The following is a 57,671-nucleotide window of genomic DNA, read 5'->3' on the forward strand; positions in this document are numbered from 1 at the left end:
ACTTATAAGTGCCAACGTTGTTGCGTTTTGATATTTTTTTTCAATGTTCATGTTTCAAAATCCTTTGAAATGCAAGCTTACAGCTTTTTATCGTTGGGTTTTCCAATTTTAAATGTGAATAATATAGTATTGAAGATGGATAAAATATCGAAATTAAATAAGTACACATAAAAAAGGCCAGTGAACACTGGCCTTTAGAGTTTATCTAATTTGCGTGTTAGATACTCGATACGGTGTATTGTTATAAAAGTGCACTTAAATAGCGTATTTAAGTGCACCAATTCATATTAGAACGTGTAACGAATACCAATTTTAGCTTGCCATGCAGATGAGCCTTTAACTATTGTAGAGTAGTTACGAACATCTGAACCTTGGTAACGTTGGTCAATGATTAACTTGTTGTTATCATCTAGGCCACCAAAGTCATATAGTTTTTGGTCTGCATATTGAATTTTCTTTTCAATTCCCCAGTCGCTGTTCAACAGGTTCGCGAAGTTTTCAACCATGAAATATATTTCGCCTTTATGACCTTCAGAAAAACCAGGGATCTCTTGCTTAAAGCTGACGTCCATAGTTGTAACCCAAGGTTGAGTCCCTGTGTTGCGACCAAGTAATTGGCCTCGTTCAGAAATACCGGCTCTATTTAGTAGTGTTTCAAGTTCGCTCCAAGATAGGCCAGATTCATCCCAGTTTACATTGGCATCATCCGCACCAGTAGGGATGTAAGCTAAGTAAGCTGAAGTACTATTGAAGTCTCTTGTATCACCAAAGTCGCCATCACGGAATGAGCCCATTGTATAGCTAAGAGGTCTACCTGAGCGACGTTCGAAGAATACGTTAAACTTAGACGCATAGCCATCGAAGAGCTCAGTTTGATAGCTAATGTTTATTTTTAAGTTATGTTCAACTTCATAGTGACCACGGCTAACCAGATCTACGTTACGGCTGTGTGTTGTAGCGTGTTTATAGTTACCATCGGCAGTTGATGCACTACCAGGCGCTACGTCTTCTACATCTTGGTGTGTGTAACTTGCAGAAACATACAGGCCGTTGTCCCACTGTTTTGCAATCGCTGTTGAGAAAATAATTGAACGTGCACTTTCGTCAGCGTTAGTCATCATGATGTCGTAATTATCTCTTAGATCACCAGAGTACATTGTGTCATATATAATACGCCCCGTTGCTGAACGAACGATATCACCATTCTCATCAAGCTTTGGTGAAATAGCTGTATTGTGCCAAACAGCTTCGTTCTCTTTTCTGTGGTACGCAAGCTCTGCTGTCCACTTAAATCCATCACCTAGTAACGCCGAATCAAAATCATACTCAAAGCCTACTTGGGCGCGAATACTTGATGGCAATTCAAAATTAGGGTCGGTATAAGCTGTGCTGCCGGCACCTTGCTCTAATGAATTAACAATTTGCTCAGGTACTTGTGTAATATCAACCTGTTCAATCCCAGAGAAGTAATCGTTGATGGCATTTTGTGAGGCCGCAACGTATGTGATCCCATCGTTTTGGAATGGGTTGTTGTACCAAATACTTGGAACGCCACCTTGGAATCGACCAATACCACCATTAATTGTTAGTGACTCAGTTGCGTAATACTTAAAGCCAACACGTGGTAGAATAATATCAGCACCGTCTAAATTCTCTTGGTTTGTGTAACCATAGGTATTTTGGAATGCAGTATTAAGTGATGGTTTATCGCTCGAAGACAAACGCTCATAGCGTACACCAGCCGTTAACTCTAAATCATCGGTAGGGTAAAACGTATCTTCAACATAAAGCGCTATTTGCTCACGCGTTGCATCGTAGGCCAGGTCATTTGCATTACCCGTGTATGCATTAGAGTAGTCAAATTGGTAGTTATCACGGTTTAAATGTAGTTTTTTGTTCGTAAAGTCTTCTAAACTTCCAAAGTCCCATGAACCTCTGGAGTTTCTAGCATATAAATTATAAAGGCGCATATCTTTCAACTCTGCACCAAAGTTAATTTCATGCTCACCAAGTAAATAACTCGCATCGAACGTAACAGCAAGCGTCTGTGTTTCACCTTCATTTTCATGTCGATTGATATCGCGGCCAAATTCAAATGAATCTCCACGGCCACCGTCAACGTACACTTTGATTGAACCAAGCTGAGAGTTTGAAATACTGTCATTGGTTACATCTTTATATGAAATACCTAGCTCAGTAGTAAAATCATCAGACCAATCAGAGTAAATCTTGGTGGCAAAGTTATTGAATTTAGTGACGTACTGATAACGGCTAGATGCCATCTTTACAGAACCACCACCGGTAGCGAAGCCTTTCGTTTCTTCTTCATCTTGCCATTGATAAGTGAAATCAGCACGATGCATATCATTGATGTTCCAGCTTAACTTAACAAGCAAGCTGTCACTGGTGTCTTCTGGGTTTCCACCAAAGTTATCGTCTAGGCCATATACATTATTTAACGTGCCGATAAATTGGTTATAACTTGCTTCACTTACATCGAATTCATGTGATTTACCAGAGCCATCAAATCCATAATCCATTTCCATCTCTTGCTTCCAAGAGTTGTAGTTCACAAAATAGAAAAGCTCGTCTTCAATTAGTGCGCCACCAGTGCTAAAGCCTAGACGTTTTTCTGTAACGATAGGATCGGTACTTGCTGTCTCGTAGATTCTGTGGCCGTCTTCATCTAGTGCAGGTCTGCCATCTTCTTTAACCTCAGAGAGGTTATCTACTTTACCGCCAAGACTAGGGGTACTTGTTTCGTAGAAACTGGTGAAAGTATATTCATTTGATCCAGATTTAGTTACAGCATTGATGGTACCACCGCCAAAATTCCCTTTTTTTGCAGAAAATGGCGAAGCATCAACTGAGATTTGCTCAATGGCATCAAGTGCTACTGGTGGCTGTGCCGTAGGGTAGCCACCGAAGCTAAGACCAAAGTCATCATTCTGGCCAATACCATCAACGGTTAAACCGTTTGTTCTTGGGTTATTTCCCGCAATTGTAAGTTCACCGTTACCGTTAATACTAGCCAGTGGGTTTAAACGGGCAATGTCTTTAATATCGTTGTTAAAGCTTGGGGTATTTGCAATGGTGTCTGCACCGAATACGCTGTTTGAACCGCCTGCTTGTTGTACGATACGGTAACCCGTTACTTCAATTTTTTCTACTTTTTGTAGAGGCTGAAGTTGAGATACAAGACGATGCGTGTCACCTAGCTCAAGAAAGATGTTATCTAATTCAGTGTCTGAGTAAATATCAGAATCAAGCACCACGCGGTAAGGACCACCAACGCGTAACCCTTTGGCAATAAATGCACCAGAGTCATTGGTTGTGAATGTGCTCGTTGTGCCTGTTGGCTCGTGAATAACTGTAACTTTAACGTTGGCAGCAGCGTCACCAGCAGGTGTGGTGATTTTACCGCGCATGGCTGATGACGTATCAGATGCAAATGCACTTACAGATACGCCCAAAGCGAGCGCTAACGCGCCGGCTACTTGAGTCAAGCGAACGTTTTTCATTGTGTTGTTTCCCGTGTAAGGTTATTTAAATTGCTACTACTGTGCGAATAGCAAAAAAGCTGTAACTTTTCAGTATTACCAGTATTTTTATAGTATGTTGCAGTAAAGCAGGTGTTTTAATCTGCAACGGTTTAATTTATAAATTACAATATTTAAGCTTATTTATCGGTTACTTTGTGTTTGATAAATAACGGCTAATTTGCAATTTAAGCACATTAGCCGCTTATAAATATCGTATTTTACAGGTGGGTTAACTCCTTGAACCCGTTAAAACTTAAAAGTCGTATTTTACCCCGAGGCGAATTTCGTACAATGAAGGTTTAATTTCAAAGTCAGTACCTGATGGGTTATTAAATTTATGAAACACATATTGACCATTGTCATTTATTGACGCAGTCACGGCATTTTGCATAAAGCTACCGGTGTTGAGGGTGCCCCAATTGTCATTGAGTAAGTTGCCTACGTTTTTGATTACGAAGAACGCTGAGCCTTTGTGGTTATCAGAGAAACCAGCAAATTCTTGCTCAATTTTCAAATCAAACGTGACCCACCAATCACCATCTTGTGAGTTACGACCTTGAATTTCACCACGTGATAAACCTTCACGTTCAACCCATTTATCAAATGCGGCTTTGTCAAATGCTTCACCTTTGTCATTTGCACCATAAACTACGTGACCATCGTCAACACGTGGTACATATAACAAGTCACGCTTACTGTCGGCAAAGCCAAACATGTGAGTGTTATCAAACGTATAAGAGTATGGGTTGGTCATACTTGCTTGACCAAATACGCTGAACTTAGTTGCTAGTCCATCAATGAACTCATGCTTGTACGATAAAGACATGGTGGCGCGGTGTGGAATTTCATAGTTTGACGTAGATACACCAGGGTTTTGCGGGTCATGAGCGGCAATACCATGAAAGTTTGAAAATGCCACTGAACTTGTCATTGGGTGAACATCATTCGACATGGTATACGCATATGAAAGCGCCACATCGATGCCGTTATCAAGTGACTTATTCATGCCAAATGATAAAACATGAGTATATCCATCATCACCCGTGACATTGGTTAATAGCAGGTCTGACTTACGAGAATGAAGGTCGTCGTTATAAATAGGACGACCATCTGGAGCAGTTTCGGTACTCGCAAGGGTTAAGTTGCGTACAATCGCAGAGTCTTGTTTGTCGGTATATAAGTAATCAACCGTAAAGACATAGTCAGACTCAGTGACGTAGGTCGCACCGAGTGAATATTTCCACTCTGATGGGAGTTCAAAGTTAGGGTCAGTGACGTTAGTGCTGTCATCTGCGCTGCCTGAGCCTACCGCATTGTATAATTCTTGCGGGATTGCAAACCCTGCTTTTCCGCCATCAACAAAGGCAACGGCATCTGGGCCTAGTAATTGAACACCACGTTCACTCTCTTGAATATTACGTACGCCATCGTTCGAGTAGCTATTTGAGATCCAAACATTCGGGTTACCACCAGAATATAAGCCAAAGCCACCCCGAATTTCTAGTTGGTCGTCGTAAATCCAGTTAAAGCCAAAACGTGGTTGAATGAGGTCAACGCCATCTAAGTTTTGCTGATTAGAAAAACCAAAACGCTCTTGGAAATTCGGGTTATGTGCAGGTACATCGTCACTGGTATACCAGTCGTAGCGCAAACCAGTTGTTAGGGTAATGTCGTAGTCAATTAGGTCGAACTTATCTTGCGCGTAAAGGGTATTTAATGCGTACTTAAATTCACCTGCAGCATCGACAGGGTTATGCGATGACGCATTACCGTAGTAAACACGGGCAACTCCATTTTCAAAGTCTTCGATACTACCAAAACGGTGCTCACCTTCATTGTGCTGTACGAACATGTTGAATACGTCGAGTTCTTCACGCTCATAACCAAATGACAGTTCGTGATCGTCTAGGTAGTATGTACCGGCAAACTTTAACGATAGGTTGTCGTATTTTAATTTATTTGCTTGACGAGAATCATCAGGGCCGAGGTATACATCAACATCACCCGTGTCAATTCTAAACTCACCAAAGCCTGACGTTTGGTCTAATGAAAGTTGGCGGTTATCTAGTTCGGAGTAGCCGATGCGTACTTCTGTCGAAAATACGTCATTCCAATCTGAATAAAGAGAGGTCACAAATGATTGAAGTTCTGCACCACGCTCATAGAAGTGGTTAGACAATGAGATTCTATCAGAGCCGCTATCTGATTGAGATAACGTAAAGCCATCGTTGTAGTTGTATACAAAACTTGCACGGTGGTCATCGTTGATGTTCCAGTCAAGTTTTACCAATAGCTTTTCATCTTCAACTGGCATGCTAGGAACAAGCGAACCTGCATCATAGCCATATTTGTCGAGTGATATTGCCGCAATGTTATCAATCGTCGCTTGGCTTATTTTACCGTTTGCAAGCGGAGCATATTCAAAAACTTGTGCACCTTCTAGCTTTTCATAACTGGTGAATAAGAACAGCGTATCTTCTACTAATGGCATGCCTACATTAAAGCCATAACGCTTTTCATTGTAGTCGCCGATGGCTTGCTCTTTACCATCAATTTTATCACCTGACAGTGAGTCATTGGTGTAATCAAAAAACACACCACCAGATAGGGTATTGGTACCTGATTTTGTTACTGCATTGATATTACATGATGTGAAACCACCATATTGCACATCAAATGGTGCTAACTCAACAGCAACTTGGGCAATTGAATCGAATGAGAAAGGCATACGCTCTGTTGGGTAACCATTGCGGTTGAGGCCAAAGTTATCGTTCATGCGCATACCATCAACAGTTAAACTGTTAAAACGCGGGTTACCCCCAGCACATTGAATGGCACCAGAGCTGCTTTCATCTACATAAATACGTGGATCAGTACGTACAATATCTTTGATATCACGGTTTATTGCAGGTTTTTCTTGCAGGTCTGCGAGTGAGAAATGAGTTGCAGGGCCTGTACCACCAGATTGCATGGTCATAGGGCGACCGGTAACAACAATCTGCTCCATGTTTTGCTGAGAATTTAGTTGAACAGTCACGGGATACGTTTTACCTAAAGACAAATAAATGTCTTCAACCAATGTATCTTCAAATTTGTTCGAATCGATAATAACTTGATAAGGGCCGCCTACGCGTAGCCCTTTTGCTGAAAACGTGCCATTTTCATTTACCACTGTGGTTTTCACTGAGCCTGACGGAGTGTGGATAATCGTCACTTTCGTGCCAGCAGCGGGGTTCCCTTGAGGACCAACAACTTGACCTTTCATACTAGAAGCTGTGTCGTTAGCAAATGCAGCTCCACTTGCACCGATGCTTGCTGCAATAGCAAGTGATAGGGCTGTTTTGCGCAATAGAGTTTTCATTATGTCGTTTCCCGTGTTTTGAATAGTTTATTTAACAGCGGTTACTTTTGAAGTCTTGAGTGCTTCTTTTAAAGGCGCTGCATTTTTGTCAAAAATTTGATTCAATAAGCCAGCTAAACGAATACCACCTTGTTGTAGGCGTGTTCTTACAGTCGGCATATATTTATAAATGTACCCATAACTTATTTCAGTTTCATTTAAGTTATAGACTTTATCCGAAATATAATGGCTTTCTAATAACCAGTCTGCAGGCTCACTATCAAGGTAATCACTTATAATGGTTTTATTTGACGTTTTTATGAATTCTGCAAACTCACTGTAAGATAGACTCTCATTTTCAATTAAGCGAGTGTCCCACGTTGAATGTAGGTTTGTTTTATCACCAAAAAATGTCACTTTGATTAGGTTTCCGCCACGGTCTTCGCCACGTCCTGCGTGAAATGGTTGGTGGCTATCACCCACAAGATGCACTAAAAAACGCAGGGCAAAGCGTTTCTCACCTATTGATTTATCATTAGATTGAAGGGTGTTTTTTGCGTAGTAAATACCATCTAGGATGTGCTTTACTTGATCTTTTGAAGAAATCGTATAGTCAACATGGTTGTGCATTTTGCTCGCATCTTTAATGTTGATGTAGTGCCATTTTGTGGACTTTTTACGCCAGAAGTCACTGCTGTCAGAGCGCATTTCGTCTGCCCAAGTTGATATTTGCGCCAGTGAACTTTCTTCTAAAAGAGGGGTCAGAGCTTTCGTGGTTGTTTCTGTTAGATGATCTTCAGCAACTTTACCTATAATGCGGTGACCATTTTGGCCCCATGCTACGGCATTAAATGAACTAGACAACACACCCACAAGTGCAATTACAGAGAGCTTTTTAACTAACATATGCATTTTCTTCATTGTTAAAAAGTCGCCAATGACGACTATTCGATAAGGTCAATTGTCCGTATTTTTCAAGAAATAAAAAGGACTTAACGGGATTCATAATTTCTTGTTAATAAAGTATGTAATTCAAGGGTTTATAGAGTTTAAGTAAAATTACTTATTGTAATAAGTAAGGATTGCTGGTCTAATGGCTAAGTCGGCACTATAAGAATAAATTACCCTTGAGATATCATAACATTCTAATCAATAAACCCTCTATTGTTACATTATTGTTTCTATCTATGTGGGCCTGCTGGGTTTTAGGTCAGGCTTTTAGTAAATCAAACATAGATGATGTAGCCCATGTGTTGACACATTCTTACCAATGCACGACCTCTTCTATTGCAAATAAATCAGTATTACGGGTGCATGTTCCTATCGAGCGATTAGCCATAGACATAAAAGAAGGGCTTTGTGAGAGTAAGGTTGTTGCCAAGCAGTATGGGCACGTTGAAATATATTGGGGGGGCAACTTAGCTGAGCAAATAGAGTTTTTAGCCAAAGGTGTTGCGGATGTGATATTAAGCAAAGAGAATGTTATGCAAGCACTCATGGCTGAATCAACACACAACTACCGGCCTATTATTGGGTATCAAAATTACACTGCGTTTTTTATTTCAAATAAAGAGAAACCTAAGTTAAATAAAGCCTATTTTTTAGATAAACGAATTGGCTTACTTGACTACCCAACCAGTCGTTCAGGCCATATATTACCAAAACAGGCGTTTAAGCAGTTAGATATTGATTTAGACGCGTTAGATATTGTTTATGCGAGTACTCATACGTCATTACGAGATAAACTGGCAAAAGGCGAGGTTGATATTATTTCGTCATATTGGAGAAAAGACGACCAAGTGCGTTTTTCTAATAATTATATAGTCCCAATTGGCGGCGAAATCGTGGGCAGCCGATGGTTTTTAAAAATGAATGACGAGAATATAGACTTAGCATGCGAGTTACAATCAGTGATTAGCGCGCTTGCTCGTTCGCACAGTTCTTCTTATTTCAAGTCATTACAACAGTATTGGCAATGCGAGAAATCACCTTATCACTTTTTAGGGGAGCAAGTGTGATGCCGCATTGGAAAAATATTACTTTATTCATTGTTATATCAGGTATTTTCACAGGAATATTTTATCGCGCACAAACTATACAAATTGAACAAGACATAAATCAACAAGCATCACAAATTATTACTCGCGTTGCGTTGGACATAAATGCATTGCCCATTGCTGATCCGTTTTTTAGCTATTCTGGCAACCCAAACGTTGTCGCATCTTATATTGAGAAAATAAACAGCAGGCTTGGGAGCCAAGCGGCGAGGGTATCACTAAAAGAAATTAGTATTTCTAAATTACCAGAGCATGATAGTACCGTGGTAAAACCGCTTGCTGCGGCACATCGTACTATATACGTGTCTTTTAATGTTGATACCCAGCACAACAAATCAGCCTATATCTTGCCATTTGTGCTCGCGTTATTAAATTCTGCTTTTTTTGGCTGGGTGAGTACTGGGGTTGTACGAGATAAAGTGCGTACTACCAGCACAAATGTTGAGTCAAAAATACCAAAAAGATTGGTTGTTGACCTATATACTAAAACAGTTATGCTCAATTGTGCGAAGGAAGATGCGGTTAAGCTTGCCAATAAACCACTGTGTTTTTATTTAGCGTTGGTAGAATTCTGCGAAGCACAACCTGACGTAATACTAAATCAGAATAAAGATGTGCCCGATGAATTAATGGTAATCGCTGACAAGTATTTTGACAGGTTAATTACATTAGGACACACCATTCGTAAGCGCCCTAACTTTTCTTCGAGCTTGGAAAAAACATTAAGTGAGATAAGAGCAGCATTAGACGAGATCATGGCTGAGCATAGCGAGCTTAAAATGAAGTATTACCCACCAAAAGCACATGGTGAGGGCTCCCGTTCTAAATTACATAGTTATGGCTTATCTGACGTTTTGCTCGCAGATATTGAAGTGATCGGGAAGTAACAAAATTTACAAAGTGACTATTAAACGCAGCAACTAACTGGTGCATGTGTAGAGGTCTGTTATTGAACTTGAGGCATAGCCCATATAGGCGCTATGCCTTTTAAAGTCTAGTTTATAGCTGGTCGACTTTAATTGGAGAGTGGTTTTGGAGGTAATTGATCAATACTTCAGAGTCAGTTAAATCACTCGAAGCAAATCCTGAGTGTTTATTAAGCAGTGGGTAGCCATCTCCACCTGCGGCATTATAGCTGTTAATACTCATGGTATAAGTGCTATCTGCTTGAAATGCCTCACCCTTTATTTTTAAGTTGACTAATTTTCCAGATTCAATATCAAATGTTATACCATAGTACTGTAAGTAAGCACCTGAATCTGCAGGAAATTGAGTAACAACATTCAGGTATTGATATAGTTGCTCACCTGTAAAGGTAATTTTTGTTATCCTGTTTTTAAATGGGTGTACTTTCAGTACATCCTTATAACTGACATCACCCGCTTTAATACTATGACGTATACCACCGCCACTGATAAGGCCAAAATCAGCGTTCACCGCAGCCATTTGTGCCTTTATGATCAAATCAGCCAGTTTGCTTTGCTTAAACCGAACGGTATTTCGGCCTCCATCTAAGTATTTGTCGATTGACCCGACCGTTTTAGTTAATTGCTTTTCACCGATAGATTGATAAGGTTGTAGGAAGTCTTGTAGCTTTTTGTCAGGTTTTATATGCGATTGAACATAATTGCCATCGGCTTTTTTAAGGTTGACCGGGATGAGTTCATAGCTTAGCAGTGATTTCTGGCCATTTTCAATTTTAAACTCTGCTTTGCCGACGTACTTACCCCACTCGTGTGCCTGCATAATCCAAGTGCCATTTTGTTGGTCTGGTTGACATGATTTACCAGGCGCAAAATGCGGGTCTTCAGCACCTGTATCAGTTACACAAATGGGTTCTTGAGAATGGCCACCAATAATAATGTCTAATGTCCCCGGTGCTAGCGCACGTGCTAACGTTACGTCACCAGGCGCATTTATTCCGTATTTACCGTCGTGATAATGGCCCATGTGAGTTACTGCAATCATGACATCGATGTTTTGTTTTGCACGAATTTCATCAACGACCTGTTTGGTAATAGCTGATGGCTCCACAAAATCTAGTTCCCCAATATAAGTAGGGTTAGCAATTTTTGCAGTATCTACCGTTGTTAGACCGACAATACCTATGGTTAAGCCACCTTTATTTATAATGGTATAAGGTTGATAGGCGTGAGAGTGATCGTCTTTGTTCAAAATATTGGCTGATAACAAAGGAAAGTTAGACCAAGCAATTTGCTTGTCTAAAATAGATAAGGGATTATCGAATTCGTGATTACCTATCGCCATTGCATCATAACCGATTAGGCTCATCCCTTTAAAGTCAGGCTCGGCTTTTTGCAAATCAGACTCAGGGATCCCTGTATTGATATCACCACCAGAGAGCAGTAAAACACTATGACCTTTATTGGCTGCTGTAAGTCGTAATTCATCTATGAGTGTTTTTCGAGCTGCCATGCCATACTCACCATCTTCGTTATGCCAAAAGCGGCCATGATGATCATTGGTATGCAAAACAGTTAAGTATTTGGCTTTAGATTCTGAGGTGTTATCAGAAGACGTCGGTAATAAGTTACATGCCGATAAAAGCAAGCAACTCGCGAACAAAGTTATGCGCATAATATAATTTTGTGGAATAAAATAGTTATGCCCTAGTTTAAACTAAAAGCTCTAAGAATAAATGCAAATATTAGGAGTTTTTTGATACCTCATTCGCAGATTGTACAGCCATGCTTCTTCGTTGCAGTTCATTCTTGGCAATGTGAGACTTTAAATGATCGGTTTCAACCATCCAATTTAAAAATGTCACAGGCAAAGCACGATATGATTCACCACTATGCAACCCAAAATCACAGATTTCTTTTTCGTTATTCATCCTAGACAGCCCCGATTTTTTATTTTTCGGGGCTTATCCTATCAAAATATTTCAAGAGGAAAAGAACAATACGTTACAAGGTGATGCTTTTTTATAACCTTTTGTTATAAAAGTGTGAATATTATTACTACCCATTGGATAATAAGGAAGACACAGCCGATAAGAAATGTGCGGTATCGCATGAGTACATGATTGGTACTGAGGTGTATGTAACTATGGACTAGTCTAGAAATCACGAAAAGCACCGCACTCAGAGCAAAGACCCATGACACTTTATTCAAGGCAATAGCCAACACACATACAACGAAAAATAGCATAGGAATTTCAAATTGATTACTGAAATTTCTTCCCGCAACGATGACATCTTCAGGCGCGGTCGTCAGATCCATCGTTTTAAATGCATTTTTATCGACTAACTTATTCTTGGCCGCTTTGAATCGGCGTTTACCCATAATAAACATCACCAAAAGTGTGAGTAGAGTTTGGCCAAACATAGCGAATATGACTAAAAGTAACGGGGTGTGCTGCATATTAAGATGCCTTTTTACAGAGTGTTACAAACAAAGTACGTTTATGATTGCAAATTGGCAAGGAAATTATGACTATATTAAATAGTAAATTTATTATGGAAAGTATATGAAAAGATTATTCGCATTAAGTGCACTGTCGCTGTTCGTCATTACGGGCTGCTCGACGACATCAACGGTCAATAATAGCGTTTCAGCTTCTTTGATTTCAGACTCTTTAGTTGTCAGTCCAAATGATAATCGACAATATGAAACAATGACACTTGAAAATGGTATCGATGTGTTATTGATCTCAGATCCAAAAGTAGAAAAGTCGGCAGCTGCATTAAGTGTGGGGGTCGGGTTGCTTCATGACCCTATGAGTCAACAAGGTATGGCACATTATCTTGAGCATATGCTTTTTTTGGGGACTGAGCGTTACCCCGATTCAAAAGGGTATACGAATTTTATGACGCAAAATGGGGGCGTTCATAACGCTTATACTTGGCTTGATATCACCAATTATATGTTTAAAGTGAATAATGATGCCTATGAAGAAGGACTTGATAGATTTTCTGATTTTTTTAAAGCGCCGAAGCTTTACCCTGAATACACAGATAAAGAAAAAAATGCCGTAAATGCAGAATGGTCAATGCGCAGAGAAATGGATTTTTTTGGTCAATTCAAACTCTCTAGAAATATGCTGGGTGATCATGCAGCCAACCGCTTTTTAATCGGTAATTTAGAAACATTGGGTGATAAAAAAGACAGCAACTTGCACCAAGAAACGGTGGCATTTTACAACCAATATTATTCGTCGAATATAATGAAAGTCGCCATGATTTCCAATTTACCGACTCAGGAAATGGCGTTAAAAGCGAAAAAATACTTTTCCACAATTAAAAATAAAAATATCGATAAGCCAGAAGTCGTCAAAGCCATCGACTTTTCAACAGTGGGCAAAAAACGGATTCACTATGTGCCCAATGAAGATGTAAAGCAGCTAAAAATTGACTTTACCATCGAGAACAATAGTGCTGATTTCGCAGTAAAACCCAACTATTTTGTCACGTATTTATTGAGTAATGAAATGACCGGTGGGCCTGCACAAGTGCTCAAAGACAAAGGGTGGATTTCTAGTTTAACAGCCTATGCAAGTCCCGCCATGTATGGCAACTATGGTTCGTTAACGGTTGATATCAATTTAACGGATGCGGGTATGGCAAAGCGTTCAGATATTGTCGCGGCTGTTATGCAATATATTTCGTTAATTAAAAAGCAAGGTGTAGATGGTAAATACTTCAATGAGATCAATACGTCTCTTAGTAATGAGTTCCAGTTTTTAGAAAAGGGAGATGAATTTAGTTACGTCAGTAACTTAGCCGATAATATGCAAAAATATCCGCTAAATCACGTGTTGAATTCAGGTTATCATTACGCACAGTTTGATAAAAAAGCGGTTAATAATGTGCTCGAGCAATTAACGCCTGAGCGGTTGCGAGTATGGTATATCAGTCAACAAGAGCCTTCGGATAGCCAACTGCACTTTTATGATGGTAAGTATCAAATCGCAAAGATCAGTGATGAAGAAGTTGCAAATTGGAATAAAGCGACAGATCTTAACTTAGAGTTACCATCAATCAACCGCTTACTACCACAGAAGTTCGATATTAAAACCACAGCTAAACAGGCAAAAGCAGGTGTTTCTGAGGTATACAATGATGAGCGGATCACCATATGGCATTCAGCGAGTGAGCGGTTTTCTCACCAACCGAAAGGATCAATGGATATTTTTATCAATACTGCAACACCTAATACGAGTATCAAACACGATGTGGCAATGCATTTGTGGGCAGATCTGTTTGGCTTACAACAAAGTCGTTTGATCACAGAAGCGAGTGTCGCTGGTATGTCGGTTAGTTTGGCACCGAGTAATGGTTTAATTTTATCGGTTTCAGGCTTTACTGACAAGCAACCAACGCTTGTAAGTCAAGCACTAAAAAGTGTTGAGCTAAGTGTAGATGAGGTAACATTTTCTCAGGCGGTGGATAGATATCGCCGCGGGTTACTAAACGCTAAAAAGCAATTCCCATTCCGTCAAGCGTTTGGCCAATATTCAAAGCTTATACGGTCCGGAAATTATGACTTGGGCGCTCAATTAGAGGTGCTAGACAGTATCACTGTCGCCGAGTTTAATGCATTACAGCAACAAACGTTAAGCGAAAATAATATTCGAGTGTTTAGTTATGGAAATTATGATCAAGCAGAATTGACTGTCATTGCAGCTAAAATAAATGAAGTACTGCCAGCAGCGAAATTGATCACCCAATACACAAAATCTAAACACCTAGAGCCAAAAGTAGGGCAGACGTTAGTATGGCAGCAGGATATAGATGTTGCAGATGTGGCTATCGTCGATATGTATGTTCACCCAACGCCAGGGTACACACAAAAAGCGGCTGGCTTATTACTTAAATCACACTTTAGTCAGCATGCATTTGAAACCCTAAGAACAGAAGAGCAATTAGCCTATGCGGTTGGCGTAACAGCACAAAGCATTGATGACTATTCCGCGATAGGGTTATATATTCAAACTCCGGTGAATGATGTAGAAAAAATGCAGGCACGTTTTGACCTATTTAAAATGCAATATAGCAAAACGCTGAATGATTTGGATGATGCAACATTTACTGATCTGAAAAATGCATTGTTAGTGTCTTTGAAAGAAGAACCTAAGAATTTAGGGGATGAATTACGACCTTTGATCGCAGATTGGTATAGAGAACGTTATGACTATGACTCAATGGACAAGTTAATTAATGCGGTAGCGCAATTGTCATTGAGTGACATCAAATCGTATTATCAACAAACAATGCTGAATAACACTGCGCCTAGAATTAACGTTCAAATGAGAGGCAAGAAGTTTGCGGATGAACCATTTGCACAATTGCCAAACCAAACGGTTGTGCACTCTTTAGAGGCGCTTTATAAGCAAATAAAAATGAAATAGTCCAATACAGTGGGGTGAACGCAGGTGTGTTCACCCTTACTTTAGCCGACACAATTTACACTTCAGTCTAATCACGAACATCGAAACACATTAATGCCGTTTAATTATCACTCAATTATAATGCGCTAAGCTCTATGATGAGCAAATAGTGACTGCTGAAACCAAAATGTAAGTTACGATTACTGATAAAAATAATGATTTTATTTATCGTCGTATAACGCTTCAAGTTCGGTTGCAATATCTGAGTTTAATGCGGCCCAATTCGCTTCAAGTGCACTGATGAGTGATTGGTAGCCGTCGGCTTTAAGCGCATTGGATTTGAAGAAGTAACTTGATTTTACTAAGTTTTTCTTGCCCTCTTTAGAAGAGAATATATACCAATTTCCAGATATTATTCCGCCATGATCATCATGACCGGCAAAATCATTAACATGTATTTCGACCTCAAAATAGTCTGAAAATGTCGTAGAGACTCTGGCATTGATAATTTGCCATCCATGTAACTGTGAAGACAGCATTTGCTGAGCAGACTTATAAAGCATGTGCTTTGGGTGCTCTGACCAATAATTAAAATTTGCAATGGAAACACTATGATTTGTGTGAACTTGCACGATTGCTTGTTGATCAGATACACCAATAAGCTTGATCGGTTTTAGGAGTAAAGTGCCGCTCGGTATTGCGGCACTCGTTACAGCTGGGGTCGTATTAAATTGATAATAATTGACCGCATTTTGTGAATTACCGCTGCACCCACTAATAAACAAAATGACCCATATTATTATTAACAAACCCTTCATTATTTCTTCCTTGGTTGCTTATCTTCTGGGCTTTGTTTGTCGAAAATGAGCATACTTGGTTGCTCAGTTAAGCCTTTTGATATAGGTTTTAAAGTATTGGATAGGCTTTCTAACTCCTCAAGAGTATCAGTGAGTTGGTCAACCATTCCTGAGCCTTGTTGATAATTCGTCAATGTTTTCTCGAACTGTTTTAAGCTAGAGGTTAATTGACTTAAAGTGGTGTTGATTTGGCCTAAACTGCCTTTTGTGTCACCAGCTAAATCTTGCTGATTAAATTCACTAATTAGTTTATTCATTTCCATTGCAAGTAACCTATATTCCTGTAATGTGCTGTCAAATGTTGTCATTGTTTGTGACAGTGGAAGATTATTTAATTTGTTAAGTAAATCTGTAACTTGTTCTGATATAGCAGTGAAACCACTAGAAACACTGGGCAATACAGGGTAAACCGAAGAGTTTGCTAGTACAGCTTTAGGTGCTTTGCTATAAAAATCTAATTCTATGTATACAGCACCCGTTAATATATTACCACTTTTTAGCGATGCCCTAAGTCCATTTCTAATCCATTTTTCTATATTATTTTGCCAGTAACTTTCAGCTAAGTCACTTTGTTCGTAAATTCTCCCATATTCAATTTTTATAAGTACAGGCACAGATGTCGTGTCTTGTTGAAAGTATAAAGGCTGACCATCTCTTTCAATTTGTGCGGGGGCTTGTTCAACTGTGCCGATGCGCATGCCACGGTACTCAACAGGTGCACCGACCGTTAATCCTCTAATTGATTGTTCAAATTCAACGAGAAAAAAGTCAAAGTTATCAAAACGTTTTTCTAAAGCTGCAGCAAAATTTTCATGGAGTTTATATTGTCTGAGTGCGCTGGCAACGTCTGATGCGGTGCTATTCGGTGGATAATCGACAGATATGCCTCCCTTAATCAACTTTGATAAGCTCCCCGTAGAGACTTGGATCCCTTCTGTCGACAGGTTGACGTCAATCCCTGAGCTTACCCAGAAAATCGCGTTGGTCGTGATCAGTTTATCGTAAGGAGAGAAAATAAATATGCCATATTCCATAATAAGGTCATCGACATTGAATTTAGCCGATTCAATTTGCCCTATTTTATAGTTACGAAAGTAGATGCCGGAACCAATATCGAGCACTTCGGCTTGTTTAGCTTTCAATTGAAATCGTTTTCCTGACACATCTTGGCTTATTAATGCTGGTTCTTCTTGCAACGTGAAAAGCGTTGAGCGTGCTTCACTTTGACCGGGCTCTAACTCCAAATAAACCCCAGATAATAAAGTATTCATACCTGATATACCTGATTCATCAATTCTAGGTTTCACCACCCATAGTTTTGCATCTTCGGTTAAGAGGTGGTCATAGTGACTGTCTATTTGAACGCGCGCTATAACGGCATTTTGCTCCAATTGCAGCCTTAATGTTTCAACAGTCCCAATTTTAACATTGCGCACTTTCACTTGCGTTTTTCCTGCGACAATGCCCTCTGCACTGGCCATTTTAACAAAAATGGTATACCCCTGATTTATTTGATGTTGATAGAGCATCCATCCTGTAATTAATAGTGCAATGACTGGAATAAACCAGATAAATGAAAACTTAGGTTTGCTTTCTATATGTGCGTGCTCATTCATAAGCGTGATATTTATCCCATAATATACGAGGGTCAAAACTGTGTACGGCTATCATTTGGCATAAAACCATAGCGGTAAAAAATACGATGCCTAATTGGGGTTCGACCGTTAAAACATTTCCTAACTGGACTAAAGACACTAATACAATTACTACGAAGACGTCAATCATGGACCATTTTCCAATAATTTCCAATAATCGGTAAAGTTGGCTTGCTCGTTGTGGAGAACGACATTTGTTTGTTTGTACTATTAAGTAAAAAAGTAAAATAGCTTTTATGATAGGAATGCAAATACTGGCAACAAAGATAATGGTTGCAATGGGGTATGACCCAGATTCCCACATTATAACGATACCTGAAAATATTGTTGCAGGCGTATGTTGGCCTAAATTGATGGTGTCCATAATAGGCAGAAAATTAGCCGGTATTAATAGTATGAGTGCAGTGAGCATCCATACTGACGCGCGTTCGATAGATTTCGGTTTTCTAAAATATGTTTTTGCTTCACATCGTGGACAAGTCTCGCTGCGCGAGAGTTGGTTACATATATGGCATTGCCTAAGTTTGTTTAGCATTGCGGTTTGTCCACACACATGTGGGACCGGTTCAAATTGGCACTGTTGACGCTCCCAAAGCTCACTTTCATCAATCAATGTTAATAATTCTATAAAGCAAATTACAAACAAAACGTAAGCCCAAAACCCATAGCCAAGTGATAACTCTGCAAGTGACATCAGTTTAAATGCACTGACCAGAACGGCAACGAGAAATATATCGGCCAAATTGAGTGGGGTAATATAGCTAAAACTTTTGGTAAGCTTTCGTGCAAGACTTAACGAAAGTGTTGACCAAATCTTACTATGCGAGATCAAAGTTAATGTACATACATACACCGGCATAATTAATATAGTAAATAGAAATAAACCAGCAAGTATGGCGTTGTACTTTTCGCTTAATAGAACACAGGCTTGCCAAAGGCTGATTTCTTGAACCAGACCATGTTGACTAAAGGAAATAAAGCTTGGGTATAAACTGGCGAATAAAAAGAGTAATGAGGTAACGGCAAACGCCATATTCCACTGTGATAAATTTTGTCTACAGGTGATCAAATGTGCATTGCAGTTGGGGCAATTTGCACGTTGCTGCGCCCCTAACTGTGCTACATTAACTAACCTATCGCATTGTTTGCACGCCAATATCACGAGAAAACCAAGTCTACTTTACCCATGTTCACAGTGTGATACATCATTCGAGTGAGTGCAATCCCTATCACGTTTATAAGATTCACATATCAAAAATAGCAACGGTTTGACGGCTCAAAGCCAGTAAACGGCCATCGTCAGCATATATTTTTGCATCTTCTAACCCATACCCGTTTGCGCTGTGATGTGTATGTGCTTCAAACCCAAGCCATGCGTTGTTTGATAAGGTTATATCTTCTACGAACTCTATGTACCATGACATACTGCTTGCAGGGGAAGGGGTGTCAGCCATTTGTAATAATGTGGGAGGCCAAGCATCAGCTAATGCGAGTAGGTGCACGTCTTGTAAGGTATCGGTAGGGGCTTGCTTGAATTTCATCCAACCGCCTAATGTGGAGTTGTTTGAACCACTAAATGGCATATCACCGTCTTGAAGGTTCAGAGCAACATGCTGAAAGAATTCAGGCATAACATTTTTTTGATATGGTAAAATGCGTTCACTATTGGCAGGTGATAACTGGTGGTTTTGGGTGATAGGTACTATCGCTTTGGATTCACGTTCTTTTGCAAAACACCCTTGTGCAACAAGGCATACCTTCTCACCTTGTTTGATAGTAGACAGCATTTGTGTGGCATTTTTACCACTGCGGAGTATTTGTGTTTCTATTATAAAAGGGTGCTCAGAAAAAAGAGGGCCAACAAAATTAACACTCATAGATAGCACCCTGCGGTTGTCGGGTAGTTGATGCTTCATATTTTGTAGCATCATCGCAGCAGATAAACCACCAAAAGCAGTGCGCCCTTGGCACCAACTCTGAGGAAATACCAATTCGCAAGGCGTTTTTAGCAAGGTGGGATTACTTAATAGTTCATCAAATGTCATTATGCATCCTATTTATCATTCATTTTTTTATAATTATGGATAGCATATCTGGTCATACCTGTTTAATAAACCGTTAATGTTGGTGTTTTTTTGACTAAAAAAGCAGATATTGAAAAAAAATTTCAAAAAAGTGCATTTTTTTTTGTTTTTACGGTTGAATTCGATTTTCTCGCCCCTATTTAGAAGTCATCTAAACAGAACAACGAATTTTGAAGTCGGAGAAGATTCATGGGTAAAATTATTGGAATCGATTTAGGTACTACTAACTCTTGTGTAGCAGTACTTGATGGTGAAAAAGCACGCGTTATCGAAAACGCAGAGGGCGATCGTACAACCCCTTCTATTATTGCATTTACTGCAGAAGGTGAAACGCTTGTAGGTCAACCTGCTAAGCGCCAAGCGGTTACAAACCCACAAAATACATTATTTGCAATCAAGCGTCTGATTGGTCGTCGCTTTGAAGATGAAGAAGTACAACGTGATATCGATATCATGCCGTTTAAAATTGCAAAAGCAGACAATGGCGATGCATGGGTAGAAGTACGCGGTGAAAAACGTGCTGCACCACAGATTTCAGCAGAAGTTCTTAAGAAAATGAAGAAAACTGCTGAAGACTTTCTTGGTGAAGAAGTAACTGAAGCGGTAATCACCGTACCAGCTTACTTTAACGATTCACAGCGTCAAGCAACGAAAGATGCAGGCCGTATTGCGGGTCTAGAAGTTAAGCGTATCATTAATGAGCCAACAGCCGCTGCACTTGCATACGGTATGGACAAGAAGCAAGGTGACAACGTTATTGCTGTATACGACTTAGGTGGTGGTACGTTTGATATCTCAATCATTGAAATCGATGAAGTAGATGGCGAGCACACATTCGAAGTATTGGCGACAAATGGTGACACGCACTTAGGTGGTGAAGATTTCGATAATCGCGTTATTAACTACTTAGTAGACGAGTTTAAGAAAGATCAAGGGATTGACCTTAAAGTTGACCCACTAGCGATGCAACGTGTTAAAGAAGCGGCAGAAAAAGCGAAGATTGAACTATCTTCAGCACAGCATACAGAAGTTAACCTTCCTTATGTAACTGCAGACGCAACGGGTCCTAAGCACATGAATGTGAAGCTTACTCGTGCAAAACTTGAGTCTTTAGTTGAAGACTTAGTAACTCAGTCTATCGAGCCTCTTAAGCGCGCGCTAGCTGATGCTGACCTAACAGTAAGTGATGTAAATGACATCATTCTAGTTGGTGGTCAAACACGTATGCCACTGGTACAAACAACGGTTACAGAGTTCTTTGGTAAAGAGCCTCGTAAAGATGTAAACCCTGATGAAGCGGTTGCCGTTGGTGCAGCTGTTCAAGGTGGTGTATTAGCTGGTGACGTTAAAGACGTACTTTTACTAGACGTTTCTCCATTGTCTCTAGGTATCGAGACTATGGGTCAAGTAATGACTGCGCTAATCGAGAAAAACACAACGATTCCTACTAAGAAATCGCAAACATTCTCAACAGCTGAAGATAACCAATCTGCGGTAACTATTCATGTATTGCAAGGTGAGCGTAAGCGTTCAAGTGATAACAAATCTCTTGGCCAATTCAACCTTGAAGGTATTCGCCCCGCACAACGTGGCGCACCGCAAATCGAAGTGACTTTTGATGTAGATGCTGATGGTATCTTACATGTATCTGCAAAAGACAAAGATACAGGTAAAGAGCAAAAAATCACAATCCAAGCTTCTTCAGGTCTAAACGACGAAGAAATTGAGAAAATGGTACGTGATGCAGAAGCGAATGCAGAAGAAGATAAAAAGTTTGAAGAGCTAGTTGCTTCACGCAACCAAGCTGATGCAATGCTACACGGTACTCGTAAGCAAGTTGAAGAAGCGGGTGAAGAACTTCCAAGTGAAGATAAAGAAGCAATTGAAGCGGCTTTAACTGAACTTGAAACTGCGATTAAAGGCGATAGCAAAGAAGACATCGATGCTAAAGTACAAGTACTTGCAGAAAAGTCGCAAAAGCTAATGGAAATCGCACAAGCTAAGGCGCAAGCACAACAAGCAGGCCCTGATGCTGGTGAGCAACAGCCAGGAGCTGGCTCAGCTAAGCAAGACGACGATGTTGTTGATGCTGAATTTGAAGAAGTTAAAGACAACAAGTAATTGTTGACTTGTAAGGGCGCGCTGGCGAATTTCGCTTGTCGCGCCCTTAGTGTATGTAAATTTGGGTAATACATGCTTACGTGTGGATTCCATAATGGCAGATACTTCATTTGCCAACCAATTAGAGTAGTGTGATAACGATGTCAAAAAGTGATTATTACGAAGTACTTGGTGTTAGCAAAGATGCCAGTGATCGTGACATAAAAAAAGCGTATAAGCGCTTAGCCATGAAATATCACCCAGACCGTACAGCAGGTGATACTGCACTCGAGGCCAAATTCAAAGAAGTAAAAGAAGCCTACGAAGTACTGACTGACAGCCAAAAACGTCAGATGTATGATCAATATGGTCATGCCGCATTTGATCAAAACGGTGGCACTGGAGGCCATGGTGGTGGTCAAGGTGACTTCGGCGATATTTTCGGTGATGTGTTTGGTGACATTTTTGGAGGGGGCGGTGGTCGCCGTCAATCTCGTCAACAACGTGGTGCCGATTTGCGTTACAACATGGACCTATCTTTAGAAGAGGCGGTTCGTGGTAAAGAAGTTGAAATTAAAGTACCTACATGGGTAAGTTGTAAGCCATGTGATGGCAGTGGTGCGAAAGCGGGTTCTAAACCGAAAACATGTTCTACGTGTCATGGTGCCGGTCAAGTACAAATGCGACAAGGTTTCTTTGCTGTACAGCAAACTTGTCCAACATGTAATGGCACAGGTCAAACAATCTCAGACCCATGTAATAAGTGTCATGGTCAAGGTCGTGTTGAGAAGACCAAAACGCTTTCAGTTAAGATCCCAGCAGGTGTTGATACGGGTGATCGTATTCGTTTATCTGGCGAGGGTGAAGCTGGTATGCATGGTGCGCCAGCAGGCGACTTGTATGTGCAAGTTTCGGTAAGAGAGCACCCTATCTTTGTGCGTGACGGTAACAACCTATACTGTGAAGTACCGATCAGTTTTACCACTGCAGCAGTGGGTGGCGAAATTGAAGTACCAACGCTAGATGGTCGTGCTAATTTGAAGATCCCTTCAGAGAGTCAAACAGGCAAGATGTTCCGTATGCGTGCGAAAGGCGTCAAGTCTGTACGCAGTGGTGCGGTGGGTGATTTGATCTGTAAGGTCGTGATTGAAACACCGGTTAACCTAAATGAACACCAGCGTGACCTTTTAAAACAGTTAGAAGACAGCATGGGTTCAGATGGCAATAAAAACCGTCCGAAGGCACAAGGCTTTTTCGATGGTGTAAAAAAGTTTTTTGATGATTTAACGAAGTAAATTTCGTCGTAGAAATCACGTTTTAAAGCGGTGCCTAGGGCACCGTTTTTTGTATGGTTAGTTTAATAGTACGAGATAGTCCTGCTCACTATCACATTTGCAGCCAATCATTCTACGCTGGTCACTGAAAATGAGCTTTCCAGATTTGCACCCCAATATTTCGCATTTAGTACTACAGGCCAAGTTGCTGGTCCATAAAGAATACTCGGTCATCATAAATTTGATCGCGAAGAAAGCCACAAACATTAAAAGTAAAACCCTCCAGTTACGATTAAGCATATCCTAAACCTGTTATCACACTGCATTATTAGACTTTAGTCTAATGTATGAATTAATCTAGTAGGGCATATTGATGTGTAGACGCTGCAAAGGGGATCTTATGACACCAGCAATAAGGTTATTGGAAAAATACCGAATACCATTTGAGGTATTGCAATTTAAGCACCTGAAAACTTCTGTAAACTTTGCAGAGGAAGCGGTGGAACAACTCGGTTTAAATCCTGAGGAAGTATTTAAAACCCTCTTAATTAATGTGGATGGTGTTTTACATGTGGCGATATTACCATCAACGCATAGAGTGGATTTGAAAGCTTACGCAAAGGCGTGCAAGGGCAAAAAAGCAGTGCTGGCCGATGTACAGCAAGCACAAACGAGTACTGGGTATGTGGTCGGTGGGATCAGCCCCTTAGCACAAAAAAAGCGACTAAAAACATTGCTACATTATAGCGCTGAGTATCATGCCCATATTTATGTCAGTGCAGGGCGAAGAGGCGTTGAAGTAAAAGTGCCTCCATTGGATTTATTGCGGGTATGTCGTGCTGAATTTGCACATTTTTAGCTATCAATCGTTATATTTGGCGCCGATATAGGCTGGGTGTTACACCAACATGTTGCTTGAAATTTCGACCAAAATGGCTTTGATTTGCAAAACCACATAGTAACGCAATCTGAGCGAGTGAGTGCTCTGAGGTTTCTAGGGCCATTTTTGCATACTCAATTCTTATCGACATTAAATATCGCTGAGGAGTTTGGGCAAAATTTAACTTAAACATACGACAGAAATGATATTCGCTGAGTTCGGCTAAATCAGCTAGTTCAGACAACAATATTTGGCGACTAAAGTTACCATGGATAAAATCGGTCACTTGCTTGGCTTTTTTCGGTGAAAGCCCTCCGGTGATGATTCTTCGTGTATTTTTTAACTCTAAACTTTGTAATACGCTGACAAGGATAGTATCGGTGAATTGTTCTATTGCCAATATGTTGTGCTTATCATACCAGTCAGTGTCGTTAATTTGGTGACGGAACAAGGTTTCTAACTTAGCGTTTTCAAAAAAATTCGTTCTGGTAGGCAAACTTGTCGTGGATCAATATCGAATACTTTGAGTGCGGTATGTTTGAGGTGTGCATCACTAAAATATAAATGAACAAACTCTTGAGGAACACCAATTTCCCAGCGACTTTCACTATTTTGTGGCATAAGACAAAATCGTCCTGGTGCACCATTAGAGGAAGGCACATCGGTACGGTGTGTTTCATAGCCGCCATTAAGGTACATACTCAAGGTATGTTGTTGTTGGTTTTGGTAATACAACCGCTCGTACTGATTTGTGTAGTGTGACCATTCGACTTCATTACGCAGCAGAGTATGCCTAACACACTGTTTTTTCGATTGCGCAAAACTGACATGGGGATTTTTGTTTGGCATGTGTCTCTACATACTATTTATTCTTAAAATTTAGCTTATCTTAAGTGTTTGTTAGTCGCAATTACTTGTGCTGGAAGCTATACGTAATAACCGCAAGATCATGTTAATTTCGGCAATAACGTGACATATCCATTTGCTCCAACGAGACATACTTAATGACATTATTGCTTAGGAGTACAAAAATAATGTCGTTAATTTTATATTTTTTGTTGGTGTTTGTTTGGGGGTTATCGTGGATTGCAATTAAGTGGCAGCAAGGGGATGTCGCCTTAGAAGTGTCGATATTTTACCGATTTTTCATTGCTGCCGTCATTATGCTGGTGATGGGTAAGCTTATGAATAAGTTGCAGCATACATCTGGTCAAGATCACGTTTGGTTTGCTCTGCAAGGCGCGAGCTTATTTTGTTTTAATTTTATCGCATTTTATGTCGCAACATCGTATATACCCAGTGGGTTAGTTGCTTTACTGATGGCAACAGCGCCACTTTTTAATAGTATTCATGGGCGACTCTTTTTTGGTGCACCTATTACCTTTAATTTTGTTTTAGGTATGTTATGTGGGTTAGTGGGTATAGGTTTTTTATTTGCGAACGAGCTGTCTACTTTGCAGCTATCTTTAAATACGTTGTATGGCGTACTTTATTCATTGGTTGGCACATGGTGTTTTTCCATAGGTAACATGCTGAGCGTTAAAAATACAAATAAGGGCATTCGGCCATTCACAGCAACCAGTTACGCAATGATTTACGGATGTGTATGTTTGCTCTCAATCATATTCTTCAAACAATTGAATTTCAACTTTGAGCTTACTACTTTGTATATCGGTAGTTTGCTGTACTTATCTATTCCTGCCTCGGTCCTTGGCTTTACCGCATTTCTAGTGCTTGTTAATCGTATAGGTGCCAGTAATGCGGCTTATATTTTAGTTTGCACGCCAGTTATTGCATTAACGATGTCGAGCATATTTGAAGGATATATTTGGACGTTTAGCGCTGGTGTTGGACTTGTCCTAATTTGCCTAGGCAATGTGGTTTCACGTATGCACGAAGACATGTTCAATTTAGCAATTCGTTTGTTTAAATGGCGACCTGTAAGGTTGACGGATCAATAACTGAACTCTCTATTCTTACTCAGTGACGTAATGACTAACGGTATTTTTACCAGAAAAGTTACTTCACTGATGCTAAATACGAGATTTAAATAAAATTGATTAAATTTAATTTTTAAATTGTAACATTATGATTATTAATGTTTTAGTTTGATGAATGCAATTGTGTTATTGAGAGAGAGTATAAAAATAATTATTGAGTATTTGATCTAAACTGATTTTTATGCAGTAATGTACTTATATCTACCTGGTCGGATGAGTTGATTATGAGCTTAAGAACACAATTAAAAAAAGTATTACCGAGTATTTCAGTAACTGAACAAGAGGCATTAGACGCAGGGGACGTTTGGTTAGAAGGGTCGATTTACCGCGGTAAACCTGACTTTGATGCATTACGTGCCGTTCCTGAAGCGAAGTTATCTAATGAGGAACAAGCATTTCTAGACGGCCCTGTCAAAGAGCTTATGGCAATGGTAGACGACTCGGTTATTCAAAACAGTAAACACTTGCCTGATCACATTTTAGAGTTTTTGAAAAAAGAGCGATTTTTTTCTTTGATCATTCCCAAATCGTTTGGTGGTTTAGAGTTTAGCCCTTATGCAAATTCAACCATTGTAGGCACAATTGCAACCAAGTCTTCAGCAGTTGCAGTGACGGTAATGGTACCAAATTCATTGGGGCCTGGTGAACTATTACTCCATTATGGCACCAAAGAACAACAAGCCCATTATTTACCTCGATTGGCAAATGGACGTGAAATTCCTTGTTTTGCGTTAACAAGTCCTGAGGCTGGTTCAGATGCTGGTGGGATCCCAGATTGTGGGATTGTTACCAAAGGCATGTATGAAGGAAAAGAAGTTATTGGTATGGAAGTGACATGGAATAAACGCTATATCACACTCGCACCAATCGCGACCGTTTTAGGGCTTGCATTTAAAGTGGAAGATCCTGAAGGGATTTTAGGAGGCAAAGAGCACTTGGGCATAACGTGTGCGTTAATTCCTAAATCTCACCCAGGAGTAGAGCTAGGTAATCGCCATGATCCTATGGGGATACGATTCTACAACGGAACAACGCGCGGTAATAAAGTGTTCATCCCGATGGAATTTATCATTGGTGGCCAAGAAAATATTGGCCGAGGATGGCAAATGCTGGTCAGTTGTTTAGGCGCAGGCCGTGGTATTTCTTTACCTGCCTTGGGGGTTTCCACGAGTCAAGTGTCTTTCAAGTCTGCATCAGAATATGCCGCTGTGCGTGAACAATTTGGTTTGTCCATCGGACAATTTGAAGGTATTCAAGAGAAGCTTGCTGATATTGCAGGTAAAACCTATTTACAAGAGTCGATGCGAGTATTAACAACCGAAGGTTTAGGCATGGGTCTTAAGCCATCTGTAGTCACTGCAATTGCAAAATATCATATGACCGAAATTGGTCGAGATGTGCTTGATTCTGCAATGGATATTCAAGCGGGTAAAGCGATTCAAAATGGGCCTCAAAATACGCTAGCAAGCGGTTATGTTGCACAACCTATAGCGATCACCGTTGAGGGAGCAAATATCCTTACCAGAAACTTAATGATCTTTGGTCAAGGTGTCATGCGATGTCACCCATATTTACAATCGATGGTTGAATCTATACACAGTCAAGATAAATCAGCAGATAAAACATTTAATAAAATTTTTAGAAAAACGGTAGGCTATAGTGTTGGTAATGGTTTGAGAGCATTCGGCTTAGGCTTGATGCCGTTTACTGCGAGTAGCACATCGACTTTGCCTGAAGTGCAGCAATACGAAAAGGCGGTGCATCAGTTATCAGCGAAACTGGCAGTTTATGCGGATTTCTCTTTACTGGTATTAGGTGGAAAGCTAAAGCAAGCTGAAATGTTGTCGGCCCGTTTAGGTGATGTGATGAGCCATTTGTATGGTGCGATGGCAGCAATTAAGTATTATGAACAGAAAGTTGCCGTGAGCGATAGACAATCAGCTGCACCATATTTTCATTATGCAACTCGTTGGTCATTGCAAAGCGCAGAGAATGCACTTCACAAGTTTTTAGATAACTTCCCAGCTCCAGCAGCACGTAAAGTAATGCGTACAATTACTTTGCAATTTAGACATAAAATGCCAGCAATATCAGATGATATGATACGTGAACTAGCCAAAGCGGCACAGCAAGATACGGCTTTCAAAGCGCAGCTTACGCATTTGGTAAAACCGAGCCCAGGTGACGGACACGACATAAATGAACAAGCATACAAAGCAAAATTAGCGTGTTTAGATTTACTATCTAAAGTTAAAAAAGCACTGCGTAAAAAAGACATTAAACCAGGAGTTCGTTTCGGTGAAACGTTGGATAATGCCTTGGCAGCGAGTTTAATTAATGCGCAAGAGTATGCACAATTAGTTGATTATAATAAAAAGCGTGAAAAAGCGATTCGTGTTGACGAATTCGACTTTGATATGAATTTGTTAGATGACAATGCTCAGCCTATTGAGCAGGTAAAACAAGCAAGCTAGTCAACAATGCCTAAGCGCTCGCTGTATCAGCGCTTAACTACTCAAAAACCTCGATGTATCATCGAGGTTTTTTTATTGTTTTCGTTTGATGATAATAAATGACATGCGTGATAGGGTACGCAAAAATGGGGTGACGTTTAGAACAAGTATGACGGTATATTTAAAGCAATTAAAAAATGCGTTTGATCAGGTTACACTCTACGATGATATACACACATTGTGGAGTGGGTGTGGCTCAATCATTAAAGCCAATATTGATGGGCAAGATGTTGTTATTAAACATACATTTGTACCTGACTCACTGAAACATCGGCATATTATGCAAACCGATATAGCAAAGCAGCGGAAGGCCAAGTCATATGCCGTTGAAATGGACTTTTATCAATTTATTACTGCGGCGTTACCTGCTCACATTGATGTACCTGAATTAATTTGGTCTGCATCATCAGATGTTAGTAATACATTGGTTTTTAGAGATTTTTCTGTTTCTGGTTTTGTGACCCCTGAAATTGCAAGTCTAGCTGATATTAAAGGGATTATTACTTGGCTGGCTCGATTTCACGGCACATTCTTAGGCGTAAGCAGTCCCTTAATTGAACAAAAGCTGTGGTCTCAGGGCGGCTACTGGCACTTAGCAACTAGACCTGACGAGTATCGTAAAATGGCGGATTGCCCAGAGAAAATTCATGCAGCTCAGATGGATACAATAATAACAAATAGTCCATTTAAAACACTGATCCATGGTGATGCGAAACTCGCGAACTTTGCTTTAAATCAACAAATGGTTATTGGCTATGATTTTCAGTACGTAGGGAAAGGTATTGGTCTGCAAGATGTGATGTTATTTTTTACCAGTGTATTCAATGCTGAACAGTTAACTGAGCATTGTGATATGTTACTCGAGTTTTATTTTGAGGTATTACAACTTGCTTTGTACAATAGGTTCGAGCTGCGTGTTATTCAACATATCGAACAGTCATGGCGTGAAGCATGGCCTATCATATGGGCTGACTTTTATCGTTTTTTACTTGGTTGGAAGCCAGATCATTCCAAGATCAACCCCTATATGAAAATGCAGTCAAAAACGGCTGTGGCACAGATGGTATTGTAATTGGCAAAAAGGCGCTGTGACAAACACAGCGCCCAAGGTATTAATCAATAATGCTATTATTTACACGAAGCACCACGGCGCCAAACGTTAGAGAACACGTCTGGTTGTGCGCCTCGTGACCACCAAATTGCAGCATACTCATTGTTTTTGTATGCAACCTTGTCGCCTACACGGTAGTACTTCGAACTATTCCATGCTTCAACTCCTTGACAACCGCCGCCCGTTGAACCGTCGGTTACAGTAACTGTCGCTGTTTTTGAAGAGGTTTTCTGGTCTGCGCCTGTCGCAGTCAAAGTTACTTGGTAGCTACCAGCAGCCGCATAAGTGTGATTAGGGGATGTCGCGGAACTGCTAGACCCATCACCGAAGCTCCAATTGTAGCTTTGTGCATTTGTTGATGAATTACTGAAGCTGACAGTTAAACCAGATGCGTTATGTGAAAAGTTAGCCACTGGTGTAACAACTGGGTCACCATTACAGCCATTTTGGGCAATATAGTCATATGCTGCTTTAGCTTGCACAATACCATATCCGTATGAGGTATCTTTACCCGCAGCACCTTTATCTTTGGCTGTAACATTTAAGATGTTACGGATCTGCTTGTTGGTACATTGAGGATAGTGACTCCATACGAGTGCGGCGACACCTGAAACGTGTGGCGTTGCCATTGATGTGCCACTGATACTCTTATAGCCATTGTTATTCCAAGTAGAATTAACGCCAACACCTGGCCCCGCAATTTCAACTTGGCTATTATATTGTGAGAAAGAGGCTTTGTTTTCGCCACTATCAACGGCTGCAACAGATACAACATCATCATATGACGCTGGGTAACTTAGGCTGCTATTTCCGCCATTACCAGCGGCTGCAATGTGTAAAACACCACGGTTGTAACTCGCTTGGAACGCATTACGCTCTGCTGTAGAACTACCACTACCACCTAAACTCATACTTGTTACATTTGCGCCAGCAGCTTCACATTGTTCAATGGCTTTAATTAAATCTGAACCATAAGCCCAACGTCCTTGGTCGTTAAATACTTTAACGATATGGAGTCCAAGTTGACCTGATGGATTCACACCTACAACGCCTTGGCCATTGCCGCCAACCGCCGCGATTGTACCCGCCACGTGCGTCCCGTGACCATTACCATCGTTATACCAGTTGCCAGTATTATTGCTGCCATGGCCATCGTTACCTGTGATTCCAGTGCTAGGAAGATCTGGGTGATTCAGTGTATAACCGGTATCCATGATACACACTTTACGATTACCGCTCATCGTATCTGCAAGTTGGTTCGCTTGGACCATACCAATACCGTAAGGGGTTGATTCAGCCATTAAATAGCGTTTTGGATCTACTTCAACCAACGCAACATCATCACTTTCAGCCAGCTGAGTCATTTGCTCTTGAGTTACTTCAGCTACAAAGCCATTCACACTTGGCAGCGTTGAAAGTGCTGGAGAGTTAACTGAGCTAGCAAACTCAGCCAAAGTTTGCTGTTTGAAAGACGTTAATTCTTGACCAGACATTTTAACTGGTAAGTGAGCATTAACCGCTTGTGACTTTAGCGTTACTATCACGCGTTGAGTATCTTGAGCGTGCGCAGTTAGAGATGCACATATACACGCTGATAGCGCTGTCATTTTTAAGCTTGTTGAAACCATATTTTTCATTTTCTATTACCTTAGTTACATGTTGTTAACGGCTGTAAATAAAACAGGTAATTAGTTCAGTGTCAATTGTGTGTAATTTACCCAATAATAAATTGGTGGTATTAAATTTTAATAATGATGGTAATTCGGGGTTTTTAATTTGATATATATATGTTGTTTACATTAGCTATTTATTAATTTGTTTATTTTGGAAATTTTTAAGTTATTTAAAAAAACCATTTAAGACATCTAGGTTATAATTCAAAGGGGAGCTCGCTGTCTCAGAGAATTGTGTAAAGTCAATTTCTGTAACATTTTTGTCATGTATTGCTCGATACAATGGCATGTATTTTTCACTAAACACGTCGAATATCGGGTACAGTTCTTCACTCTGTATTGGCTTTTCATTGCGAGCATGGTCATAAATTTTCACCATGGCTAATCCCCCAGAGTGACATGTCCACCAACCGAAGCATCTAATGCGAGATGTTGGTTTTTGTCCCAATTGATACCCCCAACTTTGACTTTTTTACGAACACCGAGCTTCTCAAGTGCTTGAACTGATCCCATTGCCATTGCATCATTTGCTGCCCAAATAATTTTGGTGTCTGGTAGCCGTTGCATGAGCTCTAACGTGAGTTGAAACGCTTCATCATGAGACCAGTTAGCAGATATTCGTTGTTTTAACTGTAAGCTAGTTTCCCTATTAGAATAGCTCAGGAGACCTTGTTCTCTGTTTCTGGCTGCTAAAGTGGCGGTCTCACCCAACAATGCAATCATCTGATTACGTGTATATGACTTGGGTGGTGTTACAATGGTGTTGAGGTGTTGCGCAAGAAACTTTCCTGCTTGAAAGTTATCAGGCATTATGCTGCCAAGAATACCAAAGCCTTTACTATTGATGCGTTTCATCTGTTGATCATGCGGCTTGTTCAATAGAAAAACAATAGCGGGGTGCGTTTGTGTTGAGTTTATGATCGTGTCTGTAATTACCGATTTTTCATCCACTAAGATTAAATAGCTGCTGGTATCTTGTAGCGCTTTTCTAACCATTTGTTTCATAACAATATGGTTGCGTTCAGCATAATGTACTGTTAACTGTATATCTAAATCATCCGCCGCAGCTTGCATAAATAAGGTAACGTTGAGCCAGAAGTCTCCTGTCGGGTTTTCAAACTCATAGCCTGGATTAATAAAAGTAACTTTTGTACTCGATAGTGCGTGGCAGGAAAATATAAACAAAAATGCAAGGCTAATAATTGGCAATTTCATCGTGTATTCTAATAATGAATCTTACTTACTATTATGACACATATTCAGACTTTCGACGTTGTTTCGTAAAGGCCCTTTACACGGCAAATGCATTTTTTTAATGCGTGATAGCAGGTATAATACAGTCTGTCTATTATGGGGGCGTTATGTATAAAATACTATTACTCATCGGTGTAATTTCTTTATCGGTGAGTGCACAACAATCAAGTGAACTATCAGTTGATATGAAAAATATTGGCTTGAGCTACAAAAAAGTTATGCACGCAGAGAATAAAGTCGATTTATTAATGTCATTGGAAGCGATGGCTACCTTGATATCAAATATTCAAAAAGAGCAATTTAAACCAGATCTGCAAAAGCAATCAATCGAGGGGTTAGAAAAAGTGCTTAGCGTCATTTCCGTCGCGAAAAAGTACGCTGAAAATGATGATATTAAAAGTGCCAAAAAGGCCTTAGAAAGAGTTGATAGCTATAGAAAAGAATATCATAAGCTGCATGAGCCTCCCAGTATTTGGCAACTGTTATTTGGTTAATTTCAGTCATATATTAACGGTGAATTATCCACATTGAACTATGTATAGAACTTTTGGATAAGAAATTAGAACGAGTGTATTCTTCAATCACTTTTTTGACTAGAGCCTCTTATTAATTAAAGCTTGCTTTGTATTAGGAACGATCCAATAATGTTGTTTTAACTTCATAGGAGATAACGAATGCAGTGTAAGTTTATTGTAGTGGCCGCGTTAGCGGGGAGTATAGCAAATCATTCGGTTGCAAAAGACACCGTATTATATGATATAACGGAGCAAAGTCCGTTTACGACCGCCACACAGTATGAAACATTCATAGAAAACGAAGGGGTTGAGCAACTGTTTGATGTATCGCTACGTAGTAAGTTTATTTCAAAACACGCGCGTAGCTGGGTATCTTTGGCGTTCGATAACAAGCAACAGGTTTTGGAGTATAGCTTAACTTCAGCAGCAGATGCACCTGAGAGGGATCCAAAACAATGGACCTTGTATGGGTCAAATGACGCTAAGGTTTGGCAAACGTTAGACTCTCGCGACAATATCAATTTTGCAAAACGTACGCAGGTAAAACGGTTTGTCGTAACCAACCCCGGTAAATTTACATTTTTCAAGTTAGATATGGCGCAGCAGGGCACGACAGCGTGGGGGGACAGCTATTTACAGTTGGCTGACTTCAGTCTGTTCGCGCCAACAAATTTACCTGTTGCACAATTTGAAATAGCAACACCAACAACCTTAATTAATCAGCCCGTCGACATTGTTGGTCAGGTTCAAAATACGCCAGCAACACTAAATTGGTTGGTACCTGGTGCTAAAATATTCTCCCATGGCAATAAAGCAAAAGCGTACTTTCCCAAACCTGGTCGCTATTCGGTTACGCTGACTAGTAAAAACATTTATGGTGAGAGTCGGGTAGTTCAACGAAATGCCATTAAGGTACTCGATAAATCACACCCATGGCTAGGTTACGAAACGCCTGAAGTAAAAGTTGTTATTGAAGACGGTGAGTCAGAAGGTGCGAAACGGTTACTTCGATTATTTCCTGATATTAAGCGCACAATTGATCGGGTGACAAGAGAGCTAGCACCATTGCTCTACAAGAGTTTTGTAGAATTACCCGACTTCGAGCAAGTTACTTTCACTTTGAAATGGATGGATACTATTGCTTATCGTGCGGGAGATGATAGCAATATGGAGATTGCATTTAGCTCTAAATATATCACTGAGCGTCTAGCCAATAAATCTGATGAGGTCGTTAAGTATGAATTACTTGGTGTATTGTGGCATGAATTGACGCATGGGTATCAACATTTTCCTAAATCAATAGGTTACGATGATCCCCAAGCTCATGCTTTTATTGAGGGAATGGCTGATTTAATTCGTATTCAAGCTGGTTATCACAAAACCCGAAAACCAAAATTATCAGAAAGTTACCTGGGGGGCTATACCAATACAGGATTCTTTTTACATTGGCTTGCACCTCAATACCCAGACTTTACGTACCGGTTTAATCAAACGGCAATAGAACTGAATGAGTGGAGTTTTGAGAAGGCAATTCATGTTGTAACGCAAGAAAATATTGAACAATTGTGGGATAAATATCAATCTCATCTCAGAAGTCAATTGACGATTATTGAATAAAATACATTGACAGGAAATTAAACAGCGCTAATGATTGGAACGTTCCTTTTTGTTTTACTTAGAGAATTTAATTCGATTCTTACTTTATTTAACATTAAACTGGAAGGTTCTAACTTAAAATAATAATCAATGGGTTGAATATGAATAATAATTTAGGTCGATTATCGCCAATTGCAATAGCGATGACTATGGCTGCTTCAAGTATGGCATCTGAAGTCAATGGTGTTAACACAATTGAGCGAGTAGAAGTCACGTCGTCTCGAATAAAGCGAGTCGATGTTGAAGGGGCAATCAATGTCCATAGTATTAGCTCATCTGATATGGTGAGAAACGGTTTTGACTCAGTATATGATGCACTTATGGGTTCAGTTGCAGCTGGGGGGCAGTACTAGGGGAAGTTGAAACAGGTTCTTATACGCCTGGTGCGAAAGAGCTAAATCTAAGAGGTTTAGGCCCAGAGTATACGCTTATACTCGTTAATGGTAAGCGATTGGCCTATTACCCCATGCCTTTTGGTGGTCAAACTAACTTTGTTAATTTAGATATGATCCCGACCGCTATGGTGGAGAGGGTTGACATTCAAACCGGTGGTGCATCCGCTATTTATGGCTCTGACGCGATGGCGGGTGTGGTAAATATTATCACCAAAAAAGGCATAGATGGGCATTTTATTGATGCCAAATTTGGCCAAGACACTTATGGAAAAGGGGACAAAAAATCGCTGACGTTTGTCGGCGGAACAAAAAGCGACAAGTTAACATTTGACTATGCACTCGAATACAAAAAAGAAGATGCATTGCTGTCAGGAGACCGACCTTTTCACGACAGTGTATGGGATAACCCCGATCCTGATGCGAATAAAGAAGTGAACCGCTCAATTACAGTCTGGGCAGAAAACACGGAATATAGAAACCAATATTCGAAGCAATTTTGTAATACTGATGATAATCCGCACCCGTCAGCGATTCAACATTTTGTCAGCCGTAATGGCTATGGTCCAAGTTGTGGCTGGGATGAAACTGGCGATAAGTTACTGAGAAATGAAAGTGAAACTTACAGTATTTACCTGAATTCGGAATATGCTCTGTCAGAGTCTATGAGTTTATTTGCTAATGGGTTTTATATCCAACAAGACAAAAAGGGCCGTCGAAACCCTTTTCTATGGGGGCATTTAGATTCAATTCATGGTGGTAACTTTTGGGATCCCGACATCGAAAATAAAGATGGCGGCTATGGCGCGCCAGTTAAGTACATGTGGCGAGTCCTCTCTGATGATGAATACACCGATGATGGCCTAGGACGTATTTTTAATGACGAGTCTTTGTCATTTAACTTCGGTCTAAGAGGGGAAGTCGCGGGGTTTTATTACTCTGTTGGTTACAGCCACGCAAACTATGATTTTGCAGACCGATATTTGTCTCACACTGTTGAAGGAAATAAACGACTCAAAGGTCCTAAACTCGGTGAAGTGGATGGTATGGCGGTTTATCGTCCGAACTATAAATTGTGGTTTGGTGGTGTAACGGCTGACAGTGTCAGCGAGTTAATGGATTGGTCAACATATGATGGTAATTCGTTTAATGACACCATCACTGCGGATCTATCGGGGGATTTATTTGAGTTACCTGCAGGACCACTACAGTTTTCAGCTTACATAGAGTTAATGAGAGAGGGCACTAGAGCAACACCCGACAGTCGTATCCTGAATAAACAATTTGTTGGTTTAACTGGCGTTGTGACAGACGGAGAGCGTGACAGATATGCCGCGGCATTTGAGTTTTTAGTGCCTATCACGCAAGAGCTGAGTGCTGAAGCGGCGGTGCGTTATGACTATTACGATGATGCGAGCCAAGTTGGTGGGGCAATGACATCGCAATTAGGTTTAACCTACAAACCAACAGAGCAGATTGTTATTAGAAGTGCCTTTGGTACGACTTTTAGAGGCCCAGATATGTCGTCATTGTATCAAGGGTTTAGCGGTAATTTTGGTTCATCAAACGATCGGATCACGGCTGATGCTTGTCGTACGCTCATAAATACACAGCAAGCTGGTGGCTATAATGCACAAGCACTTGCCCATACGTGTGCTACCGGTGATTTAGACTTAACGAGTAATAATATTAGTCGTCTGAAAGCTGATTTTTAAACAATGTCGGCAGGAGATTTGACCTTAGAGGAGGAAACGGGAAGTTCATTTACCGCGGGTGTGGTGTATGAATATTCAGACGAACTGTCGTTTAACATCGATTTTTATTCGATTAAAATTGAAAATAAGATCAAAAAACTTGATGCAACGTATATCTTAGACAAATTGTGGTTGTGCGAAAATGGCGGTGAAAAAGCAGATTCGAGTTTGTGTAATAACATGCGCAACCGAGTTAAACGCTACGATGAACATGGCAAAGGGGTAGATAGGTTAGGTAATGGCATCGCTGGGTTAGCATATACGCCCCATACGATTCAAGAGGGTTACATTAATGCCGCTGAGCGACAAGATGCGGGAATTGATTTAGGGATTAGAGGTTTTTTTGATACTGAATTTGGAACGTTCCGCTACAAAGCAGATTACAACAGAGTGATAAAGAAAAAAGAGCGTATAAAAGCGGAAGACCCGCTTGTTGATATTTTAAATGATCAAGATAACCGTGACTTTAAAGAACTTGGCTCTTTTGCGACCACGTGGGAACAAGGAGACACTTCTGTGAGTTGGTTGATGCTGTACAAAGGGAAAATGTGGAATAACGCTGAATATGGAGAACGTCAAAAGTTACCCGCTTGGATAAAGCACAACTTAATCCTTGGTCAACATATTAATGATGAAACTCGACTGATATTTACGGTTAAAAACTTATTAAATGCAATGCCGCCACAAGATGAAACGTTCAGTAGTTATCCATTTTATCATGGCGGTCGTTACGACAGCATCGGGCGTGAATTCAGCCTTCGTTTAACCTACCAATTCTAATAAGGTGCAAGTTATGTTTAATTTTAAATATCCAGCGGTTATGTTTGCAATATGCACAGTATTAACCGGGTGTAACGATGGATCAGGGTTTACTCCTACGTTAAAGAATGACACGTCTGAATTGTCAAGTGCAGTGGTTGACGCAGCTCAGCGTAATATGGCTCAAGACGCTGGGGCAACAATTGAAGCATTCTTGCAAGAGGGTGTAAACGCGTCTCCAGCAGGAGAGCAAGTAACGAATTTAATTGATGGTAATAGCGCGACCAAATATTTGGCGTTTGATGGCAAAGCCACCATTGTATTTTCGTCTGTGAAACCCTTTGAATTAAAAGGGTACAATTTTATTTCTGCAAATGATGAACCTAAACGTGACCCGATGAATTGGGTGGTGTTTGGGTCTCATGACAAATCTGAATGGGTTGAAATAGACTCTCGCTCAAATGAGGCATTTGAATTTCGTGGTTTAACTCGCTCCTTTGTCATCGAAGAAGCCACTGAATATCAGCATTTTAAATTTGAAATGGTGCATGGTGGTACTGATAGCTATGGCAGCAACATATTACAGCTAGCTGAAATACAATTAATGGTGGTATCAGATGTACCATTGGTTGAATTTATAGCGACTAACACGACTCCAGCTATGGATGAATTAGTGGTATTCAAAGATGAATCATTAGTCAACCCAACGAGTTGGAAATGGACATTTGAAGGAGGAACGCCCGAAACGAGTAATGAAAAATCGCCCTTGGTGAAGTTTTCATCGCTTGGTGCAAAATCGGTTACTTTGGTTGCTGCAAATGACAAAGGAGAGTCAACACTTATAAAGGAAGACTACATACGTGTATGGGATGAAAATGAGCCTTGGAAAGGGTTTGAAAATCCAAGTGTCACGTTTGAGAGAAAACAGCCTACACACCCAGGTCAAGTGGCCCTTGAACGAGTAATGCCTGATTTAGAGTCAGTAATACAAGATATTTCTCTTAAAATTGCCAAGCGACTTTTTGACAATGTGACACAAATTAATACATTCGAATCGGTTACTTTTATTACTGATGAATATGACTTCCCAGCAGCAAAAGGAGGGTCAGATAAGCATATGGAACTGATGTTTGACTTGAACCATATAGCAAAGTTAGAAAGTCAAGGTGATGACGCGTTGCGGGAAGAAATATTAGGGGTACTGTGGCATGAGCTGACGCATGGTTACAATAACAGCCCGAAGACTGGGCAGTATATAACCGGTACTGATTACCATACATACTTAGAATCTTTGGCCAATTTTATTCGCATTGAAGCCGGTTTTTATGAGTATGCTCGAGCCAACATTACATGGGTAAAAGACTACAATGAAGACGCCTATAATCAAACATCATTCTTTTTAGAGTGGGTGGTTAAAAGCCATCGCAATATCGACTTTATCAAACAGTTTAATGCCAGTGCAAAAATACTCGAAGAGTGGAGTTTTGATTTGGCATTTAAACACATATTTGGTGAAGCGCGAGGCATCGATACTGTGTTTAGTGAATATATTCAGTACTTAAGTGATGAGAAAGGGATAATGGCACCATTTACCACGCCAGTAGAGGGTTACCAAAATATATCAATTGAAGATGGCGTCTTAGTAACAACTAACGCTACGCACATTGGTATTTGGGATGAGGGCCCTGATGAGTTGATAGATAATAACATTAATAATAAGTTTAATGCGCTAATAGAAGCACCTTGGTGGGTTGCAGAGTATGCTGCGTCTTTATTGCCAATCGCTGATGTAAGTAGCGTTTACGCCGATTTTATCTTGCCAGAAGCAAAAATAGTTGAAAAGTACTCAATTGCAACAGCGAAAGACAATGAAATTCGATTTCCGAGTCGGTGGGATGTGTACGGTTCTCATGATGGACTAACATGGAAATTAATAGACACACAAAATTTTTCGGAGTTACCACAGTTGAGCACAACCTATACCTTTGATGTACAAACGCCAGACAGTTACACACAAGTTCGATTTGATTTTTATAATGAACGAACAGGAGATCAGATTGGAGGGGATGAAGGGAGGTTGGTGCAAATTGGTGAAATTGCGTTACTCATAAAAGAATAAAAGCGCACTCGGTAGCATGACCTCGATGATTGGTTGTTGTTTAACGTGTTAGATTTATTGGTAAGGGAGGTGAATTAATATTCTATGCTAACTTACCATTAAAAATGCGCCGTTGCAGGTTAGCAGTTATAACTAGAAAAACCTCTACCGCGTTGGTAGAGGTTTTGCTTTGTTAAGATGGCCTCATTATTTCTTAGAGCCGCCTTTACCTTGAACGGCTTTAAAGCGAGGGTTAGTTTTGCAAATTACAAACACACGACCGCGTCTTTTTACCACTTGGCACCCAGGGCGGTTCTTTGCACTTTTTAGCGAGCTAAGTACTTTCATAAATCCTCCGTTACTTTGTACTTAAGTTTTTAAACCTTCTATTGAATTGAGCAACACGTCCATCACTGGCAACGGCTTTTTGCTTACCGGTATAAAATGGATGTGATTCACTTGAAACATCAATTGGTACATAAGGGTAAGTGACACCTTCCAACTCAATGGTTCTGTCAGTTTTGATTGTTGAGCCTACAACAAAGTAGCTATCAGCTGCGGTATCGTGAAAAGCAACTTGTTGGTAATCAGGGTGGATCCCAGGCTTCATAAAAACTCCGTAAATAATGTTTTGTTATAATATAACGAATGGTATTTTAAATAAGAATTGATTGCAACAATTAAAAGTAATTATAAATTTATCGACAGAGATCGCGTGAATGTTGCGCAATCAAGCACTTTGGGGGTACCAATTCCTTTTCAGCCTGTTATAACTAGTAAAACAACAAGAAAAGGGAACACTTATGATGCAGGACAATGAGCAGTTGGATAACACTGTTATTGCAACTTTGAAAAATAAAGATCACTCCGCATTGAGTGAACAACTCGACAGTTTAAGCTGTACACATACCGACATTATAGAGTTGCTGTCACAGTACCAAGTGCTGAGCGAGCAAGATGACGATGAGAAATTTGATACATGGTACGACGCACTGTGTAAAGAGCAACTGGCTGTATTAAAAGCATTTGAAGTAATGCGAGCTCATTATGAGCAGGCATAACAGCAGTCAAATACACCGAGCTACTTGACGCTGAGGTCATATTTAACCACTAAAGCGTTGATGTATCGCTCACGCAAAGATAGATTTTGCTCGTGTTTGGCTTGATGACTAATCGCACGGTTTAGCAGCTTTATAGCCTTAAGTAACTGTGGGCGTATCGCTACGTCAATACTTGAGGCTGAGCGTTCATCGGTTAATTCATCAACAATTGCTCTGCCAAGCTCAATGTAAACGATTTCTTCTATTAGCCCATTTTGGCTAATCGCGCCGTATTTGCTGCATAAATATTGTTGCCAGCTACTTTGTATTTGTTCGTCTAAGTCATCGCTAAACCGAGGGTCATGGCAAGCAAGCCCTTGCTGTTGGCACTTACTTAATGTCTGTAAATATTGTTGATAATATAACTCATAAGCTTGTGATGAACTTTGTACTGTATGTTTAGCTAAATCTTGGCCCCATTGAACGCAACCACGCGGGTAAAAGTCTGTAAACTCCTCACATTCATATAACCCAAGGTAAGAACTACATTTAATGTTGTTTTGAATACTATATGATGGTTTTGGGAATAACCCCTTTTGCTGCCATTCAAATAATGTATCTTCAGAAATTTTCAGCGTTTGACACAATTCATCAACACTATAAAAATAGGTATTTAGGTGGCTAAGTAAGCTCATAATAAAATAAACTGGATAGATATACAGTGTTTTTATTGTGGATGATTAAATTTAATAATTCAAGTACTATTTTGCATCGTGAAGTACTCGGATATTGCCACTATTTATGGTAAAACATAGCCCAAATGATACAACGCCAAAAAAACCAAATGCGAACAATACAAACAATTAAACAAGCAAGCTTAATCACCGCAATTAAAACGCCGTATACCATGAGTGGTGAAATTGACTTACAAGCGTATGATCACTTAGTTGAAGCGCAGATAGATTCAGGTGTTGACGGTATTATTGTTGGAGGCACCACGGGCGAAGGCCAACTCATGAATTGGGAAGAGCATTTAATGCTTATTGCCCATAGCGTAAATAAGTTCGCAGATAAGTTAGTGATTGTGGGTAATACAGGCAGTAATAATACTCGCGAAGCAATAAAAGCAACAGAATATGGTTTTGCATCTGGTATGGATGCAGCATTGCAGATAAACCCGTATTACGGACGCACTTCAATTGAGGGTGTAAAACTACACTTTGAACGATTACTAGAGTTAGGGCCTGCGTTTGTTTACAATGTTCCAGGTAGAACAGGGCAAGACCTAACACCAGATATTATTGAACCGTTAGCAAAGCATAAAAACTTTATTGGTGTAAAAGAGTGCGGTGGTAATGAGCGCATCGGCCATTATGAATCGCAAGGAATTGCATGTTGGTCAGGTAATGATGATGAAGCCCATGATGGTCGGCATTTATATCAATCACATGGCGTGATCTCGGTCACTTCAAACCTGATCCCTGGCTTGTTTCGTGATTTGATGGACCGAAAAAACCCTGAGCTAAATCAGCAATTAACGCCATTGATGAACTGGTTGTTTTGCGAGCCAAACCCGATTGCGATAAATAGCGCATTAATTATGACGGGCGCAGTGAAACCAGTATTTCGCCTACCTTACGTCCCATTGAATAGTGTGCAGCAGCGCCAGGGCGTTGAGCTTATTAACGCACTCAACGAAACGGATGTTGTCGGGGGTAAAGCAAATATCATAGACGAAACCCTATTAAAACTTTGTTAGGGCGCAACAAATAACGTATAATCTGCGGCCCTTAAGTATTGGTCGCAGGTTTTTTCATGAATTTTAAATCTTTTAGTTTTTCTCCGTTGTTGCTACAGGCACTAGACGAAATAAACTTTCTTACCTTAACCCCAATACAACAAGCCGCTATTCCGGTTGTGCGAAAAGGGCATGATGTACTCGCGACAGCGCAAACTGGCACGGGTAAAACAGCTGCATTCGCACTCCCTATTATCCAAAAGTTACTTGAATCTCAGCGTGCACAACAAGCTACCACTAAATCGCCGCGTGCTCTTATCTTGGCACCAACGCGAGAACTGGCTGAACAGATCGGCCGAAACTGCGACGAGTTTGCACAATATACTGATATTAAAACGGTATCACTTTTTGGTGGGGTAAATACAACGGGCCAAGCTGATAAGCTTGCACTTGGCGTAGACATTGTTGTTGCAACGCCTGGACGCTTACTTGACCACATTCGCTTGGGTAATATCAGCTTAGCAAATGTTCAGCATTTGGTGTTAGATGAAGCCGACCGCATGCTCGATATGGGGTTCATAACTGACATTCAGCAAGTCATCGATTTAACCCATGCTGACAAACAAATATTACTGTTTTCAGCGACCTTCCCGCCGGCAATGAAGCAATTTGCTGGGTCGGTACTGAGACACCCTAAATATGTGCAAGTAACACCAGAAAATACAACGGCTGACACGGTTCGACACGTTGTGTATCCGGTAGAGCAATCTAGAAAGCAAGAATTGTTATCAGAGCTTATAGGTAAGAAAAATTGGCAGCAAGTATTAGTGTTCGTCAATATGAAAGACGTTGCTGATGATTTGGTGAATGAATTGATGCTTGATGGGATCCCGGCAATTGTATGCCATGGTGATAAAACCCAAGGGGCGCGCCGACGTGCACTGCGTGAATTTAAAGAAGGTAAAGTGCGCGTATTGGTTGCCACTGAAGTTGCTGCGCGTGGGATTGATATTGAAGGATTGCCGAGAGTGGTTAACTACGACCTACCTTATTTAGCAGAAGATTACGTACACCGCATTGGTCGGACGGGTCGTGCTGGCAATGAAGGACAGGCAATCTCTTTTGTTGCCCGCGAAGAAGAGCAAGTATTGGTTCATATTGAAGAGCTTATTGAGCAACAAATTAAACGTTATTACTTACCGGGCTACGAAGTCAGTAATCGCGACAATTTGATTAAAAAGCTCAGCAAAAAGCAATCGCACCAACGTCGTCAGCCACGCAGCAATAGGCCAAGTAATCAAGCCAGTGGTGAAGCACGTGCTAAAAACCGTTCGCGTATTGCAAATGTACGAAAGCAAGTAAAAGGCACTAAGCTAGGTCTCGAGAAGTAATGTCAGAACTAGTTAATCGAATTAAATAGCGGCTTAGTCCGCTATTTTTATGTCCAATTCTAGAACGATTACTACACTTTAAAGCTCATATAAAATACAATAAAAAAACACAATTAAATCCCTCCCATAGTATCCCTCAAAAAGATGACCGAGCCCACATAAGCCAATCTGCGGCATTAAAACCATTTGGTGGAGAGCACGCATCCCATTTAGTCTACTAGATTATTTAGAATTAGTAGATTGGAGTGGTCGCCATGTACACCCAAAAAAGACAGGTTATATAAAAAACCTATTTCAAGAGTATTGGTGATTCTCACTATAGAAGAAGCGGTATGGATAGAGCAGGTACAAAGCTTTAGACGACAATATGCAAACCTTACAGGGAGTAAATACGCCTTAGGCAGGCAGTAGAGAATGACGTCAAATGGTACAAAGGGGCTGGGTAACACAGTAATTTATCTATCAGTAGTAAGATGGGCAGTCACAAATTTCCTCTAGAATTGCCAGGCTGACAGAAAGTAGTATCTTTAAAGTACTCCATAGTAAGAAAATACTGATGTAGTGTTGCAATGGTAAGCATATAATTATGTGCTTACCATTTTGTCTCTCTAGTGGGCCGGTTAAGTAACAAAAGGGACAATAATTAATGAATCGTAAATTTTTTCAGCTCAGCTATCAAATAGACAAATAAAAAAGGGCAGGCACAAATTTCTTGCATAATTGGGTGGGGTGGTAATCCTCCCATTTTTAATGGATATCAAAAATAGAGAGTTAAGCTACAGCCAACGGCGGTTTGCCACCATTAGCTTTGTGTGGCCTTTTATGATTATAAAACCACAGCCAACACGTGAACATATGAGAAATGATGTAATGGCGTATATGCGTTATTACAGCTTAGAACGACTTCATACAGCTAATGGTGATCTGCCGCCGGTAGAGTATGAGCAAAATTCCTTAAGAAAAGTGTCCTAAATTAGTTATGTAGAACACTTACGGTCTGGCCCTTTTTACGTACATAATCATAAAGAAACAGATTAAAAAATAAAGACAGCGTTAAATTTAGGAACAAAAAAGAGCTTCGGTTACTGCAGCTTGCCGTTGTATTCGAAGAATTGTGAAGCACAGTGTATTCGTTTCCCTGACGAAGGTCAGGGTCTATTAATGTGTAAATAGAAAGTCATGAATAGGCTCCGAAGCAAGCTTTGAGCAAGGAGCTGTTAGTTTAGTGAAAGCACGGCTGCTTATTGACCAAAGGCTAACGGTTCAATAATAATGAAGAATTTATCGGGATGAAGTCGTCGCACGATTCAATGAGTAAATTTGCGGTTAACTTGGTCGCGCCATAAACGGTACTTTTGATTTGATATTGATTACGTAAATGTGCGAGTAAAATGGCAAAGTCGCCATCACCAGATAACAGTATGATTTCATCAACTTTTTTAGCCGCCTCCATCATATCAATGGTAATACCCACATCCCAATCTCCTTTTTTTGAACCATCTTGGCGTTGAATATAGGGCTTCAGCTTCACCTCAAAACCAATTGCTCGTAAAATATTTTGAAATTGAGTTTGTTTATCGTCGCCTTTGTAGGTTGCATAGGCATAGGCATATTCAATTTGGCCAAACTCTTTCGCTTGTGCCCAAAACGCATTGTAATCAAAGTTGCCACCTAAAGATTGTCTACAGGTGTAATAGATATTTTGAACATCGACAAAAATTGCGATCTTTTTCATGGCTAAGCCTAAGTGGTTATTCTTTTAGAATCGGTACCTTATAGTATTAGAAGTTATTTGTCATTGATACGATAAACTTGTGCCGAATAATATGATTAGCCGCGGTGTTGGTAGACAAGGCAATTCTTTTGGGCTGGTATTCGGTGGCATTTTTACAATGTTACGACCGCATTAATGTGGAATAACGACACGAAAACGGACCCGTTTAGTGTAAATGTTAAATTGGCCGCTGTAAGCATATTGCAAAGGCTTTGAAAAAGCGCATATATTTGGCGACCAATGCCGCCAAAATAAGGCTGATCACGCACTACACTTTAAATTCACTGACCAGATGATTTAACTGATGCGACATTTCGCTTAAGTTGTGGCTTGAGGCCTTTGTATGCTCCGCCCCAGTTTCTGTTTGACTCGCAACAAGGGCGATACCACTCATCCTATTGGCAATATCACTGGTATTTTGTGTTTGAACTTGGGCAGAGGTAGCAATTTTAATATTTATTTCACTCAATGATTTTACTGCTGAGTCAATTCTTTTTAGTGTGTCGTTACATCTAGAGCCTGTTTCTAACCCTTGTTCAGTTGCACGTTTGCAAGTTAACATTTCGGTTACGGTGGCCGCGACGCCTTGATGGAGCTTAGCAATTATATTTTGAATATCATCCGTTGATTGTTGGGTGCGCATGGCGAGTGTTCTAACCTCGTCAGCAACGACAGCGAACCCACGGCCTTGTTCACCGGCTCTGGCGGCTTCTATTGCGGCGTTTAAGGCGAGCAAGTTGGTTTGTTCTGCCACTTTATTTATCACATCGAGCACGGCGCCGATTTCAGTCGATGATTGCTGTAAATCGATAACCACTTTTTCTGCTTGAGATACGCTTTCTGCCACTTTTTCGATGGCAGCCATATTTGATTGCAAATGTTCAATGCCTTGTTCGGTAAGTTGCGACGATTGTTGAGCGGTTTTTAAAGCATGCTGTGTTTGTAAAAATACCGACTCTGATGATGCGCTTAGCGCCGATATTTTATTTTGTACAGATTCAGTATCGGTATTTTGTTGTTTAATACCGGTTTGAATTTGATTTGTCACACACGCAAGTTCTTCAGCCTGAGAGGCGAGTGAATGGGTATTACCGTTAATATTGTTGAGTACATCACGAAAGTGTTGATTCATGCTGTTGAAGGTACGAGCCATAATCGTTAGTTCATCATTACCTTGGCTTTTTAATTGAATGGTGAGATCTTTATTTTGGGTGATTTGTCCCATAGTGCGGGTGAGTTTTGTCAGTGGTTTGGTGATGTTTCTGGCAATAACATGTGAAAGAAATACGAGTAAGCCGATATAAAACAATGTTTCAATGACTATTTGGACTAGGATGTCTTGATAAGCTTGGTGAACATCAGCCAAATATATACCGGTGCCAATGGCCCAATTCCAGTGACTTAAGCGGTAAATATACGATGTTTTACTTTCTTGCTCTGTCGATCCTGGTTTTGGCCACAGGTATTGAACGAACCCTTGGTGTTGGAATTTTGCTTTTGCCACAAAGTCTGTAAATGCAGATGAAATGAATACCTGTGGGTGCAAAGTCATAGATTGGGCGTTTAGTTTTGGTTTAATAGGGTGTGTGATCATATTCCCCTCTAAATCAAACATGAAAAAGTAACCTGACTGGCCGTATCTGGTTGAGTTAATTAGCTGTTTGGCTTGGCGTTTTTGCTGTTCCTCATTGAGTTCATGGTTGAGCTTTATCGCGTTAATTTGAGAATTCAAAGTCCCAACCAAATTTTGGGCTTGTATTTTTCTTTCGGCGATCATGGTTGCCTCAAGTTTATTCGCTGAGGTAAGTTGAATTCCAATGATGATAATACTTGCGAGTATGATGCTGAGTCTTAGCTTATTTGCCACACTTAATTGGCCCAAAAGGTGATTTACTTTTAACATGATTTACCTTCAACTGATTGAGATTTGATAACTAATTGAAACAGCGTTGTCATTTTGGGTCGCAAGTGTACCCTTTAGCGGTAATAATGAAAGAGGGAACTGAGCCGTTGTTAAGTGTCCACACAGTTAAAGGTAACTATGTTATTGATAATAAATCTCATTATTCACATTATTGAAATTGTGAAGGTATGTAAATGGGGAGCATGCTTTACAATAAGAGTTAAGTTTAATAGTGATAAAGGATGGTTTTATGTTTGATTAACAACCTGTAATTAAGTGAAGGTATGTTTACCTTGAGCCGATTTTAGTGGGGGAAATTAGTTTTTTATACTTTATATCTTAATGTTAGGTATTAGCATGTTGTGTACTCATAATTGGAGATATATAAATATGCTCTACTCAATACAATACTTTATGATTGGTTCTTTCCGTTGTAAAAAGGTATAGAACAATGCTGCATAGTGATACAACATTGTTTTAAATTCAACATTTGAACTGTACAAATGATAGGGAGTAAGCTCGTCACTGAATTTATTGATAGCAGTGTATCGGATTTCTACCCTAGTGGTTTAAGGGGGGCTTAGTATTCATTTCGAGATTGATGATGAGTAAAACCAGCCCGGTAATTAAAAACATCGCACAACCAGATAAGAGAAAGGGATCGATGAGTACGTTGTTGTTAAATTCAAATGTTCCTGCTGAGATTTTCTTCCAGCCCATGAAGTGTTGATTGGCTGCAACGACAGCGCCGAACAATCCAATGACAATAGCAATATATTTGACCATCCAGTGGTATACAAATGGGAGTATAAGTATGATCCCGAGTATCCCAATTACTGTTCTTTGCACCCGACAATATGGGCAAACATACACCGCGCCCATTAACTCAACCAACCATGCAGTTATACTAATTAATATCGCTATAACAGCAACTATTTTTCGATTGTTCGTATACGTATTTAAATCAAGTAATCCCATGCGTTCCCTAATGATTATATTTAAAAGTGAAAAGTAAAGCTATTTCTTATAGTGTTATGGTATAACATATTCACCTTTGGTGCAAAGGTTTGAGGTAATGGATGCAAAGGGGGCTGGTTGGCCAGGTCGGTTCTTATGAAGCGCGGCATAATTTATTCGCTGATAAGGTACTCAAGTGCCGCACAGAGAATTAACATGGCACACCGTCATTGAGAAATACGAATAAGGTACATAAGTAAGTAGACAACCACAGTATATAAATTTAGGTAGAGAAAACCCCTAGTTTTTCGTGCTTAGGATAAATTATTGCATTAAACGCTCGGTGATAGACCAATTTTGCATTTCGACCAAACGGCTTTTAGTTCGTTCAAATTCAAATGCTAACTGTTTACCGACGTACAATAACTGAAGCTCTACGGCACAATGCATGACAACTAAGCAGCGTTGGTCATAATATTCATCCACTAAGGCAATGAATCTTCGAGCTTCATCGTCAAGTTGGTGGCTTTGCACCGACTGTTGTGCTCGTTTATAGCCATCTTCAATACCTTGTGCGGTATGTTTATCGTCAGCGAATACACCCATTTGTGGTACGTTCTTAACAAATATAACTGGATAATTTTGTGCGAGGTACATGTAGTCAGCTGTAGCCCTTGGCGCAGAACAAAGCTGCATAAAATCAAAGGCAATTAGGTTATTGGCGCAACATAGCGTTGCTACTTGTCGATTGCAAATATCAATATTGAACACCTGTTTGAATGAGGTGCAGTGCTGGCGTGCATTTTTAAGCGCGTCATCGAATGGCCTAGGATCTTCGATAAAGATATAACTCGGATCAAACCCATGGTTAAACCTGTGGTCGATATGACCATGTACACTCATTAATTCACAGTGTTGCTTTAGTAATTCAATGGTCGGCAGGAAGCGGTCTCGTTGTAAGCCATTTCGGTATAGTTGATCTGGCTGACAATTTGATGTGGTGACTAATACTAGGCCATTTTTAAACAAATGTTCAAATAGTCTGGCCATGATCATGGCGTCTCCAATATCAGAGACAAAAAACTCGTCAAAGCAGAGCACCTTGGTTTTGTTGGCCCAAGTATCTGCAATTAATTGCAATGGGTTGGCAGCCCCTTGTAGTTGATTTAGCTCTTTATGGACTAATGCCATAAAATGATGAAAGTGTAAACGCTGTTTTGGAATGTTATCTAACGTACTAAAAAACAAGTCCATTAGCATGCTTTTTCCACGGCCAACCGGACCATATAAATAAGCGCCACTACAAGGCTTTTGATTAACAAGTTTTTCTTGTAAGCGAGTTAAATAATTTAGGGCGTGCTGTTGTGCAACGTCGTTAATGAGTTTGCCTGATTGAATTTGTGCCTGGTATTGTTGCAGCATTGAGTAGTCTGTAAAATTATTTGTCAGTATTAGAGCATATTCATAGGTATTAACCTAGATGCTTAAGGTTTGAAGTTTTGATAAGGAGGTTATATGTCAGCTATCTACAGCCATATGCGCAATGAAATGGACGCTTTTTTTTCGTTAAGTGATGAAACTTGGCGACGATTTTTATCTTTTTGCCGGGTGATCACCAAAAGTAAGGGCGAACATTTATACCCGTTTTCTCAAATGCCAACCAGTTATTGTTTTCTGCACAAAGGCGTTGCAAGACTCTACGCATGTGATGAGTTAGGCCAAGAGTATAACAAGCGTTTTTTTATTGAAGGGCAGTTTCCAGGAGTTATGAGTGCGCTACATTTGGGCAAAGCAACTGATCAGGGGATTGAGTGCTTAACAGACTGTGAACTCGTGGAAGTTGACTTTCACCGTTATCGCACCTACTTATTTACTAGCAATGAACTGATGGCATTTCAAATTAAATATCTAGAAGCCAATTGGCTATTAGATAAAGACCAGAGGGAAATTTTACTTGTACAACAAGATGCCACTGCGCGTTACCTGTTATTTTTACAGCAATGGCCCACACTTACCAATCGTATTGCCCAGTACCATGTTGCCTCACATCTTGGCATTTCTGCAACACAATTAAGCCGTATTCGAAAGTCATTAAATTTTGTTGAAAATTAGTCGAGGTATTTACATAGGTAAATGAAGTAAGCGTGGCCTATCCATACAATGAATCCACATTAAATGATTGAGGATAATTGTAATGACTTGCTACCCTGATATTTCTACTTATTTAAACTGGCGGTATGCGGTGCGTCAGTTTTCAGATAAAAAAGTGTCTCAACAGTGTTTGGCTCAGTTGCTTACGATGACGGGTTTAAGTGCGTCTTCTTATGGACTACAGCCTTATAAAATTATCGTGATTGAAAACCCCGCATTAAAGAAAACATTGGTTGCTCATAGCTGTGGGCAAGAAAAAGTTTCTACTAACAGTCACCTATTGATATTTGCTGCGGATATGTCTGATATACGCACTATGATACAACACTATTTCTCGGTGTTTTCACACGTCAGTACAATATCAGCGCCGAAAATGAAGGTAATGGAAGAAAATATGCGTGATGCACTGACCGCAATGACGGCTGAACAACAATTTCATTGGGCAAGTCAGCAGGTAAATATTGCGTTAGGGACATTCCTTGTATCGGCTGCAAGTTTGGGGGTCGATAGCTGTCCAGTTGGGGGCATTGACACAAAAGCGTATGACGATGTTTTAAAACTAGGTGAGCAGCACCTTAAAACAGTACTTGCTTGCCCGATAGGTTACCGCCATAGAAACGATCAAAGTGCTGATGCAGTAAAAGTAAGAAAGCCATTGAGTGAGCTGGTGCTCAATATTACATCATGATGTATGTTTTACTTGCGTGCATTGCTGGTGCGGCGATTGCTTTTCAGGCCAGTATGAACGCGCAACTTGGTGTTTTGCTCAAAAGCCCATTATTGGCAACTACCACGGCTTTTTTTGTCAGTGGATGCTACGCAATGGTGGTTTATCTCTCAACTGAACGACCTGTAATTGACCTGCAAACTGCAACAAAAGTGCCTTGGTATTTATGGACGGTGGGCGGGCTGTTTAGTGTGATTGGTGTTGGCTTAAGTTACTATTTAATACCAAAAATGGGTATTGGAAATCTCATGTCTTTGGTTTTAACTGGGCAACTATTAATGGCCATGATGATTAATCATTTTGGGTGGTTCCATACAGAACCCCTACCAATAACAACCACAAAAGTATTGGGGATTCTAGCTTTGCTAGTGGGTATTTATTTAGTTAATAAAGGGAAAGGGTATGCGTAATTTTTATCTTAAAGAAAACATTCAAAATTTACTGTCATTGTGGCATTGCTATGGTGATGTATCAAAACACCAAAACTTGCGTATTCACGGTCAGTGGCCTCATAAAGTATGGCATGAGCCACTGCTCTTTGATGAACCGGCTAATGTGATCAGGGGATATAAGCGTGATAAACCGCGAGAAAAAAGGGGGTTGGTTTTGATACTAAAAGAAAGCCGGACTCAAATGAGGTATCTGTGTTGGTGGTAATGCATAAATTACTTTTAGACGATGTTGATATTGGCGATGATAACACGATAAAGATCCTATCAAGTGAGAGTGAGCTAGATCTATGGTTGTCCCTAGGCAGTGCTGGGTTTGGCTATAAAATTGATAAAGCACCAATTGCAAGAGCGTTTATTGATAGCCGCTCTAAGTTTTATTTTATTCTAAACGAAGGCGAGCCGGTGGGGGCTGTATTAACTTGGGCTCAAGGACATGATGTAGGCATACATCAAATGACGATTACACAAGCCGGCCGAGGTCGGGGGTTGGCAGGTAAGGCGCTATTGCAGCTAGAAAAGCAAGCAAGGGGGAGTAGCGCTAAGTCTATGTCATTACAGGCATCAAAAAAGGGGCTAAAAATTTATGAAAGTCTTGGTTTTGTGCCCCTAGGGTTTCTATCAAGTTATTTATAGATAGTGAGGTCGGTCTCTTCAAACTCACAGACACTCGTTATAGCAGGGTGTTTTGCTAGGCGTTTTAAGTAACGGTTTAAGTTTGCAAAACTTAAAGGAGGCTTCGTTATCTCGTCTGCCCATATGCATAACATAAACATGTAACAGTCACATACAGTGAATTGGTCATTAATGAGATAATCACTTTCGCCAACTTTATGGTCTAAAATAGCTAAAGCATCACTGATCCGGGTTTGTTGTGTTTTTATTATATCGTCATACATAATGGCATTTTGTGTATGGCGTTCTGGGTAGAAGTACACCATTAACTCATTCTGCAGTGTACCGGTTAAATACATGAGCCACTGATAAAACGCCGCTTTGGCTTGAGGGCCTTCAGGGATCAAGTGCTTTTCTGGGTGCTTTTCGCATAAGTACAGGCATATTGCTGCACTTTCACATAATACAAAGTCATCATCTACTAAGGTGGGTATTCGTCCTGTTGGATTCAAGCGTAAGTATTGTGCCGATTTTTGTGCAACTTTTTTTCTGTCAACGAGTTCAAGCTGAAATGGTACATCTAAAGCTTTTAAAACAAAATGAGGGGCAAGACTGGCATTACGAGGATAATAAAAAAGTGTATACATAAATTACCTTTGTGATTTGTTTAAGCGTTTCATATGAAACCTAAGCTCCTTTTTGGCAATTTCTAACTTTCAACTTTAGGCTAGCAATTACCATTTAACAAATAATTACGTTCTCCTTCACGCTTTTTGTATCAACAACTATGTACTTAACCCCAGCTCTGGATAAGCGAATTTGCCCAATAAAGCTATTTTTCTCACTCTCAGCGTTGCTTTCATTTGTAATAGCCCGCTATTACTGCATAAAAGCGCCTTGATATTGAACAAATATCATCATTGGATTGTACGTAAGTTGGTTTTCAAAACATTTTCTATTCCAAAACCCTTATCCAAACCTGAGGTTACTTAAATAAAAAATGCCAGCAAAGCTGGCATTTTTTTATAGTGTATTACGGTGTGTAATAAATAGGGGAGTTGGGTCCAACTGGGAAACCAAATCCAAACACCCAAATATAAAACAACGCGACCCAACCAATTAAGAAAAACATGCTGTAAGGCAACATAGTTGCTACTAATGTGCCAATACCCATGTCTTTCTTATATTTGGTGGCGACTGCCAATATTAAGCCAAAATAACTCATCATCGGTGTGATTAGGTTAGTTACTGAATCACCAATTCGATAAGCTGCTTGAATTGTTTCAGGAGCATAGCCGATGAGCATGAGCATAGGCACAAAAATGGGGGCTGTTACGGCCCATTGTGCCGACGAAGAACCTAAAGTTAAGTTAACTAAGGCACACATGAGTATGAACAATACAAATACTTCAGGACCGGTTAAATGCAGCGCCTGTAGTAAGGCTGCGCCATTGATTGCTAAAATAGTGCCTAAGTTTGTCCACTTAAAAAAGGCAACGAATTGTGCTGCAAAGAACACAAGTACAATGTACATTCCCATTGAGCTCATTGATTTACTCATTGCATCAATGACATCACGGTCGTTCTTCATAGTGCCAACAACGCGACCATACACAAAACCTGGAATGGCAAACGTAACAAAAATGAATACAACAATGCCTTTTAAGAAAGGAGAGCCTGCGACTGCTCCTGTTTCAGGATGACGTAAAATGCCGTTTTCAGGTACGATTGTCAGTGCCAATAGTGCAGAAACAACGAGTAAAGAGACACCTGCCCACTTTAATCCTGAACGTTCTTTATCTGACAAATGATCGATATTATTTTCATTTAAATCGATACTAGCCTCTTCAGGGTTGTACTTTCCTAATCGAGGTTCGACGATTTTTTCTGTGACTAAGGTACCAACAATAGCGATTAAAAATACCGATATCATCATGAAGTACCAGTTGGCTTCAGGGCCAACTTGGTAGGTCGGATCAATCATTTGTGCTGCAGGCGTTGTGATCCCAGCTAGCAGTGGATCAATTGTACCGAGCAGCAAGTTTGCGCTATAACCGCCGGACACCCCTGCAAATGCAGCAGCCAAACCAGCTAATGGGTGGCGACCTAAGCTATGGAAGATCATCGCAGCCAAAGGAATAAGGACAACATACCCTAACTCTGACGCTGTATTTGATAAGATTGCTGCGAATACGACCATGAAAGTCACAAGTCGTTTTGAAGCGCCCATGACCATGCCACGCATGGCAGCAGATAACATCCCTGAGTGCTCAGCAACACTGACGCCAAGTAGAGCGACCAGCACGGTTCCAAGAGGCGCGAAACCCGTAAAGTTGGTTACAAGGCCGGTGACAATTTTTTGAAGACCTTCGGCACTGAGTAAGCTGACGACTTCGATAATACCATCTGGATCACGACCTTTGGCTCCTTCTGGGCGAGGGTCTATGGCGCTGAGCCCAAACCAGTCGGCAATGCCACTGAATACCACAATGGCCACACAGAACATTGCGAATAAAGTGATTGGATGGGGAAGCATATTACCCAAAAACTCAACGGTGGCTAAAAAACGGTTAAACCAACCTTTTGGTTGTTGAGGGTTATCATCCTTTTGAGCTGTTGTCTCTACTGCATTTGACATAGCTGAATTTCTCAAGTGTAAAAATTGGCGATAAGGTATCACTTTTTATTGCGTGGGTCATTTAGATACGGTGATTTATGTCATTAATGCGTTAAAAAGTTAAGTAATTAAATACGCCAGCATTAAGTTCCAACACATTGCTATGTTAAGTCTGTAGAGGTCTGCTTTGTGTTAAGTCACAATGTGTTCAACGCTTGCGAGTGAGAGTGAGGCAGCTTTACTCATGGGTCGTAACCACCCCCTTAAACAGCAATGGATAGAGGCGAATCCGGTTGCCAATATAATCGTTAGCGCTAATTTGATTACATATTCTTTGTATGTCATTGTCTAATGCGAGGACCCACTCAATGCGTTCTATAGCAAGTAAAAAGCCACGTTTTAAATAAACCTGAGTTTTATAGTATTCACAGTTTGCTTTGATAATGCGCAATTTTTCCGGTTTTACCCTTAATTCGTTGAGCACACTGTTTAGGTAGTCACAAGGAGGAGTATTTAACCTCAGGTTTGGATAAGGGTTTTGGAATAGAAAATGTTTTGAAAACAAACTTACGTACAATCCAATGATGATATTTTTTTCAATATCAAGGCGCTTTTATGCAGTAATAGCGGGCTATTACAAATGAAAGCAACGCTGAGAGTGAGAAAAATAGCTTTATTGGGCAAATTCGTTTATCCAGAGCTGAGGTTACTTATTCTAAGGCGTGATAAGCGTCCTCGTGCGGGTCGTTTTTGATACATAGGTTTAGCCTTGATTAAGATAACGCGAGCGTATCTAGGTACTTAACTTTTTCTAAGAAGGCGTGCTTTTGGCGTTCATGTTGATACTCTAGGTGATATGTATTGTGAAAACCATAGCGCATCAAGACACCACAGCCTTTTAAGTAAATGGTATATCCATCAAAATCAGAAAACGCGACGAGACCATGCGCGTGCTTCTGGTCATTATTTTGTACGCCATGCTTTTGAATAAACTCGTAGACACGTAATATCGTTTTGCTGTCGATGTCATTTTTCATATTCACCTCTTCTACTGTTCATACGTGTTAGAACTCAGGTACGATTAATGTAATCTTAGTTTTCGTTCTTTTTATATGAAAATCCAATTTTTAGGTACTTCTTCAGGAAGTCCGAGTGTATTTAGAAATGTGTCGGCGACAGCCATTGGCTTTGATAAATCAAAAGAGTGGCTATTAGTTGATTGTGGTGAAGGCTCGCAGCATCAGGTCCTCAAAAGTCAATATACCGCGTATCACTTGGGCACAATTTGTATCACACATACACATGGCGACCATTGCTATGGTTTACCGGGTTTATTGGCATCTATGTCTATGAGCGGTCGAAAAGCGGCCGTAAATCTTGTTGCGCCAAAACAAGTAATCGAGTTTGTACATAACGCAATACAGTTAACGGATTTATCACTCGGATTTGATTTGCATACCCATATCATTGAGGCGCTAAACAATAAGCTTGATTTTGATGATTTCGCTATTGAAATTATTAAGTTACAACATAGGGTCCCGAGTTATGGCTTTAAAATCACTGAAAAATGTATTCCCAATAAATTAAGGTTCAATAAGCTAACTCAGCAAGGTATTCCATCGGGGCCCCATTTTAATCAATTACAGCGAGGCTTCGATGTTAATTTTTCAGGAAAGTTACTGAGCGCTAAAGAATATACGTACCCAAGCTGGCGGCCTCGCGTAATAATTGTATGTGGAGATAATGAAAAACCGGCACTATTGAAACCATACATAGTAGGTGTTGATGTGGTGGTGCATGAAGCGACATTTACGCAGTCCGACTTACATAAGGTAGGCATACATACGGGTCACTCGGATGCAAAAAGAGTCGCAGAATTTGCACAGCAATGCCAAATTCCACTGCTTGTGCTATTTCACTTTAGTGTGCGTTATCATGGGGTCGGTCAGTTAGATAAGTTGCGCCAAGAGGCGGCAACTTATTATGATGGGCAATTGCTATTGGCTGAAGATTTTGAGTCAGTCTCCGTTGCTAAGCATTTCAGCCAGCAATGAACAATCAACCTCTATTTGTTTTGCGTAAACGTGTGCTGCTCGAATTAAATGTGGTACATATTTGGGCAACGTATCGATACACTGTTGCTGGAAATTGAGCGAGCGCCGATCGCCTCGCATATGTGCCAGTGCTAATGTGTAACCACAGCTTTGCGCAAATTGCTGAAGTCCCTGCTTTTGAGCTGCACGCTTTCCTAAGCAAAAATCTTCAGGGTCTAGACCTACTCGGGCGTGATGACGAGACCGTACTAACCAGTTTTGTTGTTGCCATAGTGTATCGTCAAGTACGAGGTCAGGTCGACGTTGCATTTTACGTTGACAATTTACGGTAAGATGCGCGGCATTGAGTTCATTTATGGGGCTAAGTGAAGGGAAGTTATGTAAAGGTGCTG

51 protein-coding genes and 2 pseudogenes (1 of these 53 running past the window's edge) are annotated in these 57,671 nt (G+C 40.3%); 26 read left to right on the forward strand and 27 right to left on the reverse strand.

The genetic code is table 11. From position 1 onward, the window contains the following. Positions 1 to 287: 287 nt before the first annotated feature. The 3 genes from J8L97_RS05770 to J8L97_RS05780 all read right to left on the reverse strand — a co-directional run bounded on the left by J8L97_RS05770 (position 288) and on the right by J8L97_RS05780 (position 7,788). A complete protein-coding gene (locus tag J8L97_RS05770) occupies positions 288 to 3,521 on the reverse strand; it encodes a TonB-dependent receptor (RefSeq protein ID WP_211048202.1) in 3,234 nt (1,077 codons plus the stop codon). A 274-nt stretch (positions 3,522 to 3,795) separates the two neighbouring features. After that, on the reverse strand, positions 3,796 to 6,903 hold the full coding sequence (locus J8L97_RS05775; RefSeq protein ID WP_211048203.1) for a TonB-dependent receptor: 3,108 nt from the start codon (positions 6,901 to 6,903) through the stop codon (positions 3,796 to 3,798). A gap of 27 nt (positions 6,904 to 6,930) precedes the next feature. Then, positions 6,931 to 7,788, reverse strand: a complete 858-nt coding sequence (locus tag J8L97_RS05780) for a S1/P1 nuclease (RefSeq protein ID WP_211048204.1) — start codon at positions 7,786 to 7,788, stop codon at positions 6,931 to 6,933. A gap of 344 nt (positions 7,789 to 8,132) precedes the next feature. Here J8L97_RS05780 and J8L97_RS05785 point away from each other — a divergent pair, with 344 nt between their 5' ends. Both J8L97_RS05785 and J8L97_RS05790 read left to right on the forward strand, forming a co-directional pair. After that, positions 8,133 to 8,900: a PhnD/SsuA/transferrin family substrate-binding protein gene (locus J8L97_RS05785; protein WP_312037128.1), complete on the forward strand. Its 768-nt coding sequence runs from the start codon at positions 8,133 to 8,135 to the stop codon at positions 8,898 to 8,900. After that, on the forward strand, positions 8,900 to 9,826 hold the full coding sequence (locus tag J8L97_RS05790) for a hypothetical protein (RefSeq protein ID WP_211048206.1): 927 nt from the start codon (positions 8,900 to 8,902) through the stop codon (positions 9,824 to 9,826). The genes J8L97_RS05785 and J8L97_RS05790 overlap by 1 nt, the downstream gene beginning before the upstream one ends. 112 nt (positions 9,827 to 9,938) lie before the next feature. On the opposite strand, the gene ushA is transcribed toward J8L97_RS05790, so the two are convergent. The 3 genes from ushA to J8L97_RS05805 form a co-directional block, all read right to left on the reverse strand. Further along, positions 9,939 to 11,537 carry a bifunctional UDP-sugar hydrolase/5'-nucleotidase UshA gene (gene ushA, locus J8L97_RS05795; protein WP_211048207.1) on the reverse strand — a complete coding sequence of 533 codons (1,599 nt, stop codon included), beginning with the start codon at positions 11,535 to 11,537 and terminating at the stop codon, positions 9,939 to 9,941. Positions 11,538 to 11,607: 70 nt separating this feature from the next. Continuing rightward, entirely contained in the window at positions 11,608 to 11,793 is a 186-nt protein-coding gene (locus tag J8L97_RS05800) for a hypothetical protein (RefSeq protein ID WP_210994817.1), read from the reverse strand. Positions 11,794 to 11,897: 104 nt separating this feature from the next. Next, positions 11,898 to 12,323 (reverse strand): MAPEG family protein, encoded by a 426-nt coding sequence (locus J8L97_RS05805; protein ID WP_210994818.1) that lies wholly within the window; start codon positions 12,321 to 12,323, stop codon positions 11,898 to 11,900. A gap of 106 nt (positions 12,324 to 12,429) precedes the next feature. Here J8L97_RS05805 and J8L97_RS05810 point away from each other — a divergent pair, with 106 nt between their 5' ends. Beyond that, a complete protein-coding gene (locus J8L97_RS05810) occupies positions 12,430 to 15,309 on the forward strand; it encodes an insulinase family protein (RefSeq protein ID WP_211048208.1) in 2,880 nt (959 codons plus the stop codon). Positions 15,310 to 15,509: 200 nt separating this feature from the next. On the opposite strand, the gene J8L97_RS05815 is transcribed toward J8L97_RS05810, so the two are convergent. The 4 genes from J8L97_RS05815 to J8L97_RS05830 form a co-directional block, all read right to left on the reverse strand. After that, positions 15,510 to 16,106, reverse strand: a complete 597-nt coding sequence (locus tag J8L97_RS05815; RefSeq protein ID WP_211048209.1) for a membrane integrity-associated transporter subunit PqiC — start codon at positions 16,104 to 16,106, stop codon at positions 15,510 to 15,512. Beyond that, positions 16,106 to 17,761, reverse strand: coding sequence for an intermembrane transport protein PqiB (gene pqiB / locus J8L97_RS05820; RefSeq protein WP_210994821.1), 1,656 nt, complete (start codon positions 17,759 to 17,761; stop codon positions 16,106 to 16,108). The genes J8L97_RS05815 and pqiB overlap by 1 nt, the downstream gene beginning before the upstream one ends. Further along, positions 17,754 to 18,962 carry a paraquat-inducible protein A gene (locus J8L97_RS05825; protein ID WP_211048210.1) on the reverse strand — a complete coding sequence of 403 codons (1,209 nt, stop codon included), beginning with the start codon at positions 18,960 to 18,962 and terminating at the stop codon, positions 17,754 to 17,756. Before J8L97_RS05825 ends, pqiB begins: the two co-directional genes overlap by 8 nt. Before the next feature lie 82 nt (positions 18,963 to 19,044). Further along, complete coding sequence (locus J8L97_RS05830; RefSeq protein WP_211048211.1) at positions 19,045 to 19,845, reverse strand: acyl-CoA thioesterase II; 801 nt, start codon at positions 19,843 to 19,845, stop codon at positions 19,045 to 19,047. Between the two features lie 228 nt (positions 19,846 to 20,073). Here J8L97_RS05830 and dnaK point away from each other — a divergent pair, with 228 nt between their 5' ends. From dnaK to ybaK, 3 genes are all read left to right on the forward strand, one after another. Then, the gene (gene dnaK, locus J8L97_RS05835) at positions 20,074 to 22,005 is read left to right on the forward strand and encodes a molecular chaperone DnaK (protein WP_211048212.1); all 1,932 of its coding nucleotides are present in this window, start codon (positions 20,074 to 20,076) and stop codon (positions 22,003 to 22,005) included. 140 nt (positions 22,006 to 22,145) lie between these two features. After that, on the forward strand, positions 22,146 to 23,279 hold the full coding sequence (dnaJ, locus tag J8L97_RS05840; protein WP_211048213.1) for a molecular chaperone DnaJ: 1,134 nt from the start codon (positions 22,146 to 22,148) through the stop codon (positions 23,277 to 23,279). Positions 23,280 to 23,658: 379 nt separating this feature from the next. Then, positions 23,659 to 24,117 carry a Cys-tRNA(Pro) deacylase gene (gene ybaK, locus J8L97_RS05845; RefSeq protein WP_211048214.1) on the forward strand — a complete coding sequence of 153 codons (459 nt, stop codon included), beginning with the start codon at positions 23,659 to 23,661 and terminating at the stop codon, positions 24,115 to 24,117. 10 nt (positions 24,118 to 24,127) lie between these two features. Here the strand turns inward: ybaK and J8L97_RS23375 are convergent, their stop codons facing one another. Both J8L97_RS23375 and J8L97_RS23380 read right to left on the reverse strand, forming a co-directional pair. Then, positions 24,128 to 24,589 carry a helix-turn-helix domain-containing protein gene (locus tag J8L97_RS23375; protein ID WP_247688545.1) on the reverse strand — a complete coding sequence of 154 codons (462 nt, stop codon included), beginning with the start codon at positions 24,587 to 24,589 and terminating at the stop codon, positions 24,128 to 24,130. Positions 24,590 to 24,594: 5 nt separating this feature from the next. Then, positions 24,595 to 24,987 (reverse strand): hypothetical protein, encoded by a 393-nt coding sequence (locus J8L97_RS23380; RefSeq protein ID WP_247688546.1) that lies wholly within the window; start codon positions 24,985 to 24,987, stop codon positions 24,595 to 24,597. Positions 24,988 to 25,172: 185 nt separating this feature from the next. On the opposite strand from J8L97_RS23380, the gene J8L97_RS05855 reads away from it, so the two are divergent. The 3 genes from J8L97_RS05855 to J8L97_RS05865 all read left to right on the forward strand — a co-directional run bounded on the left by J8L97_RS05855 (position 25,173) and on the right by J8L97_RS05865 (position 29,723). Further along, on the forward strand, positions 25,173 to 26,099 hold the full coding sequence (locus tag J8L97_RS05855; RefSeq protein WP_211048215.1) for a DMT family transporter: 927 nt from the start codon (positions 25,173 to 25,175) through the stop codon (positions 26,097 to 26,099). A gap of 263 nt (positions 26,100 to 26,362) precedes the next feature. Further along, entirely contained in the window at positions 26,363 to 28,612 is a 2,250-nt protein-coding gene (locus J8L97_RS05860; RefSeq protein WP_211048216.1) for an acyl-CoA dehydrogenase, read from the forward strand. Between the two features lie 103 nt (positions 28,613 to 28,715). Beyond that, positions 28,716 to 29,723 (forward strand): phosphotransferase, encoded by a 1,008-nt coding sequence (locus tag J8L97_RS05865; RefSeq protein WP_211048217.1) that lies wholly within the window; start codon positions 28,716 to 28,718, stop codon positions 29,721 to 29,723. A gap of 56 nt (positions 29,724 to 29,779) precedes the next feature. Here J8L97_RS05865 and J8L97_RS05870 read toward each other — a convergent pair whose 3' ends face one another. From J8L97_RS05870 to J8L97_RS05880, 3 genes are all read right to left on the reverse strand, one after another. Beyond that, positions 29,780 to 31,399 carry a S8 family serine peptidase gene (locus tag J8L97_RS05870; RefSeq protein WP_211048218.1) on the reverse strand — a complete coding sequence of 540 codons (1,620 nt, stop codon included), beginning with the start codon at positions 31,397 to 31,399 and terminating at the stop codon, positions 29,780 to 29,782. Between the two features lie 202 nt (positions 31,400 to 31,601). Next, positions 31,602 to 31,814 carry a hypothetical protein gene (locus J8L97_RS05875; RefSeq protein WP_211048219.1) on the reverse strand — a complete coding sequence of 71 codons (213 nt, stop codon included), beginning with the start codon at positions 31,812 to 31,814 and terminating at the stop codon, positions 31,602 to 31,604. Positions 31,815 to 31,816: 2 nt separating this feature from the next. Continuing rightward, complete coding sequence (locus tag J8L97_RS05880; protein ID WP_211048220.1) at positions 31,817 to 32,650, reverse strand: substrate-binding domain-containing protein; 834 nt, start codon at positions 32,648 to 32,650, stop codon at positions 31,817 to 31,819. 146 nt (positions 32,651 to 32,796) lie between these two features. Between J8L97_RS05880 and J8L97_RS05885 the strand changes: the two genes are divergently transcribed. The 7 genes and pseudogenes from J8L97_RS05885 (at position 32,797) to J8L97_RS05900 (ending at position 39,884) form a co-directional block, all read left to right on the forward strand. Beyond that, positions 32,797 to 33,183, forward strand: a complete 387-nt coding sequence (locus J8L97_RS05885; RefSeq protein WP_211048221.1) for a cytochrome b562 — start codon at positions 32,797 to 32,799, stop codon at positions 33,181 to 33,183. 180 nt (positions 33,184 to 33,363) lie between these two features. After that, entirely contained in the window at positions 33,364 to 34,821 is a 1,458-nt protein-coding gene (locus tag J8L97_RS05890) for a basic secretory family protein (RefSeq protein ID WP_211048222.1), read from the forward strand. Positions 34,822 to 34,961: 140 nt separating this feature from the next. Continuing rightward, complete coding sequence (locus J8L97_RS23385; protein WP_247688547.1) at positions 34,962 to 35,213, forward strand: hypothetical protein; 252 nt, start codon at positions 34,962 to 34,964, stop codon at positions 35,211 to 35,213. Between the two features lie 71 nt (positions 35,214 to 35,284). Beyond that, positions 35,285 to 35,392 (forward strand): annotated as a pseudogene (locus J8L97_RS24030) (hypothetical protein); the annotation flags it as partial. Positions 35,393 to 35,440: 48 nt separating this feature from the next. Beyond that, positions 35,441 to 36,967: a TonB-dependent receptor gene (locus J8L97_RS24035; RefSeq protein WP_409455151.1), complete on the forward strand. Its 1,527-nt coding sequence runs from the start codon at positions 35,441 to 35,443 to the stop codon at positions 36,965 to 36,967. A gap of 3 nt (positions 36,968 to 36,970) precedes the next feature. Beyond that, positions 36,971 to 37,786 carry a TonB-dependent receptor gene (locus J8L97_RS24040; protein ID WP_247688548.1) on the forward strand — a complete coding sequence of 272 codons (816 nt, stop codon included), beginning with the start codon at positions 36,971 to 36,973 and terminating at the stop codon, positions 37,784 to 37,786. Positions 37,787 to 37,799: 13 nt separating this feature from the next. Continuing rightward, the gene (locus tag J8L97_RS05900) at positions 37,800 to 39,884 is read left to right on the forward strand and encodes a basic secretory protein-like protein (protein ID WP_211048223.1); all 2,085 of its coding nucleotides are present in this window, start codon (positions 37,800 to 37,802) and stop codon (positions 39,882 to 39,884) included. Positions 39,885 to 40,070: 186 nt separating this feature from the next. Here the strand turns inward: J8L97_RS05900 and ykgO are convergent, their stop codons facing one another. Together ykgO and J8L97_RS05910 are read right to left on the reverse strand one after the other, a co-directional pair. Next, the gene (ykgO, locus tag J8L97_RS05905; protein WP_010361844.1) at positions 40,071 to 40,211 is read right to left on the reverse strand and encodes a type B 50S ribosomal protein L36; all 141 of its coding nucleotides are present in this window, start codon (positions 40,209 to 40,211) and stop codon (positions 40,071 to 40,073) included. A 10-nt stretch (positions 40,212 to 40,221) separates the two neighbouring features. After that, positions 40,222 to 40,473 carry a type B 50S ribosomal protein L31 gene (locus tag J8L97_RS05910; protein WP_010361845.1) on the reverse strand — a complete coding sequence of 84 codons (252 nt, stop codon included), beginning with the start codon at positions 40,471 to 40,473 and terminating at the stop codon, positions 40,222 to 40,224. Between the two features lie 193 nt (positions 40,474 to 40,666). Here J8L97_RS05910 and J8L97_RS05915 point away from each other — a divergent pair, with 193 nt between their 5' ends. After that, positions 40,667 to 40,924 (forward strand): hypothetical protein, encoded by a 258-nt coding sequence (locus tag J8L97_RS05915; protein WP_404821726.1) that lies wholly within the window; start codon positions 40,667 to 40,669, stop codon positions 40,922 to 40,924. Between the two features lie 20 nt (positions 40,925 to 40,944). On the opposite strand, the gene J8L97_RS05920 is transcribed toward J8L97_RS05915, so the two are convergent. Continuing rightward, positions 40,945 to 41,598, reverse strand: a complete 654-nt coding sequence (locus J8L97_RS05920; RefSeq protein ID WP_210994836.1) for a DUF6058 family natural product biosynthesis protein — start codon at positions 41,596 to 41,598, stop codon at positions 40,945 to 40,947. Positions 41,599 to 41,747: 149 nt separating this feature from the next. On the opposite strand from J8L97_RS05920, the gene dapA reads away from it, so the two are divergent. The 3 genes and pseudogenes from dapA to J8L97_RS05935 form a co-directional block, all read left to right on the forward strand. Next, positions 41,748 to 42,662: a 4-hydroxy-tetrahydrodipicolinate synthase gene (dapA, locus tag J8L97_RS05925; RefSeq protein WP_211048224.1), complete on the forward strand. Its 915-nt coding sequence runs from the start codon at positions 41,748 to 41,750 to the stop codon at positions 42,660 to 42,662. A 56-nt stretch (positions 42,663 to 42,718) separates the two neighbouring features. Next, on the forward strand, positions 42,719 to 44,032 hold the full coding sequence (locus J8L97_RS05930; protein ID WP_210994838.1) for a DEAD/DEAH box helicase: 1,314 nt from the start codon (positions 42,719 to 42,721) through the stop codon (positions 44,030 to 44,032). An 834-nt stretch (positions 44,033 to 44,866) separates the two neighbouring features. Continuing rightward, positions 44,867 to 45,004: pseudogene (locus J8L97_RS05935) on the forward strand (IS3 family transposase); the annotation flags it as partial. Positions 45,005 to 45,287: 283 nt separating this feature from the next. Here the strand turns inward: J8L97_RS05935 and J8L97_RS05940 are convergent. The 4 genes from J8L97_RS05940 to zapE form a co-directional block, all read right to left on the reverse strand. Further along, positions 45,288 to 45,767, reverse strand: a complete 480-nt coding sequence (locus tag J8L97_RS05940) for an NYN domain-containing protein (RefSeq protein ID WP_210994843.1) — start codon at positions 45,765 to 45,767, stop codon at positions 45,288 to 45,290. A 307-nt stretch (positions 45,768 to 46,074) separates the two neighbouring features. Then, complete coding sequence (locus J8L97_RS05945; protein WP_211048225.1) at positions 46,075 to 47,709, reverse strand: methyl-accepting chemotaxis protein; 1,635 nt, start codon at positions 47,707 to 47,709, stop codon at positions 46,075 to 46,077. 561 nt (positions 47,710 to 48,270) lie between these two features. Next, entirely contained in the window at positions 48,271 to 48,687 is a 417-nt protein-coding gene (locus J8L97_RS05950; protein ID WP_211048226.1) for a hypothetical protein, read from the reverse strand. A gap of 303 nt (positions 48,688 to 48,990) precedes the next feature. Then, positions 48,991 to 50,088, reverse strand: coding sequence for a cell division protein ZapE (gene zapE, locus J8L97_RS05955; protein WP_211048227.1), 1,098 nt, complete (start codon positions 50,086 to 50,088; stop codon positions 48,991 to 48,993). Between the two features lie 93 nt (positions 50,089 to 50,181). On the opposite strand from zapE, the gene J8L97_RS05960 reads away from it, so the two are divergent. The 5 genes from J8L97_RS05960 to J8L97_RS05980 all read left to right on the forward strand — a co-directional run bounded on the left by J8L97_RS05960 (position 50,182) and on the right by J8L97_RS05980 (position 52,629). Next, a complete protein-coding gene (locus J8L97_RS05960; protein WP_211048228.1) occupies positions 50,182 to 50,778 on the forward strand; it encodes a Crp/Fnr family transcriptional regulator in 597 nt (198 codons plus the stop codon). Between the two features lie 82 nt (positions 50,779 to 50,860). Next, positions 50,861 to 51,505, forward strand: coding sequence for an NAD(P)H-dependent oxidoreductase (locus J8L97_RS05965; RefSeq protein WP_211048229.1), 645 nt, complete (start codon positions 50,861 to 50,863; stop codon positions 51,503 to 51,505). Beyond that, complete coding sequence (locus tag J8L97_RS05970; protein ID WP_211048230.1) at positions 51,502 to 51,954, forward strand: DMT family transporter; 453 nt, start codon at positions 51,502 to 51,504, stop codon at positions 51,952 to 51,954. Before J8L97_RS05965 ends, J8L97_RS05970 begins: the two co-directional genes overlap by 4 nt. Beyond that, positions 51,947 to 52,201 (forward strand): hypothetical protein, encoded by a 255-nt coding sequence (locus J8L97_RS05975; protein WP_211048231.1) that lies wholly within the window; start codon positions 51,947 to 51,949, stop codon positions 52,199 to 52,201. Before J8L97_RS05970 ends, J8L97_RS05975 begins: the two co-directional genes overlap by 8 nt. After that, a complete protein-coding gene (locus tag J8L97_RS05980) occupies positions 52,201 to 52,629 on the forward strand; it encodes a GNAT family N-acetyltransferase (RefSeq protein WP_211048232.1) in 429 nt (142 codons plus the stop codon). The genes J8L97_RS05975 and J8L97_RS05980 overlap by 1 nt, the downstream gene beginning before the upstream one ends. Here the strand turns inward: J8L97_RS05980 and J8L97_RS05985 are convergent. From J8L97_RS05985 to J8L97_RS05995, 4 genes are all read right to left on the reverse strand, one after another. Continuing rightward, positions 52,620 to 53,255: a glutathione S-transferase family protein gene (locus J8L97_RS05985; protein ID WP_211048233.1), complete on the reverse strand. Its 636-nt coding sequence runs from the start codon at positions 53,253 to 53,255 to the stop codon at positions 52,620 to 52,622. The genes J8L97_RS05980 and J8L97_RS05985 overlap by 10 nt on opposite strands. 386 nt (positions 53,256 to 53,641) lie before the next feature. Then, positions 53,642 to 55,246, reverse strand: coding sequence for an AbgT family transporter (locus J8L97_RS05990; protein ID WP_192510117.1), 1,605 nt, complete (start codon positions 55,244 to 55,246; stop codon positions 53,642 to 53,644). A gap of 217 nt (positions 55,247 to 55,463) precedes the next feature. Then, complete coding sequence (locus J8L97_RS23410; RefSeq protein ID WP_247688552.1) at positions 55,464 to 55,748, reverse strand: hypothetical protein; 285 nt, start codon at positions 55,746 to 55,748, stop codon at positions 55,464 to 55,466. A gap of 250 nt (positions 55,749 to 55,998) precedes the next feature. Further along, the gene (locus tag J8L97_RS05995) at positions 55,999 to 56,262 is read right to left on the reverse strand and encodes a DUF3081 family protein (protein WP_211048234.1); all 264 of its coding nucleotides are present in this window, start codon (positions 56,260 to 56,262) and stop codon (positions 55,999 to 56,001) included. A gap of 75 nt (positions 56,263 to 56,337) precedes the next feature. On the opposite strand from J8L97_RS05995, the gene J8L97_RS06000 reads away from it, so the two are divergent. After that, positions 56,338 to 57,279 carry a ribonuclease Z gene (locus J8L97_RS06000; protein WP_211048235.1) on the forward strand — a complete coding sequence of 314 codons (942 nt, stop codon included), beginning with the start codon at positions 56,338 to 56,340 and terminating at the stop codon, positions 57,277 to 57,279. Here the strand turns inward: J8L97_RS06000 and J8L97_RS06005 are convergent. Further along, positions 57,244 to 57,671, reverse strand: the final stretch of a protein-coding gene (locus J8L97_RS06005) for a DUF2252 family protein (protein ID WP_211048236.1). Its footprint extends 892 nt past the window's final position; only the last 428 of its 1,320 coding nucleotides appear in the window; the start codon falls outside the window, past its right edge — the gene reads right to left on this strand; its stop codon occupies positions 57,244 to 57,246. The genes J8L97_RS06000 and J8L97_RS06005 overlap by 36 nt on opposite strands.

This window comes from Pseudoalteromonas sp. MMG012 (genome assembly GCF_018100875.1).
Lineage (GTDB): Bacteria > Pseudomonadota > Gammaproteobacteria > Enterobacterales > Alteromonadaceae > Pseudoalteromonas > Pseudoalteromonas aurantia.

Bases quoted from the DNA above. Each gene is read 5' to 3' on its own strand.
- J8L97_RS05940 (WP_210994843.1), bottom strand. From the start codon at position 45,767: ATGAAAAAGATCGCAATTTTTGTCGATGTTCAAAATATCTATTACACC.
- J8L97_RS23380 (WP_247688546.1), bottom strand. From the start codon at position 24,987: ATGCCAAACAAAAATCCCCATGTCAGTTTTGCGCAATCGAAAAAACAG.
- J8L97_RS05810 (WP_211048208.1), top strand. From the start codon at position 12,430: ATGAAAAGATTATTCGCATTAAGTGCACTGTCGCTGTTCGTCATTACG.
- dapA (WP_211048224.1), top strand. From the start codon at position 41,748: ATGCGAACAATACAAACAATTAAACAAGCAAGCTTAATCACCGCAATT.
- J8L97_RS05770 (WP_211048202.1), bottom strand. From the start codon at position 3,521: ATGAAAAACGTTCGCTTGACTCAAGTAGCCGGCGCGTTAGCGCTCGCT.
- ybaK (WP_211048214.1), top strand. From the start codon at position 23,659: ATGACACCAGCAATAAGGTTATTGGAAAAATACCGAATACCATTTGAG.
- J8L97_RS05965 (WP_211048229.1), top strand. From the start codon at position 50,861: ATGACTTGCTACCCTGATATTTCTACTTATTTAAACTGGCGGTATGCG.
- dnaJ (WP_211048213.1), top strand. From the start codon at position 22,146: ATGTCAAAAAGTGATTATTACGAAGTACTTGGTGTTAGCAAAGATGCC.
- J8L97_RS24040 (WP_247688548.1), top strand. From the start codon at position 36,971: ATGTCGGCAGGAGATTTGACCTTAGAGGAGGAAACGGGAAGTTCATTT.
- pqiB (WP_210994821.1), bottom strand. From the start codon at position 17,761: ATGAATGAGCACGCACATATAGAAAGCAAACCTAAGTTTTCATTTATC.
- J8L97_RS05805 (WP_210994818.1), bottom strand. From the start codon at position 12,323: ATGCAGCACACCCCGTTACTTTTAGTCATATTCGCTATGTTTGGCCAA.
- J8L97_RS05980 (WP_211048232.1), top strand. From the start codon at position 52,201: ATGCATAAATTACTTTTAGACGATGTTGATATTGGCGATGATAACACG.
- zapE (WP_211048227.1), bottom strand. From the start codon at position 50,088: ATGCTGCAACAATACCAGGCACAAATTCAATCAGGCAAACTCATTAAC.
- J8L97_RS05830 (WP_211048211.1), bottom strand. From the start codon at position 19,845: ATGACATTTGATGAACTATTAAGTAATCCCACCTTGCTAAAAACGCCT.
- J8L97_RS05875 (WP_211048219.1), bottom strand. From the start codon at position 31,814: ATGGTGAAAATTTATGACCATGCTCGCAATGAAAAGCCAATACAGAGT.
- dnaK (WP_211048212.1), top strand. From the start codon at position 20,074: ATGGGTAAAATTATTGGAATCGATTTAGGTACTACTAACTCTTGTGTA.
- J8L97_RS05880 (WP_211048220.1), bottom strand. From the start codon at position 32,650: ATGAAATTGCCAATTATTAGCCTTGCATTTTTGTTTATATTTTCCTGC.
- J8L97_RS05945 (WP_211048225.1), bottom strand. From the start codon at position 47,709: ATGTTAAAAGTAAATCACCTTTTGGGCCAATTAAGTGTGGCAAATAAG.
- J8L97_RS05950 (WP_211048226.1), bottom strand. From the start codon at position 48,687: ATGGGATTACTTGATTTAAATACGTATACGAACAATCGAAAAATAGTT.
- J8L97_RS05885 (WP_211048221.1), top strand. From the start codon at position 32,797: ATGTATAAAATACTATTACTCATCGGTGTAATTTCTTTATCGGTGAGT.
- J8L97_RS05790 (WP_211048206.1), top strand. From the start codon at position 8,900: ATGCCGCATTGGAAAAATATTACTTTATTCATTGTTATATCAGGTATT.
- J8L97_RS05815 (WP_211048209.1), bottom strand. From the start codon at position 16,106: ATGAAGGGTTTGTTAATAATAATATGGGTCATTTTGTTTATTAGTGGG.
- J8L97_RS05930 (WP_210994838.1), top strand. From the start codon at position 42,719: ATGAATTTTAAATCTTTTAGTTTTTCTCCGTTGTTGCTACAGGCACTA.
- J8L97_RS23385 (WP_247688547.1), top strand. From the start codon at position 34,962: ATGAATAATAATTTAGGTCGATTATCGCCAATTGCAATAGCGATGACT.
- J8L97_RS05975 (WP_211048231.1), top strand. From the start codon at position 51,947: ATGCGTAATTTTTATCTTAAAGAAAACATTCAAAATTTACTGTCATTG.
- J8L97_RS05910 (WP_010361845.1), bottom strand. From the start codon at position 40,473: ATGAAGCCTGGGATCCACCCTGATTACCAACAAGTTGCTTTTCACGAT.
- J8L97_RS05915 (WP_404821726.1), top strand. From the start codon at position 40,667: ATGATGCAGGACAATGAGCAGTTGGATAACACTGTTATTGCAACTTTG.
- J8L97_RS05870 (WP_211048218.1), bottom strand. From the start codon at position 31,399: ATGAAAAATATGGTTTCAACAAGCTTAAAAATGACAGCGCTATCAGCG.
- J8L97_RS05855 (WP_211048215.1), top strand. From the start codon at position 25,173: ATGTCGTTAATTTTATATTTTTTGTTGGTGTTTGTTTGGGGGTTATCG.
- J8L97_RS24035 (WP_409455151.1), top strand. From the start codon at position 35,441: ATGGCGGGTGTGGTAAATATTATCACCAAAAAAGGCATAGATGGGCAT.
- J8L97_RS05865 (WP_211048217.1), top strand. From the start codon at position 28,716: ATGCGTGATAGGGTACGCAAAAATGGGGTGACGTTTAGAACAAGTATG.
- J8L97_RS05780 (WP_211048204.1), bottom strand. From the start codon at position 7,788: ATGTTAGTTAAAAAGCTCTCTGTAATTGCACTTGTGGGTGTGTTGTCT.
- ushA (WP_211048207.1), bottom strand. From the start codon at position 11,537: ATGCGCATAACTTTGTTCGCGAGTTGCTTGCTTTTATCGGCATGTAAC.
- J8L97_RS05990 (WP_192510117.1), bottom strand. From the start codon at position 55,246: ATGTCAAATGCAGTAGAGACAACAGCTCAAAAGGATGATAACCCTCAA.
- J8L97_RS05860 (WP_211048216.1), top strand. From the start codon at position 26,363: ATGAGCTTAAGAACACAATTAAAAAAAGTATTACCGAGTATTTCAGTA.
- J8L97_RS05995 (WP_211048234.1), bottom strand. From the start codon at position 56,262: ATGAAAAATGACATCGACAGCAAAACGATATTACGTGTCTACGAGTTT.
- J8L97_RS05900 (WP_211048223.1), top strand. From the start codon at position 37,800: ATGTTTAATTTTAAATATCCAGCGGTTATGTTTGCAATATGCACAGTA.
- J8L97_RS05800 (WP_210994817.1), bottom strand. From the start codon at position 11,793: ATGAATAACGAAAAAGAAATCTGTGATTTTGGGTTGCATAGTGGTGAA.
- J8L97_RS05985 (WP_211048233.1), bottom strand. From the start codon at position 53,255: ATGTATACACTTTTTTATTATCCTCGTAATGCCAGTCTTGCCCCTCAT.
- J8L97_RS05890 (WP_211048222.1), top strand. From the start codon at position 33,364: ATGCAGTGTAAGTTTATTGTAGTGGCCGCGTTAGCGGGGAGTATAGCA.
- J8L97_RS05960 (WP_211048228.1), top strand. From the start codon at position 50,182: ATGTCAGCTATCTACAGCCATATGCGCAATGAAATGGACGCTTTTTTT.
- J8L97_RS05920 (WP_210994836.1), bottom strand. From the start codon at position 41,598: ATGAGCTTACTTAGCCACCTAAATACCTATTTTTATAGTGTTGATGAA.
- ykgO (WP_010361844.1), bottom strand. From the start codon at position 40,211: ATGAAAGTACTTAGCTCGCTAAAAAGTGCAAAGAACCGCCCTGGGTGC.
- J8L97_RS06000 (WP_211048235.1), top strand. From the start codon at position 56,338: ATGAAAATCCAATTTTTAGGTACTTCTTCAGGAAGTCCGAGTGTATTT.
- J8L97_RS05775 (WP_211048203.1), bottom strand. From the start codon at position 6,903: ATGAAAACTCTATTGCGCAAAACAGCCCTATCACTTGCTATTGCAGCA.
- J8L97_RS05970 (WP_211048230.1), top strand. From the start codon at position 51,502: ATGATGTATGTTTTACTTGCGTGCATTGCTGGTGCGGCGATTGCTTTT.